Here is a 57,671-nt window from a genome sequence, read left to right as displayed (position 1 = left end):
ACCTTATTACGCCAATTCAATGGAAAATAATTCAGGAAAATGTAGTCGAGGCATTAACAAATACGATGAAATATGCTGATGCAACAGAGGTTTCAATTGAAATTTATGTAATGAATAAAATGATTAAAACGAATGTGAAAGATAATGGTAGAGGGAAAGTGATCGTTAAAAAAGGTTTAGGAATTATTGGTATGGAAGAGAGAACGGCAGCCGTAAACGGTAAAATAATTGTTGATGGCCAAGATGGTTTTTCGGTAACCACGTTGCTTCCAATCGAATAATTTCATATAGGTTTATTCATTTCTATGAAGTCCATAATCATATTACCTATGAAAAAACATGAATATTCTCATGTTGAAAAGGTGAACTAATACACTGATATTAGTTCACCTTTTTGCTTATAATAGCAACATAACGAACGGAGAGGTGAGAGAATGAAAGTTTTAGAGATAAAAAATTTAACGAAAAAATTTGGTGATTTTATAGCCGTTGATAATATGTCTTTGTCAATTGAAGAAGGAGAAATCTTTGGATTTCTTGGGGCAAACGGCGCAGGGAAAAGTACAACAATTAATATCATTTCCGGATTACTTCGAAGTAATCAAGGTACTGTTGAAATCCTTGGTAAAAATAGTAAAAAGTATAATAAATTTGCGAAAATGAATATTGGAATGGTACCGCAGGATTTAGCTATTTATGAAGATTTAACTGCATATGAAAATGTCAGATTTTTTGCCGGCTTATACGGATTAAGAGGCTCAGAATTAAATGAAAGAGTAGAAGAAGCATTACAATTTGTAGGGCTTGAAGATAAATTTAAGGAGTATCCAAAAAACTTCTCTGGTGGGATGAAGAGAAGATTAAATATTGCTTGTGCGATTGCACACCGACCAAAGCTTATTATTATGGATGAACCTACTGTTGGGATTGACCCGCATTCACGTAATTACATTCTTAATAGCGTACGTAAGCTAAACGAAATGGGCTGTACAATTATTTATACGAGCCATTACATGGAAGAAGTGGAAGAAATTTGCTCTCGTATCTCAATTATTGATCATGGGAAAATCATCGCTGAAGGAACGAAAGAACAGCTTAAATCGATTATTACGAATACTAAGGATATTCGAATTGAAGTTAAAACAAATGAAAAAATTGATGAGACAGCACTTAAAGCAATTAATGGTGTAGAGAATGTTCATATTTTGGATAATGTGATTACAATTACATCTGATAATGGTGTAAATAATTTAAATAAAATTATTCAGCATTTTATTAATAGTGAGATTGAAATCAGCTCATTACAGGAAAACGCACCTAACTTAGAAACTGTTTTTCTTACATTAACAGGTCGAAACTTACGCGATTAATTTCGTGAAAAATCAATTAATAAGGAGGCAATTGGCTTGAATATTTTTAATATTGCTTTCATGGAAATTAAGCGTGACTTTCGAGATGTAAGGACACTACTTTTTATGTTAGCATTTCCAATACTTTTAATGCTTGTTTTAGGTACTTCACTTTCAAATGCTTTTACAACATCTGTCCCAATTAAAGATGTGCATGTCTTATACAAAGATCAATCAACTACAGGTGAATTTTCGAAGTATTTTAATGAATTTGTGAAAGGAACGAAGGATTCAGGAATTCATTTTAAAAAGGCAAATAATAATACAGATGGTGAGAAGGAAGTAAAGCGAAATCAATATGATGGATACATTTCTATTCAAGATAATGGAATGAAGCTTTATATAAATGAAGGTAACAGTGTTGAAGGTAGCGTTATTCAAGGAATGTTAACTTCTTTTGTTGATAAATATAATGTTGGAGTCGAGGTCGCAAAAATTGATCCAACTCAAGTTAAAGAAGTCTTTTTAGCAAATCATGACGATTATATTAAGGATACTTCTATTGCATCAAATAAACAGCCAGGTTCGATGGATTATTACGCGATTGCAATGACGACTATGATCGCACTTTATGGTGCCATGTCTGCAAGTAAATTGATTACTGGTGAAAGAGTTAGAAAAACAGCTGATCGATTAATTGTATCGCCTATTTCTAAATTTGAGATTTTTATAGGGAAAATACTTGGAAGTTTAGCAGCTAATTTTCTTTGTATTATTGTAGTTGTCTATTTCAGTAAATTCTTTTTTAAAGCAAACTGGGGTAATCATCTTTTATTAGTATTTATTGTATTACTAACTGAAGTGCTTCTTTCAATCAGTTTAGGATTGGTTGTAAGCTATATAACGAAATCAAATGCTTCTTCAAGAGCGATCATCATGATTGTTGTGCAACTATCATCATTCTTTGGTGGAGCTTACTTTAAATTAGGTGATACTAGTGGAATCTTAAAAATCATTACACATTTTTCGCCACTAACATGGGTTAATACAGCAATTACAAAAATAATTTATACAAACGATTTATCAGCTGCAATTCCCGCTCTTATTTTTAATATAGGTTTTTCTCTACTATTTTTAGTAGTTGCATCTATTTCTCTACAAAGAAGGGAGGGGCTGTAGGATGCAGACAGTTTTTTGGCTAATTTCGAATACTTTAAGAGCTACGTTCAAAAACAAGAAAAATATCATTATGTATATAGGTGTTCCTTTAATTGGTATTTTTATTTCCTTCCTAGCTTATGGAGGTTCAAGTAAAACAGTCGTTCATGTTGGAATTGTCAATAATGATCACCAGTATATTGCAAATGATACAGTCAAATTTTTAGATCATCTAGATAATGTTAAAATTGAAAAAATAAAGAAATCTGATGTTAACGATAAAATTGCTTCCGGATCACTTGATTGTGTCATTTTATTAGATAATGGCTTCACAAATAGTGTTCGTTCTGGTAATCCAGGGCATATTCAAATCACTTCTATAAAAGGTGCTCAAATTACAAGCTTCGTAAAATCTTATTTATATAATTATGTCGACAATATTTCAGCAATAGGTAAAGTTGCAAAAACAGATCAGGCTAAATTTGATCAAATGTATTCTAACTATCAAAGTGCAAGCTTTAAAGTATCAACAAAAACAGTATCAGATTCATCCCAATCTGAAAATATGACGACATATAGCTTAGGATTTTTGATTATGATTATGCTAATGTCAGCGGGGAATCTTTCTGAAATTATTTTAAAGGAAAAAGAAAATCGTATTTATTACAGACTCTTATCAGCTCCTATTAATGCTAGGATGTATATTTTCTCAAATATTGTAGTGAATATGATTATTATGACTGTTCAAGTAATCCTTACGCTCTTCTTTATGACGAATGTGTTCCATATCGATATTCATATTCCGTTTTGGGAAGCAGCAGTTGTTATGATGCTTTTTGCTTTGATTGCCGTAGGAATTTCATTAATGATTGTAGCGTTCTCAAATAATTCGAAATCATCAGGAGCATTACAGAATTTAATTGTTGTACCAACCGTCATGATTTCTGGTTGTTTCTGGCCAATCGATATTATGCCATCATCAGTTCAAAGAATTGCAGATTTTCTTCCTCAAAGATGGACGTTAGAGACTTTGACGAAGCTACAAAGTGGAAGTAGCTTAGGAAGTCTATATTTAAACATCTTAATTCTTCTAGTATTTGCGATTGCATTTTTCTTAATTGCTATTTATAAGTTTAGTCGTAATAGTACTACGAGAAATTTTGTGTAAGCTAAAAAAATCCATCTCTTTATTTAGAGATGGATTTTTTGAGTGTTGAAATATACTATTTTGAGCAGGTTTAAAAATACCAATAAAGCCTAGGTCATCGCTTATATCTTTTTTAAAAGTAGGCTCTGTTAAAGTAGATTGTTGATTTTCTAATTGAAATAAATTGCAGGTTAGTTCAATAAGGAATGACTTTATAAGTATTTCTAGAATGTTTTGATTTAGCTAAGCCAGTAGGGGGAAAGTTAACAACTTCTTCAGAAAGTTTAGGGTAGGGTTTTTTCGATTGGGGAAGACTTAGAGGTTGTGCATAAGAAAAATTTTAGAAAAGAATAGAATATTAAAATAGTGGCATAATAAAGTCGGCATTTGTAATTTTACTTGAAGATAAAGTAGTCATCATAATTGGTGAAAGGTACTGAAATCTAGGAGGCATTGATGTGAAATTAAAGGACAAAGTAGCAATTGTTACAGGTGGAGCTAGTGGAATTGGTGAAGCGACTGTTCGCCTTTTTGTTGAAGAAGGCGCAAAAGTGGTCATTGCAGATTTTTCTGAACGAGGTAAAGGGATATCAGAAGAATTGAATTCCAATGGATATGATACGTTATTTGTTAAAACTGATGTAACAAAAGAAGAAGATATTAAACAGATGATTAATGAAACCGTGAATAAATACAGTAAGTTAGATATTATGTATGCAAATGCAGGTGTTGCTGATGATGCGCCAGCACATGAATTGTCATTTGATAAATGGAAACGAACCATTGATATTAACTTGTCAGGAGTATTCCTTTCTGATAAATATTCTATTGAGCAGTTTCTTAAACAAGGCACCGGCGGAGTCATTGTTAATGCTGGTTCAATTCATAGTTTTGTGGCATTACCAGGTCCTACAGCCTATTCCTCTTCAAAAGGTGGGGTAAAACTATTAACTCAAAACCTATGTACTGCTTATGCAAAAAATGGTATTCGTATTAATGCGATTTGCCCTGGTTATATTGATACTCCATTACTCAAAAATGTTGATCCTAAAAATAAAGAATATTTAGTTTCTCTTCATCCGCAAGGCAGACTAGGAAAACCAGAAGAAATAGCAAAGGCTGTTTTATTTTTAGCAAGTGATGATGCTAGTTTTGTTAATGGTACAACTCTTCTTGTTGATGGTGGCTATACCGCACAGTAATTTAAGATAAAGACGGATCATATCCCAACAAAGCAGTCTAAATCGTAGATTATTTAGAACTGCTTTGTTTTTTTATTTTATAAAACACCTTCCATAGAATTGCAGCTATACTGACAACAGACGTCAATGTGTGAACTGGAGCGTTAATATCAACTTTAATATCTAGTTCTTCATAAAATTCCCTTATTAAAGTATTATCGGATATCTCTCCAAATTTCAGTGTTCCTCCAATTACACCCATTGCTCTTGTTGCTCAAGAGAAATCTCAAAATATTTATTATGATTCCTTAGGCAGCCTTCTCCGTTTTATATACCCAGTGTAGAAGAGTTGGTTGATAATTTGGTATCATCCACCCCAAAATTTTGCCGATAAAATAGGCGGCAATTAGTGTACCGATTCCGATTGATCCTAATGAGTGAATGAAAATTACACAGATTGTACCAGCCACACAAATATTTATTAAATCGCTTGAAATTTTTGCTTTACCGAATTTTAATTTAAACTTTTCACTAATTACATAAGTTAACGCATCGTACGGCATTAAAGGAAGTTTCGCTGTTGTATAGCCCATTAAACCGACCGCTATAACAAATAAACTAACAACTAAAATGACAATTCGAGCAATGATGGTTTCAGGTGTAGGAAAAAGTTGTACAATGAAAAGCGTTGCATCCATGAAAAAACCAAATAAAAACGAAATAATGAATTGACCTATAAATTCATTTAACTCCATTCGTTTACTTAATATTATTTGAATAATAATATATAAAACATTTGCTAGCGCCATTGTCACACCTACCGATAAACCAGTCGTTAGTGTACTTGCATATGCTAATGATGAAACTGGCGATACCCCAAATCCAGCTTGAATCGACATGCTGATGCCCATCGACATAATTAATAACCCGAGCGCATACAAGATGATACGCTTCAAGGTTCTGCTCCAATGATTCATAATATTTCTCACTTCCTAATTAATATAAATACTATAGCTATAAGATTAAATTTAACATCAAACTCAAGATATGAAAAATATATATATGGTAAACTAATCATATTAAAAAACATATAACGGAGAGATGAAATGGATTTTCGTCAATTATATTATTTTAAAGAAATTGTGAAACAAGGAAGTATTTCTAAAGCAGCAGAAGTGCTACATATCGCGCAGCCCCCACTTAGTCAGTTGTTAAAAAAGCTTGAAAATGATCTTGGCACAACTTTAATTCAGCGTTATCGTCAAAAATGGGAGCTTACAGAAACAGGTGAAATACTATACCAATATGCCAATCAAATGCTAATGCAAATTCAAGATGTAAAGCAGCAAATTGAAGAAATTGAACAAGGTACAGGAGGAACAGTAAGTATCGGCGTATCGTCTACATGCTCGAATATGCTCATTGACTATATTAGTATGTTTAGAACACAATATCCAAAAGTTAAAATGAATATAGTTACAGGAAATTCAGAAGAATTATTAAAAAGACTAGAACAAAGAGAAATTGATGTTGCCTTACTTTTACGATTGGGCAATAGCGAGCAATATGAGATGAAAATATTAAAAAAACAACCAACCGCTGTGATTATCCCATCAAGTTGGTTAACATCGTTTTCATCACAGCATGTGACGATTGAACAGATTGCGCAGTTCCCATTCATTATGCTAGGAGCAATGGAAGGACTCACCTTCAATGAAGATCTCTTTAAAGCATTTGATGAACATCAAGTCAAGCCAAATATCATTATCGAGTGTAAAGATTTAAGGATGGTTGTAGATCTTGTTAGTAGAGGACTAGGATTATCCGTTATTCCGAGAATGGATTACACATCAGCATTTTTAGAACATACAATGCTATTTGAATTGAAACAATTTGATTTTCATATAGAACCTGTAATGGTTAAATTAAATGGCCAACGAATTTCCAAAGCAGCATCTCAATTTTGGGAAATTGTTGATTAGTTCATAACACTAAGGAGGAAACGTAGGGCAAATTTTTATAAATTTAAATGATGTTTTTATTACAAAATATCATCATGATAAAGAGAGATTAAATGGTTGTTGTGGTTATGATAGAATTGATGGGATTAATGTCGTATGTAAGAATGGGCATGAAATTGGAACAGAAGAATCTGATTGTTGGATGCCACATTCTTTCGTTGTAGAAAAAGATTATATAGATTGGAATAGAGGATAATCAAAAATTGATTATCCTCTATGTTTACAATCGAAAAAGAAACCATGCATTTCATTATGCTCTATAGCAAGATTTTTAGAAATACACAAATTTATATAGACAAAGTTATAAAAAAGTATGAACTTAGACAGTTTTATAACCAAACAACAAATTCACCAGAATAACTTATTGTTTTTTACATAACATAAAGCCGTTTAGGAGGTGAAATATGATGTCTAATCAAACAAATAAAAACAACGAAGAAAAGAACCAAAGTCTTTCAGAAAATATAAAAGATACCGCAGGAGCTGCATTTCATTCTGTACATAAAGGATTAGAAGCCACTGAGAATGCTGCAATGAATGCTGTTGACGCAACTACAAACGCTGTTAAAAATTTATCAGACAACCGATAACAACAAAAGATGCAAGAGGAATGATGAATAAGCACATATAAAACAAGCCAGTATTTGGCGTTGTTTTATATGTGCTTCTGGATAAAATTTTTTAAATCTTCTTGTTACGAAATGAGAAATCAACTAAGTTACAAAATGAAAGGATTTTCACCTCACTTGTTCCACTATCCTATAAAGTTAGCCCGCCATCTACAAGAACAGTTGAACCGGTCATATAGCTTGCTTTATCTGATGCTAAGAAAACAACCATTTCAGCGAGTTCTTTCGGATCAGCATAACGACCCATTCTCATATTTGGAAGGTCTTCTGGAACATAACCACCTGTGGCAAACTGAGCTTCAACACTTGTTGTTAATGCTGTTTTCACACCTCCTGGACAAAGTGCATTAATGCGAATTCCTTTTTTCGCATATTCTAATGCAGCGCCCTTGGTTAAGCCTACAACCGCATGCTTGCTTGCAGAATATACAGCGACACTGTGTTCAGGACGAACCCCTGCAGTAGAAGCGGTATTAATAATAGAGCCACTTCCTTGCTCCTCCATCACTTTTAACACATATTTCATTCCAAGGAAGACCCCTTTTACATTGATCGACATAATGCGGTCAAATTCAGATTCTTCTACTGAAGTGAAAGGTGCGAACTTTTGGATAACACCTGCATTGTTGAAGAAAATATCAATACGTCCATATGTTTCGACTGCTTTATTTACATAGTTTTGTACATCTTCAGTTTTCGAAACATCGGCCTGGATGAAGATGCCTTCTCCACCTTGTTCTTTCACAAGTTTTAACGTTTCTTCTCCTGTTTTCTGATTGAAATCGACTAATACAACTGTTGCACCATTACTAGCAAGTTTCAAACTGCTTGCTCTTCCGATTCCACTTCCTGCACCAGTTATGACAGCAATTTTATTTAATAATTCCATGTCTAATTCCTCCCTGCTTATTCTTCTTACATGATTCATTTTATTGCTTGTTTAGAAAATTTTATTGTATTATCTTACGAATAATAGTAATTATTAATATAGTTTTTAAAAGTGAACCGAATTAATAAAAATTTGAAAGGAGTTTATAGAATAGATGGAAGTAGCCATACAAGATTTAAAATATATATGTGAGCTTATTTATAACGCTCATAAAATACCTGTTTATTATGTCAATCAATTTGGTGAGATTGAATATGAATTTTCAAGTAGGGACTTAGGGGATCAACCATATTACAGCCAGTTCAAAGAGCAAATAAGTGTGTATACTTATGAAGATAATCCAAAGGATTTTCCTATATTCTTCGCAAATTCAAATTTGAACTTTTTCTTTGTCAATCTAAAAAAAACGAATCTATTTTTAGGTACCATTATTTTAGGTCCTACTCTTGAGTCAGAAATATCTATTGAAATGATCAGTAAGATCATAGATGCTTTTAATGGAAACCTTAATAAAAGGAAACTCATTGAATACTACCATTCCATCCCCATTATTGGTAGTCAACAATTCCTAACGATTAGTCTATTGGTTTATTATTTGATATACCATAAAAAGCTTAATAAAACGATGGTTATCCAAAATAATGAAGCATTGAGCCTTGATATGATTGAATTAGAGAATCTGGATCTTGAGCTATCAAAAGGGAGAAGTAATTTCATTTTTCATTCCAATCTTTCATATGAACGGGTTTTGCTTGAGTATGTTAAAAACGGAAGGATAGATAAATTAAAGGATATCCTCGATTACTCTATTGTCGGTGAGGCAGAATTAGGATTATTATCGAAACGAAATCGCCTAAGAAGTGAAAAAAATTTAATGATAACGGGAATTGCTCTTGTTTGTAGAGCGGCAATTGAAGGTGGTTTATATGATGAAACTGCCTTTACCTTAAGCGATTTCTATATTCAACAACTAGAGGAATTAGAAAGCTTAAATGCAATATTGAAATTAACGGAAGAGGCGATAATGGATTTTGCCAAACGTGTGCACCAATTAAATGAAGAAAGATATTCTCCAACAATTACAGCATGTCAGCATTATATTTATGACCATCTTTATGACGATATCACACTTGATCACCTTGCAGAAATGAGTCGTTTAAGCCCGAATTACTTATCATCAGTTTTTAAAAAAGAAGTTGGTATACCAATAAGTGAATACATTCAACGGCAACGAATTGACGAATCAAAAAAGCTATTACAATTAACAAATTATTCGATTTCAGACATCGGCACATCGCTAAATTTCAACGACCAAAGTTATTTTATAAAAATATTTAAAAAATACACTGGTTTAACCCCAAAGCAGTTTAGAAGTAATCATTTTTCCGAGCATAAATCGACATAATTATCTATCAATAAAAATTTATAATAATGAAGGCTAAAGACCCCATAGGAACGAGGAGGTTCAGGTCTCGCCCCATGGAAAGCGAGCAACCTATAGTGGAAATCAACATCACTGGGCAACATTTACGGCAATTTGGTAAATAATTTTTCAATAGCTAAAAAATCCATCTCTTTATTTAGAGATGGATTTTTTTAGCTATTTTATTAGTCCATTGAACTACAAATTTCAATATAATGGCCATCTGGATCAGCAACGTACGCTACTGTTTGACCCCATGGCTTTGTAATTGGTTCTTTGATAATCGTTACACCATTTTTTCGTAAATCTTCTATTGTAGAATGCACATCTTCAGTTACAAAACCAATTTCAAAGGTTTGCGAAGATGTTTCAGTACTTTTATAGGTCAATCCTGTTAGCTCTTGAACATTTCCACGTTCAATCATAGCTAGTACAGTATTACCAGTATCTAATTCTACATACGTACCATGGTTCCCACGAATAGGAAGACCTAAAGATTCAGTATAGAAAGTAAGAGATTGTTCTAGATTTGAAACATATAAAATTAAATACTTCATTTTCAACATTTCATTTACCTCCAGAATAGTTTCATCTCCACTTCTTTCTACAAAGATCTTGTACATACCTTCTTATTCGAATTGATAAGTATAGAATGATTCTTTCGCAAAAAATGATTTTAATCGATCGTCTGGAATATCTTCAAACTTTTCGATTTTTACAACGTCTTTTAGCATTGACTCTGTTTGAGAGCGGTGTGCTTTCATCGTTCTTAGTTTTTGGGTTGCAACATCCATTACATCATTTACGATATCTGGTTTTCCTAAAACTTCAAAACGTTCTTTTGTAATCGCAATACACCATACAGTAGGGCGATCATCTTTATCCATACGACGAACCGCCTCAACAGCTGCTCTTGCAGTTGCATCATGGTCTGGGTGAACACCATGATCTGGATAAAAAGTAATTAATAATGTTGGTTGAATTTCGTCGATAATTTCTTTAATTGGCTCGATTACTGCCTCAGGATCTTCGAATTCAATTGTTTTATCATGGAATCCTAGCATTCTTAAATCTTGGATTCCCATTTCTCTACAAGCATCGATTAATTCATTTTTACGAATTGTCGGAAGTGATTCTCTTGTTGCGAAAAATGGATTTCCCATATTACGTCCCATTTCTCCTAAAGTTAAACAAGCGTATGTAACGGGAATTCCTTTATTTGTAAATTTAGAGATTGTTCCAGCAGCCCCAAAGGCTTCATCATCAGGGTGAGGGAACACAAGTAATACTTTTTCTTCTTTTTGACTCATTTTTAGTGCTCCTCTCTTAAAATGGTGTATGACTTAAATGAATTGCAATTGCAAGCTTTCCATCTTCATTATGACCTGCTAGTAGGAGGCGATCTTGATCATCAACTTCAAAATCTGTTAATCCTTCTGCAACAACCCATCCTTCTTCAAGTTTTAATCCTACTCTGTATGGGTATTTTCCTGTAATTGTAGCACGGCTAATGACTACCTTCGTATTTCGGATAAAGGCATTTACTGTCATTACTTTTTCGTTAAAATGATTAGCGTAAGCTCCATTTGTAGTTTCTAAATGTAAATAGACTGTCTGATTTATATAATTTTGAAGTGCATCTTGGGCAGCACTGATTTCTAATTTTTGCATTTTTTTAAGCCTCCTTTAAAAAGTATTATAATCCAACTTTCCCTAAAATGGTAATTTGAGAGCTTCTGTATTTTAATTTTGAACATAAAAAGATCCCTATCTAATTGGGTGATAGGGATTGGGGGGATGTGTATAACATGATTACTAAAATTTAACTGTTTAAATATTCAGTTAATTTATATTAAATATACATTATAGGAAAATATTCGTCAACTAGTTTTATTAAAAAAATTTAAAATATTCAAAAAATAATAAAGAAGTTAAGAATTGCTGACTTTGTGCCGATGATATACATGACTGAAGTCGACAAAAAAAATGTGAATTTGTGCAAAATAGGCAAATTTTTACTTGTTTTGCCTTTTTTTTCTTTTCTAATAAAGCATTAGTTGTTAAACTAGAATAGAATGATCACTTTTAAAAGGAGGTTTTTAACGTGAAGGCAGAAGCGCGAAAATTATATAATCCACAAAGAGAAGAAATGAATAAGCCTTCTCGTAATCAATTTCCGCAGGCTCATATTCCGCAGACTCATAAAAGAAAGACAATCCGAATCCATAGGATCACTTTGATGATTTTATATGTATCTCTAATTATTGGATCTGTAATGTATATGTTTAGTCAAAATAAAATTGTCTCAGCAAAGCAACGTGAACTGTCAAAACTACAAGTTGAACAAAAAAAATTGACTAAAACAGAGAAAGACTTAAACAGGCAAGTTAGACTATTAAATGATCCGGATTACATCGGAAACTATGCTCGCGGTGAATACATGTTCTCTAAAAAAGGAGAAACAATTATCATCGTACCGAAACCGAAAGAAGATAACAACTAAAAACATTTAATTAATCGAAAAGATTCTCAAAAATTCTGAGAATCTTTTTTTCTATATTTCTATTGTAGAACAGTTGTTCGTTTGGTGCAAGAAAGAAGACGAACGTACAAACTGAAATGGGAGGAAAGATTTAGCTTAATAAAGAAAATTCCTGTTCCCTTAGCCAGTTTTTGCAATTTTTGACTTTTTTTTAGTTCGAACTACCTATATTTTCTACAAAATTTTCACTATTCTGAAAAATGTATTTTTGATATAATTTAGTTAAGCTTAAATAAGGAGGAATAACATGAAGAAGTTCATTTACGTTTTTGCTATTCTAATTGTACAAGTCATATTGACGTTCCTTGTTAGTGTTCTCGCGGATTCAGCGGCTAGTAATATTGCTATTATGGTAGGATTCGTTACGACGATGTTCCTTTACTGGAAAACAGCTAAAAAAGAAAGCTATACACCGTTACAAAGGTATCAATGGTTACGCGTTGCAGGACTTGAATTAAACGATTTACATAAAGATTTCCAAAGAAAAATTGCTATTAAAGCATCTCTGATGTATAGTTTTTCTGGTTTAGTAGTTACACTGTATACATCACATATTTTACTATAAGGTTAATCAAAAAGAAATGGACAAGCATAATGCTGTCCATTTTTTTGTACTGTTTTATATTATTTATTCTGGTTCTTGCTGTAGGCGTTTAATTCTTCTTCTAAATGCTACAGATGAGACAAGAATACTTAGTTCATATATAACCAATAGTGGTAAGCTTGTCATCATATCGGATACAAAATCAGGTGGTGAGATTGCCGTCCCTATAATGATAAGGATAAAATAGGCAAATCGTCGTGATTTTTTTAAAAATGCTGGTGATACGATTCCGATGCTTGTTAAAAACATGATAATGACTGGTAAATCAAAGAAAAATGCAAAAGGAATAACTAAGTTAAATAAGAAGCTAAAATAGCGTTCAGCTGTAAATGTAACTGTTACTAAGTCTGCTCCGATGTTTTGTAAAAACTTTAAAACGTTTGGAAAGATAAAATAATATCCAAATGCTAAGCCACAAATAAACAATATGAATAAAGCTGGTATGTATAGCATTGTAGTTTTTCGTTCTTTTACATGCAAGGCCGGCTTTACAAATGCCCATATTTGATAAGCGATAAATGGGATACTACACGCAATCGCGAATACTCCACCAATCATTAGATAAATCCAGAGCACATCACTTGGACCTAATGCTAGAAGTTTTCCATTCAAATCTTTAACAAGGAAATTGAATATAGTTTTCGTATAATACAACCCAATCCCTAAAAAAATAACGAATGCTACAATAACTTTTATGATTCGATTTCGAAGCTCATCTAAATGGTCAATGACACTCATTTCTTTTTCTTGCATAATTTCCCCCAAAGCAAACTGTGAAAGTATTTTATTACACTTTAAAAAGTATAAATTGGCAGCAGTATTTTAGAATACGATTTAGTAGCCATCTCTATCGAATAAAGTGTAAGTGCAACTACGTCATTGTCTAAAAGACTCTCCAATCGACGAGTTGTAATATTGAGCTTCCTATATTTTGTCAGAAAAATGAACAATCGTCAATGATATCAGGACTTTAATTACCATCTTTTGTTAATATATTAATATGAAATCTAACCTTGTCCGACTATAATTAGAGTATGAGTATGTAAGATAAGGAAGGTAAGTATTTTGGATGGAAAAAGTCATGTAATTGTAGGATTATTTGCAACTGGTGTCACAATGTATGCAACAAAGAATGATTCTATAATCGTTCCACTTATTGTAGGAGCAATCAGTAGTTTAGCTCCTGATTTAGATCATCATAATAGCTCGCTGACAAAAAAGGTTTCAATGCCGCTAAAAATTTTTTTAAGCTTAATCTTTATAGCAGCTACATTATTTATTGTTATGAAAACTGGCGCGTTAATTTATTCTGGCTCTTGGATTTATGGAGTAGGTATTCTCACATTATTTATTATGATAGTTAGCTGGCTTCGGAACATAAAAACAATTTTGATGTTAACTGGCATATTAATTGCAGTTATTGGATGGTTTTTCTTTCATAGTTATTGGTCAATCGTTGCGCTTGGGTTATTTGTTGCTGTTTCATCAAGATTAAAACATCGTGGACCAACGCATTCACTTTATTTTTTAGCGATTTGGAGTGGAATTTGTTATCTACTGCAAAAAGATTTAATGATGAACGGATTATGGTTAGCTGGTACGGTCGGTTATTTTTCTCACCTTTTAGCAGACCAGTTATTTACAAAACAAAATATTAAGTGGTTATAGGCTTCTTAATTATCACATTTTTTTTTCACATATATCCATACTAAGAAAGATGTGATGATGAAAGAAGGGGCAGTATTGAAAAGAATAAATTCTCTGATATCCATGTGGATTTTGTTTTTTATGCTAGCTATGTCATCCCCAGTGGATGCAAGTAGGACCTATAATTCTCAAACTATTAAGGTAAATACGAACTCATTTGTTCTGACTAAACAAACATCAACGAATCTTGCACTTAGGAGATCGTATCGTTCAAATAGAAGTTACAGACCGACAGCACCTAGATCAAGTTATCGGTCTTATAGAAGTCCTGGAAGGAACTTTTTTGGTTATGCAGGTGCATTTGGGTTAGGTTCCCTATTTGGCTCAATGTTAAACCCATTTGGCGGCTATTATGGCGGTCAGCACTTTGGTTTCTCATTTTTTAGCTTACTATTAGATATTTTAGTGATAGTAGTTATTATTTGGTTTATCAAGAGAATCTTTCGTAGAAACCAATATTAACTTTGTGAGGTGGCTTGTGAAAATCTTTTTTGATGAACAAGATGTTGCCAATGCAATTTGTGTATATGCAGCTGACCTTGAAGGAATCCCTCCAGAAAATGTACAAATTGAATTTCAATTTAATGAAGATGATGGCGTATGCTGTGAAGTATCAGCTAATCATCGGAATTTAATTTATTTTGAGCAACAAATAAGTGATGCAATTGGTTTTTACTTAGACGAGATTCATCATTTTTCTTCTCATTCGATGGAAATCATAATTGGTTTTGATGAAGAAGCAGGCATTACGAGTGACGTATCATTTACCTAGTCAAAAAACCCGAAAGAGAACAAATGTTCTTTTTTCGGGTTTTTTTCGTTTACTTAGGCATAAGTCGTCACATATTCGTAAACAATATCTTGTACTATTTCATGTAATTCGCGGTCATCTTGTAATTGTTCGGTAATGACTTGATCGTACAGTTCATTTAGCATATCAGCTGTAATCCACTGTTCGTGTTCTCCTCTATTTTGCATTAGTGCGCGTTTAATCATCTGCTTTATAAATTGTCCATTCACTGCGTCTTTCCTCCCTTAAGCTACTTTTTAGTATATCCAAAATTTTGTATCGTTCCTAGCGAAAAAATTATTGAAATCGAACGTATATTCGTTTAATATATGTTTATAATATAAATAAGAACATTAGTTCTGCTATTTTTTGGAAAATCGGAGTGATATGTATGAGCATTTGTTATGAAGAGTTACCACATCATCGTATATTATGCATCGATATGAAGAGCTTTTATGCAAGTTGTTCTGCGGTCATGCTCGAATTAGATCCATTGGAATGTTATTTAGCAGTTGTTGGAGATGTAGAAAGAGAAGGAAGTATTGTGCTTGCAGCTTCACCGCGATTAAAAAAGGAATTTGGAATTAAAACAGGATCAAGGGTTTTTGAAATACCAAAAGATCCGCGAATTAAAATTGTAAATCCTTCAATGGCAAAATACTTAGAAGTCTCAACAAACATCGTAAAATTATTAAATGAATTTGTACCTTTAGAGGATTTACATGTATACAGTGTCGATGAATGTTTTTTAAAGGTCGATGGAGTAAAAAAATTATGGGGGGATGCATGGGAGGTTGCCGAAAAAATTCGTGCTGAGATTATGGCACGATTTCAATTACCATGTTCGGTTGGGATTGGCCCCAACATGCTTTTGTCAAAGCTCTGCTTAGATTTAGAAGGAAAAAAAGATGGGATAGCAGAGTGGACTTATGAAGATGTAGAAAAAAAACTATGGCAAGTAAGTCCTCTTAGTGAAATGTGGGGAATCGGTAAAAGAACCGAACGGACTTTAAATGGAGTGGGAATTTTTACGGTAGGACAGCTAGCGAAATATCCTCTTCATTTGCTTGAAAAGAAATTCGGAGTAATGGGCAATCAACTGTATCATCATGCATGGGGAGTAGATTTGTCTGAACTAGGTGCACCAATAATGAACGGGCAAATTAGTTTTGGTAAAAGCCAAATATTAATGAGGGATTACACAAAAATAGAAGAAATTAAATTTGTTATACGCGAAATGTGCGAAGAGGTTGCGCGCCGAACTCGAAATGCAAAAAAAGCAGGAAGAACTGTTACTTTAGGAATTGGATATAGTCGTGAAGAGTTTGGTGGAGGATTTTCTCATGCGTTTACAATGGATGAACCGACAAATATTACTTCAGACTTGTATAAAATATGTGCAAAACTTTTTGATCAATATTACGAAGGAAAGACTGTTCGCCAAATCCTCATCTCCCTTTCGAACATTGTAAGTGATGAAATCATGCAACTAAATTTATTTGACCAGAAAAAACCTCAAAAGCGTAAATTAGGATATGTCATGGATGCAGTTCGAAAAAAATATGGATCAACTGCGCTTCTTTGGGCGGTTTCTTATGCAGAAGGAGGAACGACACTATCTCGAAGCAAGCTAGTAGGTGGACATAAAGGTTGAAAATTTCTTGAAGCCGCTCTAGCTAACTTTCCCCTTATAAGTCAAAACAACTAGAATTTGTCTCAACAAGAAGAAGAATAAGAAAAGGAGAAGAATGCCGATGATTCGTGACCGTGGAACGATTAAATGGACTTCAATGATGTTACCTGAACACGTGAAAATACTCCGTGATTGGAAAGTATCCCAAAACTATGAACAACCAAAAGATGTAGACGAACAATTATTAGAGGAAATGAACCGTCATCTTCAGCAGGCAATTCACGAGGATGAAAGTGTGCAAATTACTTACTATAAAGATCACTATCATCATAATGTAAAAGGAAAAATAGGAAAAATCAATTTACACCAAAATAGACTATCAATTTATGAAGAACAAGCTGGATATATGGAGCTATACCTAAGCGATATTGTAGACGTAAAAATTGGATCATAAAAAAATAGTTAATCATTAACGAAAAATCCCCCCTACTTCTGTATATATACATCGAAAGGGGGAGTTGAAAATGGCACAAATTGCTACTCAACAACTTACATTGTATGTAAATTTACATGCAGGAAAAGACTCACAAGGAAAAATCATCATCAAGAGAAAGGCATACAAAAATGTCAGAGTTGATCTTGATCTAGTGAAGCTAAGCGAAGTTGGAAATGCTTTAGCATCACTGCAAGAACTACCACTAGTAGACCTAGCAGTACTAAGCAACGGAATAATTTTAAACAGTCTGTAAACAAGGAGGAAAGTGACATGATTCAAACATTAGAACTAAAATTTTTAAATGAAAGTGAAAAGGTTGTTACTCTCACAGTAGACAATCCAACAATCCCAGTTAGTCCAACATTAATTAATCAAGTAATGGACAAAATTGTAGCAAATAACGTATTCACTTCTTCAGGTGGATTTGTTGTAGCAAAGCAGGGTGCTCGATTGGTTGGAAAAGAGATTGTTGAGATTGAGTTATAGGCTCTAGAAACTTAGAAATAAGCGCTATTATAGGATAAATGACAGAAATAGTAACGATGTAAGAGAGCCTTGACCATTAGTTTAAAGACCTTCTTAAATGCAGAAGGTCTTTTTTTGCGTTATAATAGTAAAGTATGAACTCATAAAATAGTAGATAGTAAAATTGTAATAAGAATGTTTTAGTAGAATCAGTGAATACTTAGCATTCAGATAGCAATAGAATAGTAGAAAAGGGGAGAACGACATGGCATTAATTGCAATTGATATGGATGGTACACTTGTAAATGGTAAAAATGGGATACCAGCAGAAAATATTGAAAGCATCCGGGCAGCACAAAAGGAAGGAATCCATGTTGTCATTTCTACGGGCAGAATGTATGAAAGTGCGAAGGAAGCATTAGATGAAGCTGGATTGACTTGTCCTATTGTTTGTTTAAATGGATCTCAAATATATGACTATGAAGCGAAAATTTTGCATAATGATTCAATGGATAAAGAAATTTTTGCAAAAGCTTTAAGCATATGTGAGGCGGAAAATAAGACATTTATTATTAGTACTAGTGAAGGATCATTTACGAAATGTCGAGATACTCTTTACGATGAATTTTTTACTGATAAGAGTACTGGCAAGACGCATAAGGTTACCGCTACTTTAAGAAAAGTTCGAAATTACACTTCAATTGAGGATTTTAATAATCTTGATGTTTATAAAATATTATTTCTTTCCAATAATAAAGAAGCTATTAGCCGTATTCGACTAAATTTAATGCAAGAAGAAGGGTTATTAATTACTTCATCAAGCTCAAACAATGTTGAAATTAATGCCGCAAATGTTAGTAAAGGAGCGGCTTTATTGAAGCTTGCCCCAATTCTTGGAGTAGATTTAAAGGATAGCATGGCAATAGGAGATAGCTTTAATGATGTCTCTATGTTTAACCGAGTAGGATTTCCGGTAGCGATGGGAAATGCGAAAGAAGAACTAAAAAGCCATTGTGCATTCGTTACAAAAACAAACGAAGAAGCAGGCGTAGCGCATGCGATTTATCATTTTTTAGACCAAAAACAAAAATTGAAGCAAAACTAATTAAAGTTTAATCATAGAGGGAGCTCAGAAAGTCAAAGTACTTTTTGGGTTCCTTTTTTTAATTCTATTAAATCAAAAAAATATTAAAAAACTAGTGGACATGCCGTAACGAAAAAGGAAAAGTTTCATATTAATAAGATATAGACAAGCCTTTAACTAGTAATTTCGAAAGAGGATTTATGTCTAATAATAAGAAAAGGTGATAGTATGAGACATCCGAGACACCCAAGACATCATTATCCGCCAATCCCTCCAGGGGAAAATTTTGCATTTGTTACAAATAGCGGAGGAAAAGTTGAGGTAACAAGTAAGGGTACAAATATAACTTTCCCATCATTTCAATATTTAGGCGAAGGAATTACAATTAATCGAGCAAATGATCGCTTAACAATTGAGGAACCAGGTAATTATTTTATTACTTACACTGTGAATTTAAATTTACTATTGGGAGTATCTTCAAGAATTTTAATAAATGGTCGACCTATAAATGCATCCGTAATCGCAAATGAAGTGAATAGATCCATCTATAGTAGTCAAATGATTTTACCGTTAGATGCTGGAGACACAATTTCACTTCAATTATTTGATTTTGAAGGAGAAGTTACGCTTTTACAAGGTGCAGGAGCAACTATTAATGTTTTCAGAGTTCACTAATTTCAATTAATTGCTCCTTATTGCAAAAAATGCATTACTTTTTTAAGTAGTGCATTTTTTAATGGATTGAATGCATAGAGTAAAAAGGGATATCTACTGCTAGACGCGAAAGTACATAATCGAGCAAATAAAAAAAGTTAGGAGAAATGTATATGAGTAAAAAAGAATTCCTATTAGATCAATTAGAAGTTTGTCGCAATGTTGAAAGTTGGATTCAGCCTTTAAGTATAGCATTAGAAAATTTAAGCCTAGAAGATATTAAATGGAGACAAAATGAGTCTACCCATACGATTTGCGAAATCGTAAATCATCTTTATTTTTATAATGAAAGATGGTTAAGAAGATTTAAAGGGGAAATCCCTACTGAAATGAGAGAAAGTAATGCTTCAACTTTTCGTGATTTAGAAAATTTAACAATAGAAAGCTGGCAGGAGTTAGTTCAGCGGTTAGATGAAAACTTAGCCAATTGGCAGCTAGCCATAAAAGAAATAGATGAATCAAAACTGCATGAACAAATTCCGAATTTTCCAGTAGACGCAATTTGGTGGGGAGCGTTATCTAACTTATGTACCCATAATACATATCATATAGGGCAAATCATTTATATTCGAAAAGCACAAGGTTCGTGGCAATCGAAAGAAGAGTAAGGGTTCATGAGTAAGTAAAAAAGCAGAAATCTACGAAAGTGTTACTCATAAAGGGTTCATGAGTAAGTAAAAAAGCCGAAATCAACAAAAGTGTTACTCATAAAGGGTTCATGAGTAAGTAAAAAAGCCGAAATCAACAAAAGAGTTACTCATAAAAGGTTCATGAGTAAGTAAAAGAGCAGAAATCAACAAAAGTGTTACTCATAAGGGGTTCATGAGTAAGTAAAAAAGCAGAAATCAACAAAAGAGTTACTCATAGAGGGTTCACTTAGCGATGATATTGTTGGGCACTAATTGACAAACTCATTTTTCAACAACGTGAAATGCGATCTTTATAGAAAAAAGATCGTATTTTTTTATTGCTGTAATAGAAATAGTAGGCTAATTTGGAAGAAGCAGGAATATATAGAAGTAGAGTTGAAAAAAAGTATATAAAAAAAGAAAAATGGAGACCAAAAATGATTGCACAAAATGTTATTGCTTACATTTTAAAGAAGTATAAGCTAGACGAATCAAACTTTTTAGGAAAAGGACAAGAAGCAGAAGTTTATGCTTACGATCATGAGAGAGTTTTAAAAATATATAAGCTAGCAGCCTATCCAAAATTAAAGATATTAAAGCAATTTTATGAGTCATTAAACTTTAGTGATGTACATTTTGAACTGCCAAAAATACATGAAATTATAAAAGAAGATCATGCTATTTTAACGATTGAAAAACGAATTGAAGGTAAAAATATTCAAAAGGATTTATCAAAGTATAATGAACAAGAATTAGATTCTTTTTTTGAAAACTATTTATCTACGATATTAAGTATCCAAACAATTAAATTAGAAAACCGCATTAAAGGCATTAAATTATTAGGTGATTATGAAATTTCTTCAAAGGATTGGTATGATTTTTTAAAACAGTCATTACTAAAAAAGAATATCGAAGTAGAAGGATATTTAAAAAAAGATGTTATGGATTATGAAGTGAAATTAAATCGACTACTAAAAGGATTTTCTGTTAAATATGAAGGGATCTATTCACTTGTACATGGGGATTATTATCCATCAAACCTATTAGTAAATGAAAATGGACAAATCAATGGAGTAATTGATTTCGGATTAATGACATTATATGGGGACCCATTATTTGATGTTGCATTAAGTTGGATTTTATTTGATTTATATGATGAATTGGGAGAAGTAAAATTAGAAAAATATTTAAATAAAATAGTTAATACATTAGGTGAAGAAGTTAGAAGTACAATCCATTTATACGTTCTTTTTTATAGTATTTATTCAGCTAATTTCTTTTCGGAAAATTGCAGCGATGGACATTATCAGTGGAGTGTTCGCAATTTAAATAATGAGAGATTTTGGGTAGCGCTAGGAAACTAAAAAATAGATGAAACTATGAATAATAAAAACTGCTCACTATTACTAGCGAGCAGTTTTTTGTTTATTTATTGACTTCAGATTTTACTAAACTAGCAACAAGAATATAACGCTTTGGTGCATGTCCAATAAAATTAAATGGGTAACAAGTGCTCACCGTTAATGTAGGTCTTGGTTTTGGAATAATAACAGTGCGATCATCTTTATCAACGATACGAATTCTGTGGACTTTGTAAGTAAAAGTACCGGCAGAAGTTTTTACAATTAATGAATCGCCTATTTTTACTTCACCAAGATGACGAAATACAGTATCTCTATGACCAGCAAGAACACTATTATCTCTTTCACCTGGCATCACGGATTTGGCATAATGACCGATTCCTTTTGCAAGCTCGTCCTCATCAGTCCCGTGGAAGATTGGTAGAGTAGCTTCAATTCTAGGAATCGTTAATGTACCCATTTCTTCGCCAAATTTAGGATAAGTCTTATAAAGTGGCTCATTTTTTTTAATTTGCTTCAATTTAGTTGCTGTTTCAGTTTTGATTTCTTTTTTAAAATCATCCTTTGACTGTTTATACAGTACATAGGTTTTAATCAATGAATAAGCATTTGTTGAAGCAAAAAATAATCCGATAATAAAAAGAAGTGCAGAAAAAATAAGAAGTACTTTTCGTTTTCGACTCATAGCTTATCGTTTTGCAATTACCTTTTTACGTAAAACAACAGCAGCTAACATCATTAACATACCAACCATTGTCCATTCAGTTGTATGAGTTGCAGTAGTTGGTAGTTTTCCACCATTTTCTGTTCTTACAGTAACAGTTGGTTTTTTCTCTGAAGTTTTAACTGCTTTTTGAGTATCTTTCACGATATTTACTAGTTGGTCATCGCCTAGTAGTGCATCTGGTGTAAATAAAGCGTCTAATAATAGATTACCAGCGTTATCGTAAATCTCTAAATATACTTTTAGGTCTTCCATAGAATCCATAGAATCATCCATTGTAAGTAATTTAGCAAAAGTTAGAGGTGATTTAACGCCTTTTTGTTCAATTTGAACTTTAATATCAATTTTTAAAGTAGATTGAAGTTCTTTTACAATATTCATTAGTTCTACTTTTAATGCATCTGGTAATTCTTCTGGAGTAGCCTCAGTATCCATTGAGAAAAATTCAGGATAGTTTTCTTCTAAAGCAGAAGCACGGTCAGCTAAAGCTTCTAATTTCGCTTCAATAGCAGGGTCATCATTCACAACTTTTTCTAAGTATGAAGATAGATTATTCAGTTCTGCTTCAGTAATGCCAAACGCAGAAAAAACATCAGAAAGATCATCCATAGAAGGGAACTCATCTTCTGAACTACCTGACTCATCTTGATCTAAGTAAATTAAATTTTCAATATCAGAAGTGAAGTAGTAAGTATCTAGTAATGATGCATTTTTGTCCATATCATCATAATAGACTGCTAGATCAATAACTTCTTTCTCAGTATAACCATTCTCTTCTAGAACCGCGTCTAATGTTTTTTGAGTAAGTCTTTCACCTAAAGTCTCTTTTAACTCAGCAACTGAATCGAAATCAGAGATCGACTCTCCGTAGTATGATTGTAAGTAGTCGTTTAATTGAGCTTGAGTCAAACTGATACTCTTTAAATAACTATTTAATTCATTTGTGTTTGGCGCTGCGTAAGCAGATACACCTGGTGCAACTAGTGCTGCTGATAAAACGACTGATGCTAATACCTTCTTCATGTTACTTCCCCCTTGAAATGAATCCGTAAAGTTAAGTGTGATTAGATTAGGCTTATGAATGTTTCAAATAGAATAGAGGTGAGGGCATTAAGAAAGCCGATTATTTAAAATAATTCAATAATCGGCGCCAGAAAAATAATATTATTCTGCTTCTTTTGGAGCTCGAACGACAGATTCAAACTTTCCTTTGTGAGTGCCGTCACAGTATGGTAATTTACTTGATAATCCACATCGGCATAATGAGAAAGCCGCTTTTTGTGGATATGTATTTCCTTCAGCATCAACTAGATCTACTGTACCAGTGACACGTAAAGGACCATTATCTAAAACTTTAATTTGAACATCAGACATAATTCATTCCTCCTACACATCTAAATTCATTATATTACATTTATGTTAAATTAAAAGGGGGATTTTAATTTAAAATTAATTTTTAACATGAAATTAATATAAAAATATTATAAAATGATAAAGTTGTTTTTTTTATACTAAAAAATGCTTAATCTAAACAGAATAAATCATAATAAGGAGTGACAATCATGATTCGATTAGCTAAAAGAGAAGATACAAAACAAATTGTCCCTCTAATTGTACAAGCGATTGAAGATATTGTATTCATGTTAACTGGGACATCATCATATGAACAGGCTATTCCAATTTTAGAATATTATGTTCAATCAGAACAAAATAGACTAAGTTACAATAATTGCTTAGTAAAAGAAACAGAAGGAAAAGTAGTCGGGCTAATCATAGCCTATCATTCCTCAGAACTATCCGTACTTGATCGTGAAATGCTTGAAATAATTAGTCGTAATTTAAATCTCCAAAACGTTCAAGTAGATCGAGAAGCAGATGATGAAGATTTTTATATTGATACATTATCAGTACACCCAGATTATCAAGGCAAAGGAATTGGAACCGAATTATTAAATGGTTTACTTTCTTATGCTAAAGACAAAGGGGTTACGCGAGTTTCATTAAATGTCGATCAAGATAAACCGTCTGTTCGTCGATTATATGAAAAAGTAGGATTTAAATATGAGAAAGTTAGATATATAATGAAGCATCCATACGATTATTTAGTTTTCCCTATAAATAAAAAAATATTCCAAACAAAAGTCGTTTAAGATGCATCCTTTTGGCTATTTAAGTTAAAATTATATTTGACTTAAGGAGGGATATAGATGAATTTTTTTACATTTGCAAATCCGACTGAATTAATATTTGGTAAAGATAGTGTACAAAAGTTAAAAGATAAAGCGACTACTTTTGGAAAGAATGTGTTACTTGTATACGGTGGTGGAAGTATTAAAAGGAATGGCCTATACGATCAAATTGTAGGTATTCTTAAAGAAGCTGACAAAACGGTTTATGAACTGAGTGGGGTTGAACCAAATCCAAGGTTATCAACAGTTCATAAAGGTATCCAAATTTGTAAAGAAGAAAGTATTGACTTTGTTTTAGCAGTTGGTGGAGGATCTGTAATCGACTGTACAAAAGCGATTGCTGTTGGAGCAAAATTTGATGGTGAGATTTGGGATGTTATTACTCGAAAAGCAGTCCCAACGGATGCATTAAAATTTGGAACAGTATTAACGCTTGCAGCAACTGGTTCAGAAATGAACGCTGGGTCAGTTATTACAAACTGGGAAACAAATGAGAAATTAGGCTGGGGAAGTAAGTTCAGTTACCCAACATTTTCAATATTAGATCCACAAAATACATTTACAGTTCCTCGCGATCAAACTGTTTATGGATCAGTGGATATTATGTCACATGTTATTGAGTCATATTTCCATCATGGAAAAAATACAAAAATTCAAGATCGATTCTGTGAAGGAATTTTAAAAACAGTTATTGAAACTGCGCCTGTTGCAGTTGAAACTTTAGATAATTACGAAGCGCGCGAAACACTATTATATAGTGGAACAATGGCATTAAACGGAATTTTAAGCATGGGTGTGCAAGGTGATTGGGCAACACACAATATTGAGCATGCAGTATCTGCAGTATCAGATATTCCTCATGGAGGAGGATTAGCGATAATTTTCCCTCACTGGATGGAATATGTAATGAGTGAAAACGTAGATCGATTCTGTCAATTTGCAAATAGAGTATTTGACATTCAACAAGATTCAATGTCAAAAGAAGAGTGGGCGTTAGCAGGAATTAAAGCTTTACGTACATTCTGGAGCTCAATTGGTGCGCCAAGTCGTTTAAGCGAGTACGGTATAACAAAAGAGCAACTATCTGAAATGGCTGCTAAAACAGTTAAATATGGTCCATTTGGTTACTTTAAAAAATTGGATCAAGAAGATGCGTTGAAAATTTTAGAAGCGGCTCTTTAAGAGTCAAAAAAATGGACAGAGGAAAAAAACTCTGTCCATTTCAGACTGTTGACAAACGCTCGCTTTCTTCGTTGCTTCGCCTGCCTGTGGTGCTCATTACCGGTTAGGGTAACTCCGCTCCTCATCAGGCTTCGCGCCTCGAAAGACAAACGCTTGCAATCAGTCTGAAAATCAGATTTAAGACTTTGTCTACACACTGAAATGGACAGATGGAAAAACTCTGTCCATTTTTTTATAATGAATTATGTTCAATTTCAATATTATTTAAAAAAGATGAAACGATGGAATAGTATTCTTCTTTATTTTCATTCAAACTCATGGCATGTGCACCATTTTCGGCAATGAATAATTCTTTTTCACCTTGATTTGCTTCATATAAATGAATTGTGTTTGTATAAGGAATATAATCGTCTCGTTTACTATGAATAAATAATACAGGTTTTTTTATATTATTTGTTGCAAGTAATGGGGAAATATCTTTAATGAAAAATCCATTCCGAAGCTTTAACCAAATGCTAGAGACGGGAAGAATAGCCCACTTTGGAAGTTTATAATCCATTTTTAAACGATATGTAAGCTGTTTTTCAAAAGTAGAGAAGGCACAATCTGAGATGTAAAAGGCAGCAGAATCCTCAACAAAACCAGCGTATTGTAGCATCGTACATGCTCCCATTGATTCCCCGTGAATGCCAAGAACGATATCACCTTTTAAATCTTTTAAATAGTGAACAATCGTTTGTAAATCATATTTTTCGTAATAGCCATAACTTGTTGTTGTACCTCCAGATTCACCATGTCGTCTATGATCATAAGTAAGTACATTAAATCCAAGCTTTAAAAATAACTCAGCATATTTAATTGAGTTGTTCTTATTAACCGTAACACCATGAGTAATAATGACCCAATTATTTGTATCAAAGGCCTCAAATAAATACCCCTTTAATTCATATCCATAACGAGATTGAACAGAAAAAGATTCCTTTTGAAACGAGCGATACAAATTTTCATCAAAACGGAAATTTTCCAACTCCCGCTGATAAATGAACTCAAGCGAATTTGTTTTCATAAACAAAACTTGCTGCGTAAAATAATAACCCACACCAATAAAATAAATAAGAAAAAATACAATCAGAACAAGCCAGATTATCATATTAGAATCATCACTCTCTTATCCAAAAAGAAGATCAAGAATAGTAGTTAACTCACCGCGGGTTTTTCCTTCTAAAATTGAAGGATTATATACCTCAACAAAACCGCAGTTTAAACAAGAAACAAATAAAAAATGATTATAATCAATATCTAGCAACTTACTTAAACCTGAACCAGACATAGAGACCTCTTTAATCTTTGCTTGCGTATGTTTACACTTTGAACAAACAAACTTTTCTTTAATTAATTGCTCTGCACTAGCCATCATACCACTCCTTTTTTAGTAAATTTTATCATAAGAAAAAGAATATTTTATTAATTAGTTTTTGACAATTAGGACACAAAAAAGTAAAAAAGTTGTTGCTTTTTGTTCCTGTTATAAACTTGGGAATACGATAAACTTTTAATTAAAATAGACAAAGTAGTTTTTAATCGTTAAACATTGTTAAGTTTCAAAGTCAACTCGGAAGTGTTTTTAATTTTAAGATGATAAAATTCAAAATCAATGCTTATAAGAAAAATACAATAGCTTTCAGATTAATATAATGTTTAACATTTAATACGCTTTGCTTGAGACACTGGATCAATCTAATTCAAATATGTTGCTACAGGCAATTTTTGAAATTTCATGATAAAATATTTTATATGGAAGGTGATATAAAATGAAAAAAAGAAAGCCGCAGCAACCAGTAAAACCAACATATGAGCAGAAAGAAAAAATATCATTAGGTTCATTAATGAATGAAGAAGTTCTTCAAAAATTAAAAAATACAAAAAAACAATTACAAGAAAATGAAACAAAGCTCAAAGAGGAAGAAGAAGCTCGAGTTCGTGAAGAAAAACGATTGCGTGAGAAAAATAAATCGTTTGAAGAGTTATTAAACGAGAGTAGTATTTCTTGGAAAGATTTTAAATAAGACTTATTTCCAGATTGTCATATGTGTTTTTCAACAATCTCAAATGGGGATGTCCTAAAATATTAGGGCATCCTTATTTTTTGTTTATAGGTCATATTTAAAAGAAGCGTAGTATTAAAAGTCGAAGTGCAAATAAGAGTGTTGACTGTGCAAATAAAACTGTTAAATGTGCAAATAAGAAATCATAAAGTGCAAATAAAAGTCGAAGTGCAATTAAAAACAGAGAAACTGCAAATAAAATTAGTAAAACTGCAAATAAAACTAGTAAAACTGCAAATAAATTTCCTAGAATCCCAAAATAGAACGGCTCATAACTATACCGGTTAGGGTATCTGGCTATAATAATAGTTCAAAAGTAGATACCAAAAGTGGAAAATGAATAAATTAGCTTTAATCCTTTAAAAATCTACTAAAAAAGTGAAGAAATCTACTAAATATCTATAAAAAGGGGTCATAAAATCAACGCTAATTGAAAATCCGCCATTAGGATACCCTCACATTATGCCCAAATGAGATCAACAATTTTTCTCAGTTTAATAGATCGCCAATAACGCCTGACTTTCAGGAAATCTTATTATCTACTAAATAATTAATCATTTTTAATAGAAAATTTCATATTATGAAATTTTTTGATTGTTCAAAATTTTATAATTTTTTATAGTAAAATTAAGTTAATTAATAAGTAGTAGGTGGTGCAAATAATTTAAGATAGCGAAATTGGCATTTATGAAAGCGCTTTAAAAATTTTCCGGATTCGATTTAAAAAACAAAGATAAAAAATTACATATCGGAGTGGAGGAATTAATAAATGGGTATTCGTACAGGGGCGCAATATATTGAAGGGTTTAAATCAAGAAAACCAGACGTATGGTTAGGTGGAGAAAAGGTTGAAGATATCGTAAACCATCCAGTGTTTAAACAACCTATTTTGGAAATTGCAAAGTTATATGATATGCAGTTCGATCCAGCTTATCAAGACAAGATTACACATATTTGTGAAGAAACTGGTGAGCGAATTTCTAATGCTTTTTTAGTACCGAAATCATCTGAAGATATTAAAAAACGTGGAGAATTGTTTGAAGCATATGCTAAGTCAACATTCGGTTTAATGGGAAGAACACCGGATTTCTTGAACATTGTATTAACTTCAATGGCTAGTAATTCATGGTTTTTAGATAAATATAATCCAGAGTGGTCAAAAAATGTACAAAATTATTTTAAATTTGTACGTGATAATGACATTTTCTTAACACACGCAATTATTAACCCGCAAAATGATCGTAGCAAACCATCTTATGAGCAAAAAGATCTTTTTACTCATTTAGGTGCTGTAGAGGAAACGGTTGATGGTTTAGTCGTTAGAGGAGCTAAAATGCTTGCTACTTTAGCACCAATCACAGATGAAGTAATCATTTATTCATTCCCAGGATTTCATCAAGGTGATGAGCGATATGCATTAGCATTCGCAATTCCTGTTGATACTCCAGGATTAAAGATTTTATGTAGAGAGCAAATGCAAGATGGGAAAAGATCATTCTTTGATCATCCACTAGCTTCTAGATTTGAAGAGATGGATGCTGTACTTGTATTTGAAGATGTGTTAGTTCCTTGGAATCGTGTATTTATTCATAATAATGTTGAAGCGGCAAATAACTTATATCCAAAAACAGGTATTGCTCAACAACCTGCGCATCAGTCTGGTGTAAGAGGCTATGTGAAATTAGCGTTTGCAGTGGAAGTGGCTTGCAAGCTAGCTGATTCAATTGGCGTAGATGTTTATTTAAATGTACAAAATGACTTAGGTGAATTACTGCAATCAGTTGAAACAATTCGTGCTTTACTACGAGTATCAGAAACTGAATATGAAACACTACCTTCAGGCGAAGTAAGGCCGGCATGGGAACCGTTAGAGACAATTCGCGGATTACTTCCAACTATGTATCCAAGAGCAATTGAAGTCATTCAAACAATCGGTGCAGGTGGATTATTAATGTCACCAACAGAAGCAGACTTCGAACATCCAGAGCTAAGAGATGCAATGGATAAATATTATGTTGGACGTGAAGGCGTATCATCTTTAGAGCGAGTACAGCTATTTAAACTTGCTTGGGATTTATGTGGAGAAGCTTTTGGACAAAGAGCACTTCAATATGAAAGATACTATACAGGTGATCCAATTCGTAAAAGAGCAATTTACTATAATCAAATGAAACGCAAAAAAACATTTAGTATGGTAGATGATGCTATAAATGGTGCAAAAAACTTAAAAGGAGTATCAACTAATCTAGCGAATTCTAAAGTTAACTGAGTAATTTTAGAAAGCAGGGGTTTTATGAAATTTAGCGTTAAGATGGAGGGAATCTAAATGATCTCTTCAGTTCAAAAGATTGCTAGAATTTTAGATTGCTTTACAGAAGAAGAACCGGTACTAGGAAATTTAGAAATAGCCGAAAAGTTAAATATGAATGCAAGCTCTGTCCATCATTTAGTACGAACTCTTTGTACTGAAGGGATTCTAATTCAAGATAACAAAAAAAAGTATCGACTTGGATGGAAGTTACTTGAGTGGAGTAATCACGTTATGCATCAGCAAGATATTTATAGTGAGGCTATTCCATTATTAGAAAATTTACTAAAAAATTATAATAGTACAGTCCATATCGGAATGTTTGATAAAGGGGACGTAAGATTTGTCTTAAAAGTATCCTCAAAACATTCCATACCAGTTCCGACGTTTGTAGGTGCTAAACGACCTGCATATTGTACAAGTACCGGGAAAATTCTACTATCATATAATCCAGCATACTTAAAGCCAACGATGGAAAGAGGTTTTAAAGCTTATACAACAAATACGATTACAAATATTGATTTATTAAAAAAAGAAATGACTGCAATTAAAGAGAATGGTTATAGCATTAGCAATAATGAAAACGATCTTGGTTTATTTGGGATTGCAGCTCCAATTCAAACATATACGGGTCACACTTTTGCGGCATTAAATATGGTTGGACCAGTTTCGTATATGATGAGTCAGGATATTGGTCGTATGGTACAGGATGTTGTTAAAACTGCTAAAACAGTCTCAAATCAGCTTGGTTATATTAATGCATAATGATAGCGCTTACTAAAAATTGAATTAATTGGAGGAATAAGGATGAATCTTAAGAGTCGAGTTTTTAATATTTTCAAATTGATTGAGGATAATAAAGAGCTATTAAAACCACCAGTTAATAATAAAGTTATTTGGGAAGATTCAGAGTATGCTGCAATGATTATTGGAGGACCAAATAAACGTAGAGACTTCCATATCGATCCTGCAGACGAATTTTTCTATCAAATTAAAGGTAGTTGTTATGTTGAGTGTATTACACCAGATGGAAAGCGTGAAGTTGTAACAGTTGGTGAAGGTGAAATTTTTATGCTTCCTTCTTTTGTTCCACATTCACCTCATAGAGTAAAAGATTCATATGGAATTGTTCTTGAACGAAAAAGAGCAGAAGGTGAATTAGAAAGCTTTGTTTGGTTCTGTGATGAATGTAATGAAGAAATGCATAAAACGACTGTTCAATTAACAGATATTGGAACACAAGTCAAAGAAGCAATTGAACAATTCAATGGTAGCCTTGAGTTGAGAACATGTAAAAACTGTGGTCATGTCATGAAGGAAGAAGCGGATGAATGGGTATGCGTATAGACTTTCATACACATATAATTCCTGAGGACTTACCGAATTTTTTTGAAAAATATGGTCATGAAAGATGGCCAATTTTACAACCGACATGTTCATGTGGTGCCAATATTATGGTTGCTGGGAAAGTATTTAGAGAAGTAACTGATCAAGTATGGAGTCCTGAAAAGAGAATTGAGGACATGAATAATGAGGGTGTCACAATGCAGGTGTTGTCACCAATCCCAGTTACATTTTCGTATTGGGCACCAGCTCAAGTCGCATTGGAAATGGCGCAAATTCAAAATGACTTTATAGCGAACACGGTTAAAAATAATCCATCAAAATTTATTGGATTAGGGACAGTACCGATGCAGAATGCTGAAATCGCAATTCAAGAAATGGATCGCTGTATTCATACACTTGGATTAAGTGGATTAGAAATTGGTACGAATGTAAATGGCACAAATTTAGATAGTGATGAATTTAGTCCATTTTTTGAAATGGCTGAAAAATGGAATGTACCATTGTTTATTCATCCATGGGAAACATTAGCGAAAGACCGTACTCCAGATCATAACTTTATGTACACGGTCGGAATGCCGAGCGAAACAGCTTTAGCGGCTGCTAGCTTAACATTTGGTGGAGTCATTGAAAAATATCCAAAATTAAAGATTTGCTTTGCCCATGGTGGAGGTTCATTCCCATTTATTCTTCCTAGACTAGATCAAGGCTGGAAGGTATGGCCACACTTGAGGAAAACAGCTTATCCACCAAGTCATTACGTAACTAATTTCTATTTTGATTCGCTTCACTATGATCCTATTAATATTCAATTTTTAATTAACCGTTTTGGATATGACAAAATTGTGATGGGTTCGGATTATCCTTTCTTATTAAGAGAAACGCCACCTGGAAGAGTCATTAATCAGATGGATCTTAATAAAGAAATGAGAGAAGCTATTTTAGGAAAAAATGCTCTGAAATTTTTAAATATAAAGGAGGCGGATTTACTTCATGGAAAACAAAGTATTGACTCCAGAAGATAGATTAATAAGTTTAGGCTATACAATTAAACCGATTAGACCTGCATCAGGAAACTATGTTAAGTCTGTACGTACTGGTAATCTACTATTTACATCGGGTCAAGGAGTAGACGAATACCGTGGTAAACTTGGTCGTGAATTAACGCTCGAGGAAGGATACGCAGCTTCTCGAGAGTCAATGTTAAATTTAATTAGTGTATTAAAGTACGAGTTAGGTGACCTTTCAAAAGTAAAGCGAATTGTAAAAATTTTAGGCTTCGTAAATAGTACAGAAGATTTCTATGATCATCCTAAGGTGATGAATGGGGCTTCTGACCTTTTAGTAGAAGTATTTGGCGAAAGAGGAAAACATGCTAGATCAGCTGTTGGGATGGCTCAGCTTCCGCATAATACAGCGATTGAAATTGAAATGGTTGTAGAAATAGAGGATTAAAAAAATTTGGTGGCACTCGTGTCACCTTTTATTCTATTAGAATGGTAGGTGCCTATTATGCAAGTTACTGAGAAAAAAAATAAAACATTACCGATTGATTGTAAGCACTTTATTGATGGACAATCTATTCCTTCATATAATCAAAAAACATTTTTAAATATAAATCCTGCAACCGAAGAAGTTTTAGGTTCTGTTTCTGAAGGTGGAGAGCTAGAAATTGATTTAGCTGTAAAAGCAGCAAAACGAGCGCTAAAAGGTGAATGGAAGCAATTTACTAGCAATCAAAGAGCGGCAGTTTTAAGAAAAATTGGTGATGGAATATTAGCACGAAAAGAAGAATTAGCGGCTTTAGAAGCGATGGATACTGGAAAGCCATACGATCTTGCTTTAGAAGTTGATATTACTAGATCTGCTCATAATTTCTACTTTTTCGCTGACTATATTACAACATTAAGCTCTGAATCTCACATGCAAGATCAAACAGCCCTGCATTATACATATCGTAGACCAGTTGGAGTAGTCGGGATGATTAACCCATGGAATCTACCGTTATTACTACTAACTTGGAAGCTAGCTCCATGTTTAGCAGCTGGAAATACAGCAGTTATGAAACCAGCAGAATGGACACCGATGACAGCAACTGTTTTAGCTGAAATTTGTAAAGATGCAGGTGTACCGGATGGAGTAGTAAATGTTGTACACGGATTTGGGGCAAATGCGGCAGGCGCTGCTTTAACAGAGCATAGTGATGTTGATGCAATTACATTTACTGGTGAAACAAAAACAGGTACAGCAATTATGAAGGCCGCAGCTCCAACATTAAAAAAATTATCGTTTGAGCTTGGCGGTAAAAATCCAAACATGATCTTTGCAGATTCTGATTTAGATGAAGTAATTGAAACAACTTTAAAATCATCGTTTATGAATCAAGGAGAGGTTTGTTTATGTGGATCTCGAATTTATGTACAGAGATCAGTCTTTGATGAGTTTATTAATAAATTTGTCGCGAAAACAAACGAATTAAAAATTGGCGATCCGTTTGAAGAAGGTACAAAAGTTGGTGCGGTTATTAGTAAAGAACATTATGAAAAAGTATTATCTTATATCGAGATTGCCAAAGAAGAAGGCGGCAATATTTTAACTGGAGGAAGTAGACCAGCATCAATCGAAAAAGGATGCTTTATCTCACCTACAATTATTACTGGCTTAAGTCGAGACTCTAGATGTGTTAGAGAAGAGATATTCGGTCCAGTAGTAACAGTTATGCCGTTTGATACGGAAGATGAAGTAATTGAATGGGCAAATGATACTCACTATGGTTTAGGCGCAACAATTTGGACAAATGATTTACGCAGAGCTCATCGTGTTGCACATCAAATTGAAGCCGGAATTATTTGGGTAAACACTTGGTACTTAAGAGATCTACGTACACCTTTTGGAGGGATGAAACAAAGTGGTTTAGGTCGTGAAGGTGGAGCTCATAGCTTTGAGTTTTATAGTGAATTATCGAATATCACGATTAAATTATAAAAATCCAAAGGGGTGGAGAGCGTGAAAATTACTAGTGTAGACGAGCTAACACTTCTGCTACAAGAAGCAGAAGAGACTGGTGTCAGTATAAAAGCTTTAACTGAGATTTATCCTGGATTAACAGAGCGAGAAGCATATCAAATTCAATTAACAAATATTGAAGAAAAATTGAAAAAAGGCCAGAAAATTATTGGCAAAAAAATTGGTTTAACATCGATTGCTATGCAGGAGCTATTAGGGGTAGATGAACCAGATTACGGTCACTTATTAACAGATATGAATATCCCTAACTTTGGTGAAGTTCAAGTTGGAAATATGATTTTACCAAAAGTAGAAGCTGAGATTGCATTTGTTTTAAAAAAGGATTTAATCGGTCCAAATATTACGTTTGAGGACGTAGTAAATGCAACGGATTATATTGTGCCTGCTATAGAGGTAGTTGATAGTAGAATTGAAAATTGGAAAATCCGCTTAGAGGATACAGTAGCTGATAACGCTTCTTCCTGTTTATTTGTTCTTGGAAATGAGCGTTTCGATGTAAAGGAAATCGATTTACCGAATGTCGCGATGGATCTATATTGTAACGATGAACTGATGAATTCTGGTAAGGGAGAAGCAGTGCTAGGAAACCCAATTCATTGTGTAGCATGGTTAGCGAATAAACTAAGCGAGTTTGGGATTTCACTAAACGCTGGTGAAATTATTTTATCTGGAGCTTTATCAGCTGCAATAAATGCAAATGCTGGTGACAAATTTACTGCAAAGTTTCCTTTACTAGGTGATGTATCGATTTCATTTAAATAAATGAGGTGAATTTATGAATAAGTTAAAGGTCGGAATCATTGGTTCGGGTAATATTGGAACAGATTTAATGATGAAATTACAAAATAATCCATTCCTTGAGTTAACGGTGATGATTGGAATTGATCCAGAATCTGATGGATTAAATCGTGCAAAGGAAATGGGAATTGAAGTAATTGATAATGGTATACAAGGATTTATTGAAAGGAAAGAACTGGCTGATTTATTATTTGATGCTACATCTGCTAAAGCACATTTTCATCATGCAAAAGTATTGGGTGAATTAAAGAAACGTGTCATCGATTTAACGCCTGCTGCAATTGGCCCATTTGTAGTACCACCTGTAAATTTAGGTTCCCATATAGTAGAAGACAATGTCAATTTAATAACTTGTGGTGGGCAAGCAACGATCCCAGTTGTGCATTCAATTAGTCAAATTGCAGAGGTTGAATACGCAGAAATCGTTGCAACGATCAGCAGCAAAAGCGCCGGACCTGGAACACGTGCAAATATCGATGAGTTTACTGTCACAACAGCTAAAGGGCTTGAAGAGATTGGTGGAGCTAAAAAAGGAAAAGCGATTATTATTTTAAATCCTGCAGAGCCGCCAATTATGATGAGAGATACAGTTTATTGCAAGGTAACAAATGAAGATTTTAACCATGAAAGCATGATTAATTCAGTAAAACAAATGGTTAAAAAGGTTCAAGAATATGTACCTGGATACCGATTAAGAATGGACCCGATTATAGATGGTTCCACTGTAACAGTTTATTTAGAAGTTCAAGGGTCTGGTGACTACTTACCTAGCTATGCAGGAAACTTGGATATTATGACTGCATCAGCAGTAAGGGTAGCAGAAGAGATTGCGCAATATGAAGTTGTAAAAACTGTTTAAACAAAGTATGAAAGAAAGTGAGGGAGTGCAATGTTTGGAAAAGAGATCATTGTAACTGAAGTAGCACTTAGAGATGGAAGCCATGCAATTGCCCATTCGTATACTGTAGACCAAGTAGTAAGAATAGCAAAGGCTCTTGATGATGCAAAAATGCCTTATATTGAAGTATCACATGGAGATGGTTTAGGTGGTTCTTCATTACAATATGGTTTATCGACAACAAATGAATTTGAATTGATCGAAGCAGCGGTAAATACATGTAATCATTCAAAGATTGCTGTTTTATTATTACCTGGTATTGGAACAGTAAAAGAATTGAAAACGGCAGCAGGCATTGGAGCAAAAATGGCTCGTATAGCGACACATGTAACTGAAGCTGATGTTTCAAAACAACATATTTCAATGTCCAAAGAGCTTGGCTTAGAAACTGTTGGATTTTTAATGATGTCTCATATGGCATCAGTTGAGAAATTAGTAGAGCAAGCTAAGTTGATGGAAAGCTACGGTGCAGATGTTGTGTATATGGTCGACTCTGCAGGTGCATTTCTTCCACACGAAGTAAAAGAGCGTATTGCTGCTTTACGAGGGTCACTTGATATTGAAGTTGGATTCCATGCTCATAATAATCTATCTTTGGCAATGGCTAATACATTAGTAGCAATCGAAGAAGGAGCAACTAGAATTGACGGAAGTGTACGTTGCTTAGGTGCAGGTGCAGGAAATACTCAAACTGAAGTATTAATTGGTGTATTAGAGCGCTTAGGAATCAAAACAGGAATTGATTTCTATAAGATGATGGACTTAGCAGAAGACATTGTGGCACCAATTTTAACAACACCACAAGAGATAACAAAGGGAAGCCTGATTTTAGGATATGCTGGAGTGTATTCAAGCTTCCTATTACATGCAAATCGAGCAGCAAAAAAGTGGAATGTTGATGCAAGAGATATCTTAATCGAATTAGGAAAACAAAAAGTAGTTGGTGGGCAAGAGGACATGATTCAAGAAGTAGCATGTATGCTAGCAAATAAAAAATTGTCTGTTTTTTGAGAGGAGTTTAATCAAATGATTACTGAAATCGCGAAAAATATATATATGCACCAAAAAAACGGGTTAGAAATGGATAAAATTACAATTGAACATCCAGAGTTAAACGTAAATAATGCTTATGAGATTCAAAAATTAAGTATTGATTATGCGATTAAAAATGGTGATCCATTAATTGGTTGGAAAATGGGTCTAACAAGTATTGCGAAACAAAAATCAGTTAATGTTGATGAGCCAATCTATGGCCGCTTAACGAAATCGATGGAATTAGAAGAAAATGAATTAAAGATGGAAGGATCAATCCATCCAAGGGTTGAGCCAGAAATTGCATTTATGATTAACAAGCCATTATTTGGATCAGATGTAACAGCTAAAGATGTATGGGAAGCAACTGAATATATCGTACCTGCATTAGAGGTAATCGATAGTCGTTATAAAAATTTCTCATTTACACTTACAGATGTAGTAGCAGATAATGCATCTTCATCAAAATTTATCATTGGAAGACAACAATATTCACCTACATATACTTCGTGGGATCAAATTAATGTTGAATTATATAAAAATGGCGAAAAAGTACAAAGTGGTGTAAGCTCCGATGTACTAGATCACCCTGTTGAATCTGTCGTAAAGCTAGTACAGATGCTGAGTAAAAATGGTGAACAAATTGAGCCAGGGATGATTATTTTAACTGGTGGTATTACAGAAGCAATCCATGTTGGCGATGGCGATATCGTAGAAGCTCGTTTTGAAGGAATCGATACAATGACACTTCAAGTAACGAGGTAATATTTTATGCCAATCATTCAAATTCAATTGCTTGAAGGTAGAAGTACAGAGTTGAAAAAGCAATTAATGAGAGAAATTAATGAAGTAGTTTGTCGCACATTAGACGTTCAGCCACCACAAGTTAGAATCTTAATTAACGAATTCCAAAACGAAAATTGGTCTGTCGGTGGAGTTGCGAAGGATGAATAGAAAAAGCCCCTTTTTTAAAGGGGCTTTTATCTTTCTTGTGTAACTATATAGCAAGTTATTTTCATTACCTCAACTGCGCCCTCATTTGAAGTTAAGGCCCATCATATCATCTGAATAATAAAACATAGTAAACTCAGTGGAGGTATTGAAGTTTAAAAAGAATAACTGCAATTTCCATATTATGTGATGAGCGTATTTTCAATATAAATAAATAGCAATACAGAAAATCCCAAAATTTAACAAATTTTCACATAACAAAAATATCTAATTAACAAAACCTTATTATACTTAGACATTGTTACTTGTGAGACAACAAAAAACAAAAAGAAGGTGTAATATGAAAAAACTCCAATCAAAAAAACTAGTATCTTTAGTTGCTGGAAGTGCACTTGCAATCACATCATTATTCAGCAATTATCAAAAGGCATTTGCCTGGTCTGATGAGGATGTTCACAACCAAGAGCATAGTACTCATCATTTTATCGTAAATGGCAGTGTCAAACTTATTGCCGAAAATAAAGATCCTGCAATAAACAAGCCTACAACTTTGCTTAATCAGTTTCGTGATCGCCTTGATCAGGGGTTATACGATACAGATCACATAAATCCTTTTTACGATACGAGCACATTTATGTCGCACTTTTATGACCCAGACACACAAACAAATTATACAGGAGCTTCTTACCCAACGGCTCGTCAATCAGGAGCGAAGTATTTTAATCTAGCGTCGGATTATTATAAAAAAGGAGATTTTAACAATGCATTCTACTACTTAGGAGTATCTTTGCACTATTTTACGGATGTAACACAGCCTTTACATGCTTCAAATATTTCCAATCTAGATCATAACGCACCTGGCTATCATTCGAAGTTTGAAACATATGCCGAAAGTATTCAAAATCAAATGACAGTCCCAGATTCAGGTCTGTATAAATGGATCGCTTCAACTGATCCTGAAGCATGGATTCATCAAGCCGCGGTACAAGCAAAATCCGTTTTACCTCAAATTTGGAATGAAACGATCATTAATTGGTTCTGGCAAGCAGCTTACAGTAATTATTATTCTTCCATGTGGAAGAACGAGGTGAAAAATCCAACTCTTGCTCAATTGAATCAAGCAGAACGAGAGACTGCTGGATTCATCGATATGTTTTTTCGTGTAAACGGTGTAGAAATGCCTGTGACAGTATACAATGAAAATGCTTTTGGAGGTGTATCAGAATTACTCGGATCTGGTAATTATGATTATGACCAGCTTATAAAAGGTATAGGCAATGATACTATTTCTTCTATTCATATTGCACCAGGCTATCAAGTAACTTTATTTTCGGATGCAAATTATAAAGGAGCGTCAAAGGTTCTTACAGAAGATGTAAATGATTTAGGTAACTTTAGTAATCAAGTATCAAGTTTAAAAATTGTAAAGATCTCAACAGTTTCTGAGTAATCCTAGCCAATACAAGCTGGGAATTATAGAGGTTAAAATGAAATAGTGACAGTAGCGCTGGATGAACAACTGTAGTAGGGCACAAAAATACCGGAAGCAGGATGAATTATGACAATGTTGACTTTGAATTCATCCAAAGTATTGCTATGGATTCTGTATACTTTTTTGGACAAGTAGCTTGAAATAAGTTCTCTTATGCAACTATGGAATGTGTTAGTTTAATATAAATTAAAAAAGGCTGTCTAAAATAGACAACCTTTTTTGTTCAAAAATCAACATTTAGATTTAACAAAGCCATATTTTAATTTTAGATAATTGTATGAATCATTTTGCAAACGGTATATTAAGAGATTAATAGAATAAATTTAAGAAATCCATATTCTACTTACCAGCAGAGTAGCTTTTAGGTAATTTAAACTGATTTTGTTGCATTACAACACGTAGGCGGTCAGGGTAATCAGTTATTATTCCATCAACACCATCATCAATAAGCTTTTGCATAGTTGGTTGGTCGTCAACTGTCCATGGAATAACCTTCATACCATACTGGTGAGCTTCTTGAACCATATTTTTAGTAATATAAGGCGTGTAATTCGCATCAGTAATTTTTCCGTCCTGTGGGAAACCATGTACTGGAGAAATTGCATCTACACCTAACGAATGAGCCGCAGTAACGAGATTTCCATCAAAGTCATCAATATCAATTCCACCTAACCAAGGGGATTTACCAGGTTTGCCAGGTTGTAAAAACTCTGGTCCGTTAGTTAGTGCAACAAGAGGCAAACGAGGTTCAACTTCATGCATAAGCTTAAGCGCACCCCAGTCAAAACTTTGAATTGACACTTGATCGAGCATCCCAGCTTCACGAACTTGTTTGGCAACTATTTGAACAAATTCTTCGCGAGGGGCTGTCTGTTCAGGTGCACCAGCTTCTACTTTTGTTTCAATATTCATCCACACTTTTTTAGCTTTGTATTGCTTTACAAGATCAAATATCTCGGTTAAAAGTGGCATACGATCACCTGGACTTAGTTGTTGACCAGGGAATTGGGGTAAACCCTTTGAACCACAATCAAGCGTCCTTACTTGTGCTAGAGTTAAGTCTTTTATGTATTTGCCAACGTATGGATATTCCGAATCACCAACGAATGCAGGTTTAGTGTCAGAGCATTTGGTACCTGTAATCTTACGGTCGTGAGTAATGACAGCTTGATGGTCCTCAGTTATTTGTACGTCAAGTTCAAGGGTGCTTACGCCGAGTTCGAGTGCATGAGAGAATGAAGCTAATGTAGACTCAACTGTAAGACCAATTCCTCCACGGTGTGCTTGAAGGTCAAATTCTTTTGGACCAAATGCCTTTAACGAATTCTGGCTCTCAGATGTTGATTGTGCTGAAACTTGGGTAACTCCTGAATACACCATTACTGATGTCATTGCTGCTAAAATTAACTTTTTTCCATTCATTTTTAATCATCTCCTCATAGAATTAATTACTCTATAAGAATAGATGACAAATATAAAGTTCAGATTATTAAAATAATAAAAATAAGTAAAAAAATGTTGAAATATGTAAAAAAAATTAATTTTTAGAAAGCTATTTCAAAGAAAAGAAAAGCCAAATCCATTTAATTAGGATTTGGCTTTATTTTTATTGAGCTTTTTTCGCACGATTTTCTTTAACTTCAAATGTTAATTTTTCTTTACCCATTAGGATAATAGCGATAAATCCTAATGTGATCGGAATTAAGGTCCATTTAAAAGTAGTTGCAACTGAATGTGCCATTGCTTCTGAGATTTTATGAAGTACTTCAGGTGGAATTTTAGCTCTTGCATCAGCTGATAATAAAGCACGTGAATCAACTTTGCCAAATGCACCTAAATTACCTAGTAAATCACTTAATTTATTTTTAAATACGTGGTTTTGAATCGTACCAAAGATTGTTACACCGATTGTCATACCTAATGTTCTAAAGAAGGTATTTGTTGATGTAGCAATTCCTCGTTTTTGAGGTTCGATTTTGTGCTGAGTTGCCATACTTAATAATGAGAAAGAACAACCCATTCCAAGACCAGCAATAATCATGTAAAATGTTACAGTTGAACGAGCAGTATCTGTACCTAATGTACTTAATAAATACATTCCAATGAAGAATAAGACAACAGAAACTAACATGATGCTTCTATAACTAAACTTACGTACTGATTGACCTGCTACTTGACTACCAACAACTGAACCAAGCATCATCGGAATTAGAATGATACCAGAGTTTGTAGCTGAACCACCGTAAACTGATTGAACAAATAGTGGAATTAATACAGTTGTAATAATAAAAGCTGAACCGTAGAAAAATGCTACACCTTGAGTTGCCGCAAATAGTTGTTTTTTAAATAAACTAAATGAAATAATTGGCTCCTCAACTTTTCTTTCAATAATAATAAATGCGATAAACAGAACTGCAAAGACTGCAAATAAGGTAATAATTGGACCAGAATTCCAATCATATTCATTCCCACCAAGTTCAAGTGCAAACATTAAGCTTACAACTGAACCGACAAGCGTAATTGCACCCAACCAGTCGATTTTAAGTTTTCTAAGATGAAGATTTTCTTTATAAAACTGAGAAATTAAATATAAAGAAATAATACCTAATGGTAAGTTGATGTAGAAAATCCAACGCCAATCAATTTGATCAGTAATATAAGCACCTAATAATGGTCCAAATACACTAGAAAGACCAAAAACTGCACCGAATAAACCAGTCATTTTTCCTCGTTTTTCAGGAGGGAAAATATCGAAAATGATAGTAAAGGCAATCGGCATTAGTGAGCCTCCACCAATCCCTTGAATTGCACGATAAATACTTAATTGAACAATGCTATTTGCTGTTCCACATAATGCAGAACCAATTAAGAAAATGATAAGTCCTAATAAATAAAAGCGTTTACGTCCATACATATCTGATAACTTACCAAAGATTGGCATACTTGCCATAGTAGCAACTAAATATGCTGAAGTTACCCAAATAAATTGATCTAACCCACCTAGTTCTCCGACAATTGTTGGCATAGAAGCTGAAACAATTGTATTATCCATAGCGGCCATCAACATTCCTAATAATAAACCAGCTACGACAAAGCCAACCTTACTTTCTTTTGAAACCATTAAGTTTCCCCCTTATTGCTATTTAATTTTTGTGTCTCTTTTGGAAGTAACTCATTAATATCATTCCAAAATTTAAATAATAATGTTAACTCTTTGTCATCATACTGGTTAAAAATATTAGAAAGAGAGTTAGATAATGGTTTAAAAAGATCTGCTAGCTCATCATCCCGATCATACACAGGGTGAATAATTACGCGTCTACGGTCATTGGGATCTTGAATTCGTTCAACTAAGTTGACTTTCTCAAGTCGGTCGATTACGCCCGTTATTGCACCGGTAGTAAGATGGGTTAATTGAGATAACTTTCCAGCTGTTATCGGACCAGTATGGTAAAGTAGTTCTCTACATCTTAAATCAGTCGCATTTAAATGGAGTTTAGAGGCAAGCCCTTCGTTAAAAAGAACGATTGAGGTGCTAAATTTTCTAAACTCCATTATTAGTGACGGAATAAATTCACTTCTGATGATTTGATTCTCTGACATTTCATTCTCTCCTTAAAATACAAGAAGTACTTATAAAAAAGTTAACGTAACTAAATATCTTAGTAACTAAAATAATTATAATAAAAAAAAACCAATTAAAGTAGAAAATGTGAGTATTTTAACGAAAATTTAATTTAGTACCAAATTATGATTTTTAAGGTTTTTTTCATGTTGTTTTACATGGATTAAGTCGGGAATAATAAAATAAAAGTTAAAATGCATACAAAAATAAAATGTAGGTGTTAATGATGAAAAAGCAAATTGAAATAGTACCTTATCGTACTTCGTGGGAAGATGATTTTCAAACTGAAAAAAAGGCAATTGAAATATTATTACCTGAGAAAGTAGCAATTTATCACATAGGAAGCACCTCAATTCCTAATATGTTTGCCGACCCAATTATTGATTTAATGATTGTTGTGAAAAGCTTAAATCAGTTTGATGAATATGGTGATGTACTAAAAACATTAGGTTATGAACAAATGGGTGATCATTCAAATCAAAATAGAAGATTTTTTATTAAATGTGAAGATAATTGCAGTTTTCATATTCACGTTTTTGCTGAAGGAAATAATGCGATTGAGCGAAATATCGCATTTAGAGAATATATGATTGCTCATACTGATCAAGCAATGGAGTATATAAAATTAAAAACTGAACTTGCTAAAAAATTTCCTGAAAACAAAAAAGAATATAAAAAAGGGCGAAAAGAGTTTATAGAAGAAATCGATAAAAAAGCTGAAAAATGGAAGAATTAAGACTCCTTCCATAGTAGGAAGGAGTGGCTTAACGATGCTCCTCATATTTTGTAAAATGAGAAATTTCTTGAATTTGTGTAATTTGTTTAGTACTTAAAGGTTTTGCATAGTAGGCATTTATATTATCTAACAATTGTTCTTTATTTCTAGCTCCAATAGCTAAAGATGAAACGACATTGTGATGTAGTAAATAATGCAAAGCTAAGCTATGTAGTGATTGTTCTTCCTCAAGCAGTTGGGTCAGTTTGAAGATTGTTTCTTTACATTCATGCTCCGAATACGATAAGTAACCTTTTGTAGACAATTTCTTTTCCCAATTATTTGTTAAAAGACCTTTTGCTACGGAACCACGTGCAATGACAGAAATATTGTTTTTTTCGAAAAGTGGGAAAAATTCTTCAGGTCTACGCTCTAATACATTATATTGCATCATAACACCTTGGATTGAAGAGTGATTTACAAATCGATTGATAACATTTGGACGAATTGAAGAGATGCCGTAATAGCGAATTAATCCTTCTTTTACTAGTTCCTCGAAAGTGTAAACCGTTTCTTCATATTGATCATCTATTGTACCACCATGCAGCTGGTAATAATCAATATAGTCTGTATTTAGTCTACGCAAACTAGCCTTTACAGCTTCCTTAATATAAGCACCAGATGGATCCCAATGCCATTTGTCATTTGAGTTATTCCATCGGTTACCGACTTTTGTTGCAAGAATTACTTGATCTCGTCTGCCCTTTATACCTTTTCCTACGATTTCTTCATTTTTGCCAAAATCATATAAATCAGCGGTATCAAAATAATTAATTCCAGCGTCGATTGCCGCATGTATGGTTGAAATAGCCTCGTTATCTTCCGTTCCAAGAGACATACAACCTAATCCAATTTCGGATATTTGTAATAATGTAGAACCAAGTTTACGTTTTTTCATGATAATCCCTCCAAATTTAATTGTAGGGAAAAAAGAGTTATTTTACAACAAACAGCGACTTGCCATTCGCGTTTTGGATCCATTCCTGGACAGTTTTATATTGCATGCTCATAACTTGAAGAGTTTTTAAAATTTCTGTTTTGGATCCGACTAAAACAACAGAATTTTCTGTCATACACATTTTCATCATACTACCTCGTTTCAGAAAGTATTTTAATTAAATAAATGATAAAATGTATGTGACAACCATATTAAATAGAACAAGGTGATGAAAAAAATGAAAAAATTTGAAGAAAAAACACTGTCAGAAGAAAAAATTTTCACTGGAAAAGTTATATCGCTATATCATCAAAAAGTTGAATTGCCGAACGGAAATACAAGTACACGTGAAATTGTGAAGCATCCTGGAGCAGTAGCGGTTATTCCGATTACTGATGAAGGCAAAATTGTTTTTGTGGAACAGTACCGAAAAGCTTTAGAGAGAAGTCTTTTAGAAATACCAGCCGGTAAATTAGAAAAAGGAGAAGAGCCACTAATTACTGCTAAAAGAGAGTTAGAAGAAGAAACTAGCTATGTTGCAGATGAGTGGGAGCATATACAATCTTTTTACACATCTCCTGGTTTTGCAGACGAGTACATACATATATATGTAGCAAAAGGATTAAAGAAATTAGAAAATAGTGCAGCTTTAGACGAAGATGAATTTGTCGAAATTTTTGAACTATCATTAGAAGAATGTCTTGAAGAGTTAAAAAAAGGTTCTATACATGACGCGAAAACATGTTTTGCGGTTCAATATTTACAATTGTTACAAAAGGATTAAAGGTAAATTCGAAATTGTTCTCATATGTTTGCAATATCATCATAAAATAAAGTGACATTTTATGAGAGGAATGAGCAGATGAGAATTTCAGCAATTAAAAGAACAGCTAAGAGTAGACTAGCTGGTAATTGGGGAAAGGCTATATTATTTCTCGTTGTTTTTGTAATTATAGAAGGATTACTTCATACGGTACTTACTGGACCAGTTAATCAGCATTATACTGGGACAATTTTTCCAAGTGCTGATGAACAAAAACTAATTCCTGCTGGAGCGCAAACAATCATTGAGATCATTTCGGGGTTCGTTAATACTTTACTAGGCTATGGTTTAATTGTTTACTTTTTAAAAATCATTCGTGATGAAGAGAAAAGTATATCGGACTTATTTTACTTTTTTAAAAGTGGGCATCAATTTATTCGAGCGATTTTAGTTGGATTTTTAGTAGTTGTATTTACATGCCTATGGTCTATATTACTAATAATCCCTGGAATTATTAAGGCTTTAGCTTATTCACAAGTTGGATATATCTTAAAAGATTATCCAGACATGAAGCCATTAGATGCAATTACGTTAAGTAGAAAAATGATGCACGGGTATAAATGGAAATTCTTTTTATTAGGACTTTCATTCATCGGTTGGTTAATTTTAATTATAATCACTATTGGGCTCGCTTCGTTTTACGTTGCACCATATTTTTATGCGACACAAGCTCAATTTTATCAAGAAGTAAAAGAAGCTTATGAAGCGAAAGAAGAAACGATTTAAATAGTTTTAACGGTAAAGAGCTTAGAGAAACTCTTAAAGTTTTTCTAAGCTCTTTTTTATTTCATTAGTTAGTTTTAAGGATAAATAAATAACAAATACAGTAATGTAAGATAGTTGATTGTTGCGTATATGTTTTATGGTTGTCCAATATAAAATTAAATTTTTAAACAAATTATGATTTAGGCTTAAATGAAGTTAATAAAAGTGGAAATTCAAACCTTCAAAATTGAATCCGTCCACATTCATTGAGTATAATCTATCTATATATATGTACAGAATATAAAAATGACATATTGTACAAACCTACTAATTGGAGCTGGTTATATTGTTTGTTACTGGCGAGCTTGGTACATATCACGTTCGAATAAAAGGCGATGGTAAAGTTACAGTACTTTTAGAATGCGGAATGATGCATACACTTCATCAGTGGAGATTTTTACAAGATGAGTTGAGTAAGTATGCCAAAGTGATAACATACGATCGATTAGGGTATGGAAAAAGCGGTATTTGGACGACAGAACGGTCTACAGAACAACAGGCATTTGAATGTTATGATTTGTTACTAGCATTAAATATTAATAGTCCATTGATTGCTATAGGACATTCGTTAGGTGCATATATTATGTTTCAATTGTCTCGTCTCTTTCCAAATGCAATCCAATCAATGATTTTACTTGATCCAACCCATCCGACACTTGAGGAACATGAGCAGAAAATATATGATAAATTACTGTATCAGTTTGCGTTAATGATGAAGAAAGCGAATCAAATTAACCTTACTAAGGCCATTCCAAATAAGTTCATACATAAAATAATGAACACGACCCCAGAAAATCAGTCTGAAATAATTAGCTCTATAAAAAGCTTTAAACATTGGAAGACGGTTGTTAGTGAATGGAAAAACTTAAATTATAGTAACAGCCGAATAAAGGAAGCATTAAAAATAAAAATAAATACTCCTTTATTAGTATTAACCGCTTCAAATCAAAGTGGTTTACAATTTAACGCGAAGAAAAAAAAGGAATTACTAAATAAAGTTGAAAAATATCATAAAGAATATTGTGAAACAACGAATCAAGGAAGCCATCAAACACTTGAAGGTTATACCCACTCATCTATTTATGGAAATAATGAAGAAAATGCAAAATCAATCAGTCATATTATTAAAAAACAAATTGATTTGTTGTATTAAAAAAGCTGTTTAAGTCAAATGAGACTTTAACAGCTTTTTTCTGTTATTTGAAATAGGACAATTGAGAATTCTTTTGATAGAGGTAGCAATCCCCAAAACTATAAAGGCATCGAATTGATATATTTAAAAAGAGAAAGATTGATGTGTAAAACATTTAGACTTTTATAAATAAAACGAATAAATTACTTGTCCACTCATAGAATGAAAAGAGAATATAGTGCAGGAGATGATATCATGACAAGAAGCTCAGTCCAATCAACGATGAAAAAACATGTTAAAGATTATACGTCACTCTATATTTTTGTTAGTGTGATTTTACTTTTTGGTGTCGTATTTGGAGCAGTCATTGTAAACAGTATGAATGTGAGTCAAAAGCAAGATGTTCTTTCTTTTATCACACATTTTTTTGGACAAGTTAATAATGGAGACTATATTAGTGGAAATGAAGTGTTTGTATCTAGTTATTCTTCACACTTGAAATTTTTGGCATTAATTTGGATTTTAGGAATTTCAATAATTGGGTTACCAATCATTCTCATTTTATTATTTATGAAAGGATTGGTAGTTGGATTTACAGTTGGTTTTTTAGTAAATCAATTAGGTTGGCACGGTATTTTATTAGCATTTTCTTCTGTTTTCCCACAAAATGTAATCGTATTACCATTATATATACTACTGACAGTTTTAGCTGTGCAGCTTTCCATTCGAATGATTCGAAAGCAATTTATTAAAAATGATAATGAGCCAATTATGAAACAATTAGTCTCGTATTCTATTGTTTTTGGATTGGTTGCAGTTTGCTTAAGTATTGCAAGTATTATTGAAGCATATGGTTCAACATTTTTTTTAAAAGCGATCTCAGAAATAATTGTCTCAAAAAATTAACAAATAATTTTTGACACTTTCTCTTTCTTTGTTATAATTATTATCAAGTGGCGAGGGAGTGAAAAAAATGGAAGAACGAGTTGAACGAATAAAGAAACAACTACATTTAGCAGGATATAAATTAACACCACAACGGGAATCTACGGTTCGTGTTTTATTAGAGAACGAAGAAGATCACCTAAGTGCAGAAGATGTTTACCTCCTAGTGAAAGAAAAATCGCCGGAAATTGGACTTGCTACTGTTTATCGTACGTTAGAATTACTAACTGAGTTAACAATTGTTGATAAAATAAATTTTGGTGATGGCGTTTCTAGATATGACTTACGACATGAAGGTGCTCAACATTTTCACCATCATTTAATTTGCACAGTTTGTGGAGCAGTAGATGAAATTCATGAAAATCTATTAAGTGAAGTTGAAAAGACAGTTGAAGAACGTTGGAATTTTAAAATTAAAGATCATCGGTTATCATTTCATGGTGTGTGTCATCGATGCCATGATCAAAACGAAGAATAATAAAATGATTTTAATTTAATTAAAATCATTTTATTTTAATTCCTAAAAAGTGGAGCAGTTTCGAGAAAAGAGTCTGCTCTTTTTCATGTTCTAAAAAAGACGCTTGTAATGATTAATGGTGATTTTTACGATTAAATGAAGTATGATTTGTCCAATTTTTGCATAGTATGTAGTAATGATGTCTTTACTTCTAGCAAAAAGGTGGTGGTCATATGAAAAAAAGAGCTAGTATCGTTTTTAATGTAATAAAAGTTGCAATTTTATTCATTACTTGTACAATATTATTTTATTTTGCTATTCAATGGATTCATTCTGAATATGAAAATATGCATCGATATGACCGACCAGAAGGCTCAATGTTAAAGGTGGACACTCATCAAAAGGATGGTGCTTTTAACCAATTGGTACGGTTTTATCAAAACGGGGAGTAATGTAATGTGACAACGACTGATAAAACACCTTTTAAAAAAGAATTTGATTTTGCAGCTGAGGACTTTATCCATTTTATTCAGGTTGAAAAAGGTTTATCTAAAAATACAATTCTATCATATGGTAAGGACTTAGAGAGCTATGGAAAATATTTAGACGTTGTTGAAAATATAAATGGTCTTTCAAACATAACTAGGTTACATATTATTAGTTATTTAAAATATTTAAAGGAAAGAGATTTAACAGCAAGGACAATGGCTCGTCAATTGGCCACAATTCGCTCATTTCATCAATTTTTAATTCGTGAAGTTGATGGGATGAAAGATGATCCTTCACTATTAATCGAAATTCCAAAAGCACCAAAAGTACTTCCAAAAGTTTTATCACTCCAGGAAGTTGAGGCCTTATTAGACGTACCTGATAGCTCTACATTTGGAATAAGAGATAAGGCAATGTTAGAATTATTGTATGCGACTGGTATGCGTGTATCAGAACTATTATCTTTAAATCTTTCTGATGCTAATTTAACGATGGGGTTTGTAAGATGTTTAGGTAAAGGAAGTAAAGAAAGAATTATTCCTTTAGGTAAACTTGCAATTGAATCAATCGAAAATTATTTAAAAATGGCTAGAAAAGAATTGTCCGGTAAAAAAAATAATGATGCATTATTTCTAAATCATCATGGAAATAGGATGTCTAGGCAAGGATTTTGGAAAAACTTAAAAAAACAAGCTGAAAAAGCAAATATTCAGCACGAATTAACTCCACATACTTTACGTCATTCATTTGCAACCCATTTATTAGAAAATGGGGCAGATTTAAGATCGGTTCAAGAAATGCTAGGACATGCAGATATTTCTACGACACAGATCTATACACATGTTACGAAGAATAGACTTAAGGATGTTTATAAAGAGTTTCATCCAAGAGCTTAAATTTAAGCTTTCAGACTGTCCGCCAAGCGCTCGCAATCTGTCTGAAAACCAAATTTTTAGATATTCTAGAACCCAAGAGCTTAATTTAAGCTCTTTTTTCTTGGGAAATGATTGTTATATTGCTAAAAGCATAATATATTAAATTAATCAAATATAAACTGAACTAGGCGATTTGAGAGGATGAATAAAATGATTACGATTAAGACTGAACGTGAAATTAACTTAATGAATGAAGCTGGGAAAGTACTAGCTGCTACACATAAGGAAATTGCAAAAATGATTAGACCAGGCATTACAACTTGGGAAATCGATCAATTTGTAGAGAAATTTTTAGCAGAAAATGGAGCAAAACCTGAGCAAAAAGGATATAGAGGATATGAATATGCAACATGTGCCTCAATAAATGATGAAATTTGCCATGGATTTCCTCGCAAAAAAGCTTTAAAAGATGGAGATATTGTTACAATCGATATGGTTGTAAATTTAAATGGAGCACTAGCTGACTCAGCTTGGACATATGGTGTAGGAAATATTTCTAAAGAAAACAAGGATTTGTTAAAAGTAACGGAAGAATGCTTATATAAAGGAATTGAACAAGCGCAAGTTGGTAATCGTTTAGGCGATATCGGCTTTGCAATCCAATCTTATGCTGAATCTTTAGGATATTCTGTTGTGCGTGATTTCACAGGGCATGGCATTGGACCAACTTTACACGAAGAACCTTATGTCCCACATTTTGGTATGGCAGGTAAAGGCTTACGACTTCGTGAAGGAATGGTTATTACAATCGAGCCGATGATTAATCTAGGTACTTGGCATTCAACAATGGATGGCAATGCTTGGACAGCAAGAACAAGAGATGGAAAGAACTCAGCGCAATATGAGCACACATTAGCGATCACAAGTAATGGACCTAAGATTTTAACGAAGCAATAAAAGTAAATTATTTACATTGATAATAATCATGTAAATAAATATAATAAAACTATAAAAACTAAGACAAATAATGATTAAAAATGAATTAAAATCTATTGACATATTGGACTAGTTAGAATAGTATTATATTATTAATAAACAATCGAATACTCCAAAGGGGAGTAGCGTCAGGAGAGATCCTGAAACAAAGTCGTCATTACATGAGAAGAAATTCTCATCGGCTTTGTTGGCATACATTTGTATGCTCAGCAAGACCTTTGCCGTAGAATTATTACTATTGGCAAAGGTCTTTTTATTTTGTAGTCATGGGTACAGGTTGTTTAATAAAATAGTAGTTTTATAAGGGGGAAGAGTCATGGATTTATTAGGCGGATTAAGTATTGGAGTACTATTGAATGTAATTTTTATCGACCTGTTATTAAGTGGTGATAATGCAATTTTAATCGCATTAGCAGCGAAAAACTTACCAGCAGAACAAAAGAAAAAGGCAGTTTTATTTGGTACTATGGGTGCAATTGCTCTTCGTGTCGTATTTGCAGCAGTAATCGTGTATCTATTAAAAATTCCGTTTATTTATGCAGCCGGTGGGTTAATGTTATTATGGATTGCTTTTAAATTATTAGTCGATGACTCTGAACATGGCGATGTTAAAAGTGGTGCAACATTATGGGGAGCAGTTAGAACGATCATCATTGCTGATGCATTAATGAGTCTTGATAATGTATTAGCTTTAGCAGGTGTATCACATGGTAGCTTAGTTGCAATCGTAATTGGTATTTTAATTTCAATCCCAATTATTGTTGGTGGAAGCTCATTATTAATGAAAATTATGAACAAATTTCCAATTATTACAACAATTGGTTCAGGTATTTTAGCTTGGACGGCAGCAGGTATGATTACTCATGAAAAGATGATTCACGATGTTTTTGAAAATCAAACAATTGTTTATGCATTTAAAATTGTCATGACTGTAATCGTAATTGGAGCTGGTACAATTGTTGCTAGAAGAAAAGCACAAAAGCATCAAGTTGCAAATTCACAAAATCAAACAGCTTAATACATAAAAAGGCCCAGCTTTTAAAGCTTGGGCTTTTTTATTTTTGATTAGGTATGTAAGAGTTAAATTTTACATATCATCTTTATTAGCAACTGGATAAAAAAGAAATTTTTTTATGAATTTTTTATGACAATTTACTATAATTCTGGGGAAATATAGTATCAATAGACACAAATTGGAAAATATATTTCTTGAAAAGAATTAGGACAATAAGTATACTTTAGTTGTCAGACATCTGACGGATGATTTTAGTTTCAGTTTGTTTTGATGAGTTAGGAGGAAAACAAATGAATAGAAAATTTAATAGAGTGTTCCTCGTTGTTATGGATTCTGTTGGGATTGGTGAGGCACCAGATGCAGAAAAATTTAATGATGTTGGTTCAGATACACTAGGTCATATTGCTGAAGAAATGAATGGATTACATATGCCGAATATGGCAAAACTAGGTTTAAGTAATATCAGAGAATTGAAAGGGGTTCCAAAAGCGGATCACCCACTTGCTTATTATACAAAGATGGAAGAATCATCAGTAGGGAAAGACACTATGACTGGACACTGGGAAATGATGGGTCTACATATTGATAAGCCATTTAGAGTTTTTGCAGATGGATTTCCTAAAGAATTAATAAGTGAATTAGAAGGTCATTTTGGCCGTAAAATAATTGGAAATAAACCAGCTTCTGGAACAGAGATTTTAGTAGAACTTGGAGAAGAGCATATGAAAACAGGCGATTTAATCGTTTACACATCTGCTGATTCAGTTTTACAAATTGCAGCCCATGAAGAAGTAGTACCTTTAGAGGATTTATACCGTTATTGTGAAATTGCACGTAAATTAACATTAGACAATCCGTATATGATTGGTCGAATTATCGCAAGACCGTTTGTCGGTGAACCTGGAAACTTTAAACGTACACCGAATCGTCATGACTATGCATTAAAACCATTCGGACGTACAGTTATGAATGAATTAAAGGATGCGAATTTTGACGTAATCTCAATCGGTAAAATAGCAGATATTTTTGATGGTGAAGGCATCACTAAAGCATTACGTACAGTTTCAAATATGGATGGAATGGATAAATTAGTTGATACATTAAAAATGGACTTTACTGGTTTAAGCTTCTTGAATTTAGTTGATTTCGATGCCGTTTTTGGTCATAGAAGAGATCCACTAGGTTACGGTAAAGCGTTAGAAGAGTATGATGCAAGACTTCCTGAAGTGTTTGAATTATTAAAAGATGATGATTTATTGATGATTACTGCCGATCACGGAAATGATCCAACATATACAGGTACAGATCATACAAGAGAATATGTACCGTTACTAGTTTATAGTAAACAGTTTTCAGAAGGTAAGGAAATAGACATTCCAAAAACTTTTGCAGATGTAGGGGCAACTATAGCTGAAAACTTTAATCTTAAAATGCCATCACATGGATCAAGTTTTTTAGAAAAATTGAGATAAGGTGGAGTTACAAATGAATAAAGAGAATATCGATAAAGCCGCTAGTTTTATAAAAAGTAAAGTTGACAGACAGCCTAAAATTGGATTGATTTTAGGGTCAGGCTTAGGAATACTTGTAGATGAAATTGAAAACCAAGAAAAAATACCGTATCATACGATTCCAGAATATCCTACATCGACTGTAGAAGGACATGAAGGACAATTAGTATTCGGTACAATTCATGGTATTGAAGTAGTAGCAATGCAAGGAAGGGTTCACTTCTATGAAGGGTACAGCATGGAAAAAGTTACATTCCCAGTACGCATCATGAAAGAACTAGGTGTAGAAAAATTAATCGTAACGAATGCAGCGGGTGGAGTTAACACTTCATTTGAGCCTGGTGATTTAATGTTAATTACAGACCATATTAACTTTACTGGCACAAGCCCATTAATTGGCCCAAATAACCCAGAATTAGGTGTTCGTTTCGTAGACATGTCTTATCCGTATGACCGTGAATTAAGAGAGCTTGCAAAAAATGCCGCACAAGAAGTAAATGTTAAGATGCAAGAAGGAGTTTACGCTGCATTAACAGGCCCTTCTTATGAAACACCAGCTGAAATTCGCATGTTTAGAACATTAGGTGCTGATGCTGTTGGTATGTCAACTGTATCTGAGGTTATCGTTGCGCGTCATGCTGATATAAGAGTACTTGGTATTTCATGTATTTCGAACATGGCAGCAGGTATTTTAGATCAACCTCTAAACCACGAGGAAGTAATCGAAACAACACAAAGAGTAAGAGCATCGTTTTTATCATTAGTAAAAGAAATTATCCGCAAAATCGGTTAATATAAAGCTTTTTATTGATGAATGAATGTACAACATAAAAAAGGACTTCTGCATTACATATGTAGAAGTCACTTTTAATTAGAAGTAATAAACAAAAGAAAGAGGCGTTTCAAAAATGAGAATGGTAGATTTAATTGAAAAAAAACGTGATGGAAAAACTTTAACAACAGAAGAAGTCAATTTTGTAATCAATGGGTTTACTGACGGTAGTGTACCTGATTATCAAATGAGTGCATTTGCAATGGCTGTGTTTTTAAAAGGAATGACTGAAAAAGAATATAGTGATTTAACAATGGCTATGGTTCATTCTGGCGATACAATTGATCTTTCAAATATTGAAGGAATCAAAGTTGATAAGCATTCAACTGGTGGAGTAGGCGATACAACTACACTAGTGTTAGGCCCATTAGTAGCTTCATTAGATATTCCAGTTGCTAAAATGAGCGGACGTGGATTAGGTCACACTGGTGGAACAATCGATAAATTAGAAGCTGTTGAAGGTTTCCATGTTGAATTAACAGAAGAAGAATTTACTAAACAAGTAAATGATATTAAATTAGCTGTTATCGGACAAACTGGTGACTTAACACCTGCAGATAAAAAATTATATGCTTTACGTGATGTAACAGCAACAGTAAACTCGATCCCATTAATTTCTAGCTCAATTATGAGTAAAAAAATCGCTGCTGGTGCAGATGCAATCGTTTTAGATGTTAAAACAGGTGCAGGTGCATTCATGAAAGATATTGAAGATGCACGTGATTTAGCTAAAGCAATGGTAAAAATCGGAAACAACGTTGGAAGACAAACAGTAGCAGTTATTTCAGATATGAGCCAACCATTAGGACTTGCGATTGGTAATGCATTAGAAGTAAAAGAAGCAATCGACACATTAAAAGGTGAAGGTCCAAAAGATTTAGAAGAATTATGCTTAATTTTAGGTAGTCAAATGGTAGTATTGGCTAAAAAAGCTGAAACATTAGAGGAAGCAAGAGCTAAACTTCTAGAAAACATGAAAAATGGAAAAGCATTAGAAGTATTTAAAGCATTTTTAGTAGCACAAGGTGGAGATGGCTCTGTTGTAGATGACCCATCAAAATTACCTCAAGCTAAATATGTTCAAGAAGTAGTAGCACAGCAAGATGGTTATGTTTCACAAATCGTTGCTGATGCAGTTGGAACGGCTGCGATGAAACTAGGTGCAGGACGTGCAACGAAAGAATCTGTCATCGATTTAGCAGTTGGATTAATGTTAAACAAAAAAGTTGGAGATGCAGTTAAAAAAGGTGATTCATTAGTAACTGTTTATTCAAACACAGAAGATATTAGTGAAGTTGAAAAAGACTTACTAGAAAATATTAAAATTTCATCTGAAAAAGTTGAAGAACCTACATTAGTTTATGATTTAATTATGGAAGCATAAGAATTTTAAAAGCTATTCTCTGAAAATGGGAATAGCTTTTTTATTTGTCTATATGACTCAGTCATAGAACAGAATGCAATAAACCTGACCTAGTTATATTAATATCCGCCAATTTTATCCATTTCTTATTCCATTTCAAGATTTTTGAAAAGGTATTTCATTAAAATATACAGAATTTAATTAATAAAGAAATATTAACGTGAATAAGGAATGAGGTTATTTGATGTCCAAAAAGAGAGTAAAAGCTACAATTGAGCATGAGGAATGGAAAATACTACTTGGGTTTGAGGGAGTAAAAAAGGCAAAAAGTATGGGTGTAAATAATGAATAAAAACCGGTTGGAAGCTTTTAGTGATGGCGTACTCGCAATCATTATAACAATTATGGTCCTAGAAATTAAGATTCCACATAGTCCCGACATACAAGACTTATTAAAAATGTTCCCAACTTTTCTTAGTTATTTATTAAGCTTCATTTATGTCGGTATATACTGGAACAACCATCATCATATGATCCATACTTTGCAAAAGGTAACAGGACCAATAATGTGGGCAAATCTGCATTTACTTTTCTGGTTATCCCTCATACCGTTTGCTTCAGGTTGGATGGGCGAAAACCATTATAAGCCTTATCCTACAATGCTTTATGGTGTAGTCCTTTTACTGGCTGCAATAGCATATTTTATATTACAAGGGATCATTATCAAAATAGAGGGAAAGCATTCAAAGCTAAAACTAGCTGTAGGTAATGATTGGAAAGGAAAAGTATCAGTAGTTTGTTATCTAACTGGCGTTTGCACGTCTTTAATATGGCCTTCGTTCGCACTATTCATTTATGTAATAGTTGCGATTATGTGGTTATTGCCGGATCGCCGAATTGAGAAGGTTATGCAAGCAAGTAAATAATTTTAAATAAAGTAACAAGGCTACCTTAAAAGCCTTGTTACTTTTGATGTATTGAAATATAGCATATCAATAAAAAAAGTAAGAAATATCATCACACCTAACTTATGAAAGAGTTCATGAGTTAGGAAAAAAACGTGAAGATGAAAATTAGTGTTCATGAGTAAACAAGAAAGCAAAATGTTGAAAATATGTTACTCATAAGCGGTTCATGAGTAAGCAAAAAGGGAAAATGATGAAAATAGGTTACTAATAAGGTGTTCATGAGTACGCAAAAAAGGAAAATGATGAATATAGGTTACTCATAAGGTGTTCATGAGTAAGCAAAAAAGGAAA

General features: G+C 33.2%; 67 protein-coding genes (1 of these 67 running past the window's edge). 50 read left to right on the top strand and 17 right to left on the bottom strand.

Annotation, left to right across the window (positions count from 1 at the left end; translation table 11 throughout):
• From CN601_RS10370 to CN601_RS10350, 5 genes are all read left to right on the top strand, one after another.
• Positions 1-281 carry the 3' end of a sensor histidine kinase gene (locus CN601_RS10370; RefSeq protein ID WP_098170991.1) on the top strand. The gene continues 823 nt to the left of window position 1, outside the view, so only the last 281 of its 1,104 coding nucleotides appear in the window; the start codon falls outside the window, past its left edge; the stop codon is at positions 279-281.
• Positions 282-434: 153 nt separating this feature from the next.
• Positions 435-1,370 carry an ABC transporter ATP-binding protein gene (locus tag CN601_RS10365; protein WP_098170990.1) on the top strand — a complete coding sequence of 312 codons (936 nt, stop codon included), beginning with the start codon at positions 435-437 and terminating at the stop codon, positions 1,368-1,370.
• A 36-nt stretch (positions 1,371-1,406) separates the two neighbouring features.
• Positions 1,407-2,528 carry an ABC transporter permease gene (locus tag CN601_RS10360; protein WP_098170989.1) on the top strand — a complete coding sequence of 374 codons (1,122 nt, stop codon included), beginning with the start codon at positions 1,407-1,409 and terminating at the stop codon, positions 2,526-2,528.
• Between the two features lies 1 nt (position 2,529).
• Entirely contained in the window at positions 2,530-3,675 is a 1,146-nt protein-coding gene (locus CN601_RS10355) for an ABC transporter permease (protein WP_098170988.1), read from the top strand.
• 437 nt (positions 3,676-4,112) lie between these two features.
• A complete protein-coding gene (locus CN601_RS10350; RefSeq protein ID WP_098170987.1) occupies positions 4,113-4,856 on the top strand; it encodes an SDR family NAD(P)-dependent oxidoreductase in 744 nt (247 codons plus the stop codon).
• Positions 4,857-5,143: 287 nt separating this feature from the next.
• Here the strand turns inward: CN601_RS10350 and CN601_RS10340 are convergent, their stop codons facing one another.
• On the bottom strand, positions 5,144-5,812 hold the full coding sequence (locus CN601_RS10340) for a YczE/YyaS/YitT family protein (RefSeq protein WP_098170985.1): 669 nt from the start codon (positions 5,810-5,812) through the stop codon (positions 5,144-5,146).
• Positions 5,813-5,941: 129 nt separating this feature from the next.
• On the opposite strand from CN601_RS10340, the gene CN601_RS10335 reads away from it, so the two are divergent.
• Positions 5,942-6,817: a LysR family transcriptional regulator gene (locus tag CN601_RS10335; RefSeq protein ID WP_098120915.1), complete on the top strand. Its 876-nt coding sequence runs from the start codon at positions 5,942-5,944 to the stop codon at positions 6,815-6,817.
• 446 nt (positions 6,818-7,263) lie between these two features.
• A complete protein-coding gene (locus CN601_RS10330) occupies positions 7,264-7,446 on the top strand; it encodes a hypothetical protein (RefSeq protein ID WP_098171144.1) in 183 nt (60 codons plus the stop codon).
• A 169-nt stretch (positions 7,447-7,615) separates the two neighbouring features.
• Here the strand turns inward: CN601_RS10330 and CN601_RS10325 are convergent, their stop codons facing one another.
• The gene (locus CN601_RS10325) at positions 7,616-8,374 is read right to left on the bottom strand and encodes an SDR family NAD(P)-dependent oxidoreductase (protein ID WP_098170984.1); all 759 of its coding nucleotides are present in this window, start codon (positions 8,372-8,374) and stop codon (positions 7,616-7,618) included.
• Positions 8,375-8,528: 154 nt separating this feature from the next.
• On the opposite strand from CN601_RS10325, the gene CN601_RS10320 reads away from it, so the two are divergent.
• On the top strand, positions 8,529-9,779 hold the full coding sequence (locus CN601_RS10320) for a helix-turn-helix domain-containing protein (RefSeq protein WP_098170983.1): 1,251 nt from the start codon (positions 8,529-8,531) through the stop codon (positions 9,777-9,779).
• A 203-nt stretch (positions 9,780-9,982) separates the two neighbouring features.
• Here CN601_RS10320 and CN601_RS10315 read toward each other — a convergent pair whose 3' ends face one another.
• The 3 genes from CN601_RS10315 to CN601_RS10305 all read right to left on the bottom strand — a co-directional run bounded on the left by CN601_RS10315 (position 9,983) and on the right by CN601_RS10305 (position 11,468).
• Positions 9,983-10,363 carry a VOC family protein gene (locus CN601_RS10315; RefSeq protein WP_098120918.1) on the bottom strand — a complete coding sequence of 127 codons (381 nt, stop codon included), beginning with the start codon at positions 10,361-10,363 and terminating at the stop codon, positions 9,983-9,985.
• A 63-nt stretch (positions 10,364-10,426) separates the two neighbouring features.
• Positions 10,427-11,107: a bacillithiol biosynthesis deacetylase BshB2 gene (gene bshB2 / locus CN601_RS10310; RefSeq protein WP_098120919.1), complete on the bottom strand. Its 681-nt coding sequence runs from the start codon at positions 11,105-11,107 to the stop codon at positions 10,427-10,429.
• Positions 11,108-11,123: 16 nt separating this feature from the next.
• Positions 11,124-11,468 (bottom strand): YojF family protein, encoded by a 345-nt coding sequence (locus CN601_RS10305; protein ID WP_098120920.1) that lies wholly within the window; start codon positions 11,466-11,468, stop codon positions 11,124-11,126.
• Between the two features lie 433 nt (positions 11,469-11,901).
• On the opposite strand from CN601_RS10305, the gene CN601_RS10300 reads away from it, so the two are divergent.
• Complete coding sequence (locus CN601_RS10300) at positions 11,902-12,300, top strand: FtsB family cell division protein (RefSeq protein WP_098120921.1); 399 nt, start codon at positions 11,902-11,904, stop codon at positions 12,298-12,300.
• A 286-nt stretch (positions 12,301-12,586) separates the two neighbouring features.
• Complete coding sequence (locus CN601_RS10295; RefSeq protein WP_098120922.1) at positions 12,587-12,904, top strand: hypothetical protein; 318 nt, start codon at positions 12,587-12,589, stop codon at positions 12,902-12,904.
• Between the two features lie 63 nt (positions 12,905-12,967).
• Here CN601_RS10295 and tatC read toward each other — a convergent pair whose 3' ends face one another.
• A complete protein-coding gene (tatC, locus tag CN601_RS10290; protein ID WP_098120923.1) occupies positions 12,968-13,696 on the bottom strand; it encodes a twin-arginine translocase subunit TatC in 729 nt (242 codons plus the stop codon).
• 312 nt (positions 13,697-14,008) lie between these two features.
• On the opposite strand from tatC, the gene CN601_RS10285 reads away from it, so the two are divergent.
• From CN601_RS10285 to CN601_RS10275, 3 genes are all read left to right on the top strand, one after another.
• Entirely contained in the window at positions 14,009-14,611 is a 603-nt protein-coding gene (locus CN601_RS10285; RefSeq protein WP_172444026.1) for a metal-dependent hydrolase, read from the top strand.
• Positions 14,612-14,686: 75 nt separating this feature from the next.
• Positions 14,687-15,112 (top strand): hypothetical protein, encoded by a 426-nt coding sequence (locus CN601_RS10280; RefSeq protein WP_142317329.1) that lies wholly within the window; start codon positions 14,687-14,689, stop codon positions 15,110-15,112.
• Positions 15,113-15,128: 16 nt separating this feature from the next.
• Positions 15,129-15,422: a DUF2653 family protein gene (locus CN601_RS10275; RefSeq protein WP_179865513.1), complete on the top strand. Its 294-nt coding sequence runs from the start codon at positions 15,129-15,131 to the stop codon at positions 15,420-15,422.
• 53 nt (positions 15,423-15,475) lie between these two features.
• Here the strand turns inward: CN601_RS10275 and CN601_RS10270 are convergent, their stop codons facing one another.
• Entirely contained in the window at positions 15,476-15,670 is a 195-nt protein-coding gene (locus tag CN601_RS10270; RefSeq protein ID WP_098170980.1) for a YqzH family protein, read from the bottom strand.
• A 161-nt stretch (positions 15,671-15,831) separates the two neighbouring features.
• Between CN601_RS10270 and CN601_RS10265 the strand changes: the two genes are divergently transcribed.
• The 8 genes from CN601_RS10265 (at position 15,832) to CN601_RS10230 (ending at position 21,825) form a co-directional block, all read left to right on the top strand.
• On the top strand, positions 15,832-17,094 hold the full coding sequence (locus tag CN601_RS10265; RefSeq protein WP_098120928.1) for a Y-family DNA polymerase: 1,263 nt from the start codon (positions 15,832-15,834) through the stop codon (positions 17,092-17,094).
• Between the two features lie 100 nt (positions 17,095-17,194).
• The gene (locus CN601_RS10260) at positions 17,195-17,527 is read left to right on the top strand and encodes a YolD-like family protein (protein ID WP_098120929.1); all 333 of its coding nucleotides are present in this window, start codon (positions 17,195-17,197) and stop codon (positions 17,525-17,527) included.
• A 70-nt stretch (positions 17,528-17,597) separates the two neighbouring features.
• Positions 17,598-17,822, top strand: a complete 225-nt coding sequence (locus CN601_RS10255; RefSeq protein ID WP_098120930.1) for a DUF1659 domain-containing protein — start codon at positions 17,598-17,600, stop codon at positions 17,820-17,822.
• A 17-nt stretch (positions 17,823-17,839) separates the two neighbouring features.
• On the top strand, positions 17,840-18,055 hold the full coding sequence (locus CN601_RS10250; RefSeq protein ID WP_216854077.1) for a DUF2922 domain-containing protein: 216 nt from the start codon (positions 17,840-17,842) through the stop codon (positions 18,053-18,055).
• A gap of 244 nt (positions 18,056-18,299) precedes the next feature.
• Positions 18,300-19,139 carry a Cof-type HAD-IIB family hydrolase gene (locus tag CN601_RS10245; RefSeq protein WP_098170979.1) on the top strand — a complete coding sequence of 280 codons (840 nt, stop codon included), beginning with the start codon at positions 18,300-18,302 and terminating at the stop codon, positions 19,137-19,139.
• 207 nt (positions 19,140-19,346) lie between these two features.
• Positions 19,347-19,793, top strand: a complete 447-nt coding sequence (locus tag CN601_RS10240) for a BclA C-terminal domain-containing protein (protein WP_098120932.1) — start codon at positions 19,347-19,349, stop codon at positions 19,791-19,793.
• Positions 19,794-19,945: 152 nt separating this feature from the next.
• Positions 19,946-20,440 carry a DinB family protein gene (locus CN601_RS10235; RefSeq protein ID WP_179865512.1) on the top strand — a complete coding sequence of 165 codons (495 nt, stop codon included), beginning with the start codon at positions 19,946-19,948 and terminating at the stop codon, positions 20,438-20,440.
• 458 nt (positions 20,441-20,898) lie between these two features.
• A complete protein-coding gene (locus CN601_RS10230) occupies positions 20,899-21,825 on the top strand; it encodes an aminoglycoside phosphotransferase family protein (protein WP_142317327.1) in 927 nt (308 codons plus the stop codon).
• A gap of 61 nt (positions 21,826-21,886) precedes the next feature.
• Here CN601_RS10230 and CN601_RS10225 read toward each other — a convergent pair whose 3' ends face one another.
• The 3 genes from CN601_RS10225 to CN601_RS10215 all read right to left on the bottom strand — a co-directional run bounded on the left by CN601_RS10225 (position 21,887) and on the right by CN601_RS10215 (position 23,920).
• Positions 21,887-22,507 carry a class D sortase gene (locus CN601_RS10225; protein ID WP_098170976.1) on the bottom strand — a complete coding sequence of 207 codons (621 nt, stop codon included), beginning with the start codon at positions 22,505-22,507 and terminating at the stop codon, positions 21,887-21,889.
• A gap of 3 nt (positions 22,508-22,510) precedes the next feature.
• Complete coding sequence (locus tag CN601_RS10220) at positions 22,511-23,569, bottom strand: processed acidic surface protein (RefSeq protein ID WP_098170975.1); 1,059 nt, start codon at positions 23,567-23,569, stop codon at positions 22,511-22,513.
• A gap of 141 nt (positions 23,570-23,710) precedes the next feature.
• Positions 23,711-23,920, bottom strand: a complete 210-nt coding sequence (locus tag CN601_RS10215; RefSeq protein WP_098120935.1) for a CDGSH iron-sulfur domain-containing protein — start codon at positions 23,918-23,920, stop codon at positions 23,711-23,713.
• Between the two features lie 188 nt (positions 23,921-24,108).
• Here CN601_RS10215 and CN601_RS10210 point away from each other — a divergent pair, with 188 nt between their 5' ends.
• Positions 24,109-24,696 (top strand): GNAT family N-acetyltransferase, encoded by a 588-nt coding sequence (locus tag CN601_RS10210; RefSeq protein WP_098170974.1) that lies wholly within the window; start codon positions 24,109-24,111, stop codon positions 24,694-24,696.
• 57 nt (positions 24,697-24,753) lie between these two features.
• On the top strand, positions 24,754-25,917 hold the full coding sequence (locus CN601_RS10205; protein WP_098170973.1) for an iron-containing alcohol dehydrogenase: 1,164 nt from the start codon (positions 24,754-24,756) through the stop codon (positions 25,915-25,917).
• Positions 25,918-26,149: 232 nt separating this feature from the next.
• On the opposite strand, the gene CN601_RS10200 is transcribed toward CN601_RS10205, so the two are convergent.
• The gene (locus tag CN601_RS10200) at positions 26,150-27,067 is read right to left on the bottom strand and encodes an alpha/beta hydrolase (RefSeq protein ID WP_098170972.1); all 918 of its coding nucleotides are present in this window, start codon (positions 27,065-27,067) and stop codon (positions 26,150-26,152) included.
• 18 nt (positions 27,068-27,085) lie between these two features.
• Positions 27,086-27,331 (bottom strand): zinc ribbon domain-containing protein, encoded by a 246-nt coding sequence (locus CN601_RS10195; protein ID WP_098120939.1) that lies wholly within the window; start codon positions 27,329-27,331, stop codon positions 27,086-27,088.
• A 397-nt stretch (positions 27,332-27,728) separates the two neighbouring features.
• Between CN601_RS10195 and CN601_RS10190 the strand changes: the two genes are divergently transcribed.
• From CN601_RS10190 to CN601_RS10125, 13 genes are all read left to right on the top strand, one after another.
• Entirely contained in the window at positions 27,729-27,983 is a 255-nt protein-coding gene (locus CN601_RS10190) for a YqkE family protein (protein WP_098120940.1), read from the top strand.
• Positions 27,984-28,791: 808 nt separating this feature from the next.
• On the top strand, positions 28,792-30,291 hold the full coding sequence (locus CN601_RS10180; protein WP_098170970.1) for a 4-hydroxyphenylacetate 3-hydroxylase family protein: 1,500 nt from the start codon (positions 28,792-28,794) through the stop codon (positions 30,289-30,291).
• 57 nt (positions 30,292-30,348) lie between these two features.
• Positions 30,349-31,095 (top strand): IclR family transcriptional regulator, encoded by a 747-nt coding sequence (locus tag CN601_RS10175; RefSeq protein WP_098120942.1) that lies wholly within the window; start codon positions 30,349-30,351, stop codon positions 31,093-31,095.
• A gap of 42 nt (positions 31,096-31,137) precedes the next feature.
• Positions 31,138-31,677 (top strand): 3-hydroxyanthranilate 3,4-dioxygenase, encoded by a 540-nt coding sequence (locus CN601_RS10170; protein WP_098120943.1) that lies wholly within the window; start codon positions 31,138-31,140, stop codon positions 31,675-31,677.
• Positions 31,662-32,699, top strand: a complete 1,038-nt coding sequence (locus tag CN601_RS10165; protein ID WP_179865511.1) for an amidohydrolase family protein — start codon at positions 31,662-31,664, stop codon at positions 32,697-32,699. The genes CN601_RS10170 and CN601_RS10165 overlap by 16 nt, the downstream gene beginning before the upstream one ends.
• Entirely contained in the window at positions 32,668-33,129 is a 462-nt protein-coding gene (locus CN601_RS10160) for a RidA family protein (protein WP_098120944.1), read from the top strand. The genes CN601_RS10165 and CN601_RS10160 overlap by 32 nt, the downstream gene beginning before the upstream one ends.
• A gap of 57 nt (positions 33,130-33,186) precedes the next feature.
• Positions 33,187-34,659, top strand: coding sequence for an aldehyde dehydrogenase (locus CN601_RS10155; protein WP_098170969.1), 1,473 nt, complete (start codon positions 33,187-33,189; stop codon positions 34,657-34,659).
• 21 nt (positions 34,660-34,680) lie between these two features.
• Complete coding sequence (locus CN601_RS10150; RefSeq protein ID WP_098170968.1) at positions 34,681-35,463, top strand: 2-keto-4-pentenoate hydratase; 783 nt, start codon at positions 34,681-34,683, stop codon at positions 35,461-35,463.
• Positions 35,464-35,476: 13 nt separating this feature from the next.
• Positions 35,477-36,358, top strand: coding sequence for an acetaldehyde dehydrogenase (acetylating) (locus CN601_RS10145; protein ID WP_098120947.1), 882 nt, complete (start codon positions 35,477-35,479; stop codon positions 36,356-36,358).
• 30 nt (positions 36,359-36,388) lie between these two features.
• Positions 36,389-37,408 (top strand): 4-hydroxy-2-oxovalerate aldolase, encoded by a 1,020-nt coding sequence (dmpG, locus tag CN601_RS10140; protein WP_098170967.1) that lies wholly within the window; start codon positions 36,389-36,391, stop codon positions 37,406-37,408.
• Positions 37,409-37,423: 15 nt separating this feature from the next.
• Complete coding sequence (locus tag CN601_RS10135) at positions 37,424-38,194, top strand: 2-keto-4-pentenoate hydratase (RefSeq protein WP_098170966.1); 771 nt, start codon at positions 37,424-37,426, stop codon at positions 38,192-38,194.
• Positions 38,195-38,200: 6 nt separating this feature from the next.
• Positions 38,201-38,383 (top strand): tautomerase family protein, encoded by a 183-nt coding sequence (locus CN601_RS10130; protein WP_098120950.1) that lies wholly within the window; start codon positions 38,201-38,203, stop codon positions 38,381-38,383.
• Positions 38,384-38,720: 337 nt separating this feature from the next.
• The gene (locus CN601_RS10125) at positions 38,721-39,830 is read left to right on the top strand and encodes a phospholipase C (protein ID WP_098170965.1); all 1,110 of its coding nucleotides are present in this window, start codon (positions 38,721-38,723) and stop codon (positions 39,828-39,830) included.
• Positions 39,831-40,211: 381 nt separating this feature from the next.
• On the opposite strand, the gene CN601_RS10120 is transcribed toward CN601_RS10125, so the two are convergent.
• From CN601_RS10120 to CN601_RS10110, 3 genes are all read right to left on the bottom strand, one after another.
• On the bottom strand, positions 40,212-41,294 hold the full coding sequence (locus CN601_RS10120) for a glycerophosphodiester phosphodiesterase (protein ID WP_098170964.1): 1,083 nt from the start codon (positions 41,292-41,294) through the stop codon (positions 40,212-40,214).
• A gap of 184 nt (positions 41,295-41,478) precedes the next feature.
• Positions 41,479-42,993 carry an MDR family MFS transporter gene (locus CN601_RS10115; RefSeq protein WP_098120953.1) on the bottom strand — a complete coding sequence of 505 codons (1,515 nt, stop codon included), beginning with the start codon at positions 42,991-42,993 and terminating at the stop codon, positions 41,479-41,481.
• The gene (locus tag CN601_RS10110) at positions 42,993-43,475 is read right to left on the bottom strand and encodes a MarR family winged helix-turn-helix transcriptional regulator (protein WP_098170963.1); all 483 of its coding nucleotides are present in this window, start codon (positions 43,473-43,475) and stop codon (positions 42,993-42,995) included. The genes CN601_RS10115 and CN601_RS10110 overlap by 1 nt, the downstream gene beginning before the upstream one ends.
• 248 nt (positions 43,476-43,723) lie before the next feature.
• Here CN601_RS10110 and CN601_RS10105 point away from each other — a divergent pair, with 248 nt between their 5' ends.
• Positions 43,724-44,233 carry a GrpB family protein gene (locus tag CN601_RS10105; RefSeq protein ID WP_179865510.1) on the top strand — a complete coding sequence of 170 codons (510 nt, stop codon included), beginning with the start codon at positions 43,724-43,726 and terminating at the stop codon, positions 44,231-44,233.
• 28 nt (positions 44,234-44,261) lie between these two features.
• Here CN601_RS10105 and CN601_RS10100 read toward each other — a convergent pair whose 3' ends face one another.
• Positions 44,262-45,170, bottom strand: a complete 909-nt coding sequence (locus CN601_RS10100; protein WP_098170961.1) for an aldo/keto reductase — start codon at positions 45,168-45,170, stop codon at positions 44,262-44,264.
• 37 nt (positions 45,171-45,207) lie between these two features.
• On the bottom strand, positions 45,208-45,360 hold the full coding sequence (mciZ, locus tag CN601_RS10095) for a Z-ring formation inhibitor MciZ (RefSeq protein ID WP_098170960.1): 153 nt from the start codon (positions 45,358-45,360) through the stop codon (positions 45,208-45,210).
• 87 nt (positions 45,361-45,447) lie between these two features.
• Here mciZ and CN601_RS10090 point away from each other — a divergent pair, with 87 nt between their 5' ends.
• From CN601_RS10090 to CN601_RS10030, 13 genes are all read left to right on the top strand, one after another.
• Entirely contained in the window at positions 45,448-45,993 is a 546-nt protein-coding gene (locus CN601_RS10090) for an NUDIX domain-containing protein (protein ID WP_098120958.1), read from the top strand.
• A gap of 78 nt (positions 45,994-46,071) precedes the next feature.
• A complete protein-coding gene (locus tag CN601_RS10085; RefSeq protein ID WP_098170959.1) occupies positions 46,072-46,758 on the top strand; it encodes a DUF975 family protein in 687 nt (228 codons plus the stop codon).
• Between the two features lie 325 nt (positions 46,759-47,083).
• Positions 47,084-47,950 (top strand): alpha/beta fold hydrolase, encoded by an 867-nt coding sequence (locus tag CN601_RS10080; protein WP_098120960.1) that lies wholly within the window; start codon positions 47,084-47,086, stop codon positions 47,948-47,950.
• A gap of 234 nt (positions 47,951-48,184) precedes the next feature.
• On the top strand, positions 48,185-48,835 hold the full coding sequence (gene spoIIM, locus CN601_RS10075) for a stage II sporulation protein M (protein WP_098120961.1): 651 nt from the start codon (positions 48,185-48,187) through the stop codon (positions 48,833-48,835).
• A 67-nt stretch (positions 48,836-48,902) separates the two neighbouring features.
• Entirely contained in the window at positions 48,903-49,352 is a 450-nt protein-coding gene (gene fur, locus CN601_RS10070) for a ferric iron uptake transcriptional regulator (protein WP_056466931.1), read from the top strand.
• Positions 49,353-49,564: 212 nt separating this feature from the next.
• Positions 49,565-49,783, top strand: coding sequence for a YqzK family protein (locus tag CN601_RS10065; RefSeq protein ID WP_098120963.1), 219 nt, complete (start codon positions 49,565-49,567; stop codon positions 49,781-49,783).
• Positions 49,784-49,789: 6 nt separating this feature from the next.
• Positions 49,790-50,716: a site-specific tyrosine recombinase XerD gene (gene xerD / locus CN601_RS10060; protein WP_098170958.1), complete on the top strand. Its 927-nt coding sequence runs from the start codon at positions 49,790-49,792 to the stop codon at positions 50,714-50,716.
• Between the two features lie 189 nt (positions 50,717-50,905).
• Entirely contained in the window at positions 50,906-51,652 is a 747-nt protein-coding gene (gene map / locus CN601_RS10055; protein ID WP_098120965.1) for a type I methionyl aminopeptidase, read from the top strand.
• A gap of 355 nt (positions 51,653-52,007) precedes the next feature.
• Positions 52,008-52,709, top strand: coding sequence for a TerC family protein (locus CN601_RS10050; RefSeq protein ID WP_098170957.1), 702 nt, complete (start codon positions 52,008-52,010; stop codon positions 52,707-52,709).
• A 287-nt stretch (positions 52,710-52,996) separates the two neighbouring features.
• The gene (deoB, locus tag CN601_RS10045; RefSeq protein ID WP_098120967.1) at positions 52,997-54,178 is read left to right on the top strand and encodes a phosphopentomutase; all 1,182 of its coding nucleotides are present in this window, start codon (positions 52,997-52,999) and stop codon (positions 54,176-54,178) included.
• Positions 54,179-54,191: 13 nt separating this feature from the next.
• Positions 54,192-55,010 (top strand): purine-nucleoside phosphorylase, encoded by an 819-nt coding sequence (locus tag CN601_RS10040; protein WP_098170956.1) that lies wholly within the window; start codon positions 54,192-54,194, stop codon positions 55,008-55,010.
• 115 nt (positions 55,011-55,125) lie between these two features.
• The gene (locus tag CN601_RS10035) at positions 55,126-56,433 is read left to right on the top strand and encodes a pyrimidine-nucleoside phosphorylase (protein WP_098170955.1); all 1,308 of its coding nucleotides are present in this window, start codon (positions 55,126-55,128) and stop codon (positions 56,431-56,433) included.
• A gap of 323 nt (positions 56,434-56,756) precedes the next feature.
• Positions 56,757-57,338, top strand: a complete 582-nt coding sequence (locus tag CN601_RS10030; protein WP_098170954.1) for a TMEM175 family protein — start codon at positions 56,757-56,759, stop codon at positions 57,336-57,338.
• The last annotated feature ends 333 nt before the right edge of the window (positions 57,339-57,671 follow it).

Source organism: Bacillus sp. AFS017336 (genome assembly GCF_002555445.1).
In the GTDB taxonomy this organism is placed as follows: Bacteria; Bacillota; Bacilli; order Bacillales; family Bacillaceae_G; genus Gottfriedia.
This window is presented reverse-complemented; position numbering and strand designations above follow the sequence as displayed.

Excerpts from the sequence above, each read along its gene's own strand:
- CN601_RS10365 (WP_098170990.1), top strand. The coding sequence starts at position 435 with ATGAAAGTTTTAGAGATAAAAAATTTAACGAAAAAATTTGGTGATTTT.
- CN601_RS10355 (WP_098170988.1), top strand. The coding sequence starts at position 2,530 with ATGCAGACAGTTTTTTGGCTAATTTCGAATACTTTAAGAGCTACGTTC.
- CN601_RS10340 (WP_098170985.1), bottom strand. The coding sequence starts at position 5,812 with ATGAATCATTGGAGCAGAACCTTGAAGCGTATCATCTTGTATGCGCTC.
- CN601_RS10335 (WP_098120915.1), top strand. The coding sequence starts at position 5,942 with ATGGATTTTCGTCAATTATATTATTTTAAAGAAATTGTGAAACAAGGA.
- CN601_RS10330 (WP_098171144.1), top strand. The coding sequence starts at position 7,264 with ATGTCTAATCAAACAAATAAAAACAACGAAGAAAAGAACCAAAGTCTT.
- CN601_RS10325 (WP_098170984.1), bottom strand. The coding sequence starts at position 8,374 with ATGGAATTATTAAATAAAATTGCTGTCATAACTGGTGCAGGAAGTGGA.
- CN601_RS10320 (WP_098170983.1), top strand. The coding sequence starts at position 8,529 with ATGGAAGTAGCCATACAAGATTTAAAATATATATGTGAGCTTATTTAT.
- CN601_RS10315 (WP_098120918.1), bottom strand. The coding sequence starts at position 10,363 with ATGTTGAAAATGAAGTATTTAATTTTATATGTTTCAAATCTAGAACAA.
- bshB2 (WP_098120919.1), bottom strand. The coding sequence starts at position 11,107 with ATGAGTCAAAAAGAAGAAAAAGTATTACTTGTGTTCCCTCACCCTGAT.
- CN601_RS10305 (WP_098120920.1), bottom strand. The coding sequence starts at position 11,468 with ATGCAAAAATTAGAAATCAGTGCTGCCCAAGATGCACTTCAAAATTAT.
- CN601_RS10295 (WP_098120922.1), top strand. The coding sequence starts at position 12,587 with ATGAAGAAGTTCATTTACGTTTTTGCTATTCTAATTGTACAAGTCATA.
- tatC (WP_098120923.1), bottom strand. The coding sequence starts at position 13,696 with ATGCAAGAAAAAGAAATGAGTGTCATTGACCATTTAGATGAGCTTCGA.
- CN601_RS10265 (WP_098120928.1), top strand. The coding sequence starts at position 15,832 with ATGAGCATTTGTTATGAAGAGTTACCACATCATCGTATATTATGCATC.
- CN601_RS10260 (WP_098120929.1), top strand. The coding sequence starts at position 17,195 with ATGATTCGTGACCGTGGAACGATTAAATGGACTTCAATGATGTTACCT.
- CN601_RS10255 (WP_098120930.1), top strand. The coding sequence starts at position 17,598 with ATGGCACAAATTGCTACTCAACAACTTACATTGTATGTAAATTTACAT.
- CN601_RS10250 (WP_216854077.1), top strand. The coding sequence starts at position 17,840 with ATGATTCAAACATTAGAACTAAAATTTTTAAATGAAAGTGAAAAGGTT.
- CN601_RS10245 (WP_098170979.1), top strand. The coding sequence starts at position 18,300 with ATGGCATTAATTGCAATTGATATGGATGGTACACTTGTAAATGGTAAA.
- CN601_RS10240 (WP_098120932.1), top strand. The coding sequence starts at position 19,347 with ATGAGACATCCGAGACACCCAAGACATCATTATCCGCCAATCCCTCCA.
- CN601_RS10235 (WP_179865512.1), top strand. The coding sequence starts at position 19,946 with ATGAGTAAAAAAGAATTCCTATTAGATCAATTAGAAGTTTGTCGCAAT.
- CN601_RS10230 (WP_142317327.1), top strand. The coding sequence starts at position 20,899 with ATGATTGCACAAAATGTTATTGCTTACATTTTAAAGAAGTATAAGCTA.
- CN601_RS10225 (WP_098170976.1), bottom strand. The coding sequence starts at position 22,507 with ATGAGTCGAAAACGAAAAGTACTTCTTATTTTTTCTGCACTTCTTTTT.
- CN601_RS10220 (WP_098170975.1), bottom strand. The coding sequence starts at position 23,569 with ATGAAGAAGGTATTAGCATCAGTCGTTTTATCAGCAGCACTAGTTGCA.
- CN601_RS10215 (WP_098120935.1), bottom strand. The coding sequence starts at position 23,920 with ATGTCTGATGTTCAAATTAAAGTTTTAGATAATGGTCCTTTACGTGTC.
- CN601_RS10210 (WP_098170974.1), top strand. The coding sequence starts at position 24,109 with ATGATTCGATTAGCTAAAAGAGAAGATACAAAACAAATTGTCCCTCTA.
- CN601_RS10205 (WP_098170973.1), top strand. The coding sequence starts at position 24,754 with ATGAATTTTTTTACATTTGCAAATCCGACTGAATTAATATTTGGTAAA.
- CN601_RS10200 (WP_098170972.1), bottom strand. The coding sequence starts at position 27,067 with ATGATAATCTGGCTTGTTCTGATTGTATTTTTTCTTATTTATTTTATT.
- CN601_RS10195 (WP_098120939.1), bottom strand. The coding sequence starts at position 27,331 with ATGGCTAGTGCAGAGCAATTAATTAAAGAAAAGTTTGTTTGTTCAAAG.
- CN601_RS10190 (WP_098120940.1), top strand. The coding sequence starts at position 27,729 with ATGAAAAAAAGAAAGCCGCAGCAACCAGTAAAACCAACATATGAGCAG.
- CN601_RS10180 (WP_098170970.1), top strand. The coding sequence starts at position 28,792 with ATGGGTATTCGTACAGGGGCGCAATATATTGAAGGGTTTAAATCAAGA.
- CN601_RS10175 (WP_098120942.1), top strand. The coding sequence starts at position 30,349 with ATGATCTCTTCAGTTCAAAAGATTGCTAGAATTTTAGATTGCTTTACA.
- CN601_RS10170 (WP_098120943.1), top strand. The coding sequence starts at position 31,138 with ATGAATCTTAAGAGTCGAGTTTTTAATATTTTCAAATTGATTGAGGAT.
- CN601_RS10165 (WP_179865511.1), top strand. The coding sequence starts at position 31,662 with ATGGGTATGCGTATAGACTTTCATACACATATAATTCCTGAGGACTTA.
- CN601_RS10160 (WP_098120944.1), top strand. The coding sequence starts at position 32,668 with ATGGAAAACAAAGTATTGACTCCAGAAGATAGATTAATAAGTTTAGGC.
- CN601_RS10155 (WP_098170969.1), top strand. The coding sequence starts at position 33,187 with ATGCAAGTTACTGAGAAAAAAAATAAAACATTACCGATTGATTGTAAG.
- CN601_RS10145 (WP_098120947.1), top strand. The coding sequence starts at position 35,477 with ATGAATAAGTTAAAGGTCGGAATCATTGGTTCGGGTAATATTGGAACA.
- dmpG (WP_098170967.1), top strand. The coding sequence starts at position 36,389 with ATGTTTGGAAAAGAGATCATTGTAACTGAAGTAGCACTTAGAGATGGA.
- CN601_RS10135 (WP_098170966.1), top strand. The coding sequence starts at position 37,424 with ATGATTACTGAAATCGCGAAAAATATATATATGCACCAAAAAAACGGG.
- CN601_RS10130 (WP_098120950.1), top strand. The coding sequence starts at position 38,201 with ATGCCAATCATTCAAATTCAATTGCTTGAAGGTAGAAGTACAGAGTTG.
- CN601_RS10125 (WP_098170965.1), top strand. The coding sequence starts at position 38,721 with ATGAAAAAACTCCAATCAAAAAAACTAGTATCTTTAGTTGCTGGAAGT.
- CN601_RS10120 (WP_098170964.1), bottom strand. The coding sequence starts at position 41,294 with ATGAATGGAAAAAAGTTAATTTTAGCAGCAATGACATCAGTAATGGTG.
- CN601_RS10115 (WP_098120953.1), bottom strand. The coding sequence starts at position 42,993 with ATGGTTTCAAAAGAAAGTAAGGTTGGCTTTGTCGTAGCTGGTTTATTA.
- CN601_RS10110 (WP_098170963.1), bottom strand. The coding sequence starts at position 43,475 with ATGTCAGAGAATCAAATCATCAGAAGTGAATTTATTCCGTCACTAATA.
- CN601_RS10105 (WP_179865510.1), top strand. The coding sequence starts at position 43,724 with ATGAAAAAGCAAATTGAAATAGTACCTTATCGTACTTCGTGGGAAGAT.
- CN601_RS10100 (WP_098170961.1), bottom strand. The coding sequence starts at position 45,170 with ATGAAAAAACGTAAACTTGGTTCTACATTATTACAAATATCCGAAATT.
- mciZ (WP_098170960.1), bottom strand. The coding sequence starts at position 45,360 with ATGATGAAAATGTGTATGACAGAAAATTCTGTTGTTTTAGTCGGATCC.
- CN601_RS10090 (WP_098120958.1), top strand. The coding sequence starts at position 45,448 with ATGAAAAAATTTGAAGAAAAAACACTGTCAGAAGAAAAAATTTTCACT.
- CN601_RS10085 (WP_098170959.1), top strand. The coding sequence starts at position 46,072 with ATGAGAATTTCAGCAATTAAAAGAACAGCTAAGAGTAGACTAGCTGGT.
- spoIIM (WP_098120961.1), top strand. The coding sequence starts at position 48,185 with ATGACAAGAAGCTCAGTCCAATCAACGATGAAAAAACATGTTAAAGAT.
- fur (WP_056466931.1), top strand. The coding sequence starts at position 48,903 with ATGGAAGAACGAGTTGAACGAATAAAGAAACAACTACATTTAGCAGGA.
- CN601_RS10065 (WP_098120963.1), top strand. The coding sequence starts at position 49,565 with ATGAAAAAAAGAGCTAGTATCGTTTTTAATGTAATAAAAGTTGCAATT.
- map (WP_098120965.1), top strand. The coding sequence starts at position 50,906 with ATGATTACGATTAAGACTGAACGTGAAATTAACTTAATGAATGAAGCT.
- CN601_RS10050 (WP_098170957.1), top strand. The coding sequence starts at position 52,008 with ATGGATTTATTAGGCGGATTAAGTATTGGAGTACTATTGAATGTAATT.
- deoB (WP_098120967.1), top strand. The coding sequence starts at position 52,997 with ATGAATAGAAAATTTAATAGAGTGTTCCTCGTTGTTATGGATTCTGTT.
- CN601_RS10040 (WP_098170956.1), top strand. The coding sequence starts at position 54,192 with ATGAATAAAGAGAATATCGATAAAGCCGCTAGTTTTATAAAAAGTAAA.
- CN601_RS10035 (WP_098170955.1), top strand. The coding sequence starts at position 55,126 with ATGAGAATGGTAGATTTAATTGAAAAAAAACGTGATGGAAAAACTTTA.
- CN601_RS10030 (WP_098170954.1), top strand. The coding sequence starts at position 56,757 with ATGAATAAAAACCGGTTGGAAGCTTTTAGTGATGGCGTACTCGCAATC.